This is a genomic window from Metamycoplasma auris (genome assembly GCF_003253435.1).
GTDB classification, from domain to species: domain Bacteria; phylum Bacillota_I; class Bacilli_A; order Mycoplasmatales; family Metamycoplasmataceae; genus Metamycoplasma; species Metamycoplasma auris.
The window spans coordinates 1-54,255 of record NZ_QKUB01000005.1; the positions used below are offsets into that span (position 1 = coordinate 1).

At 26.3% G+C, this 54,255-nt stretch carries 49 protein-coding genes, 6 tRNA genes and 1 pseudogene; 23 read left to right on the forward strand and 33 right to left on the reverse strand.

Annotation, left to right across the window (positions count from 1 at the left end):
• Positions 1-493: pseudogene (locus tag BCF89_RS08110) on the forward strand (Mbov_0401 family ICE element transposase-like protein); the annotation flags it as partial.
• 257 nt (positions 494-750) lie between these two features.
• Here BCF89_RS08110 and BCF89_RS08115 read toward each other — a convergent pair.
• The 3 genes from BCF89_RS08115 to BCF89_RS02060 form a co-directional block, all read right to left on the reverse strand.
• Positions 751-1,377: a hypothetical protein gene (locus BCF89_RS08115; RefSeq protein ID WP_111518562.1), complete on the reverse strand. Its 627-nt coding sequence runs from the start codon at positions 1,375-1,377 to the stop codon at positions 751-753.
• Between the two features lie 155 nt (positions 1,378-1,532).
• Complete coding sequence (locus BCF89_RS08120) at positions 1,533-2,177, reverse strand: hypothetical protein (protein WP_111518564.1); 645 nt, start codon at positions 2,175-2,177, stop codon at positions 1,533-1,535.
• A 23-nt stretch (positions 2,178-2,200) separates the two neighbouring features.
• Positions 2,201-2,914: a YgjP-like metallopeptidase domain-containing protein gene (locus BCF89_RS02060; protein WP_111518566.1), complete on the reverse strand. Its 714-nt coding sequence runs from the start codon at positions 2,912-2,914 to the stop codon at positions 2,201-2,203.
• 186 nt (positions 2,915-3,100) lie between these two features.
• On the opposite strand from BCF89_RS02060, the gene rpsT reads away from it, so the two are divergent.
• Positions 3,101-3,364, forward strand: a complete 264-nt coding sequence (gene rpsT / locus BCF89_RS02065; protein ID WP_111518568.1) for a 30S ribosomal protein S20 — start codon at positions 3,101-3,103, stop codon at positions 3,362-3,364.
• Between the two features lie 46 nt (positions 3,365-3,410).
• Here rpsT and rsmI read toward each other — a convergent pair whose 3' ends face one another.
• The 6 genes from rsmI to dnaX are packed head-to-tail and all read right to left on the reverse strand — an operon-like array spanning position 3,411 to position 8,595.
• On the reverse strand, positions 3,411-4,127 hold the full coding sequence (gene rsmI / locus BCF89_RS02070) for a 16S rRNA (cytidine(1402)-2'-O)-methyltransferase (protein ID WP_111518570.1): 717 nt from the start codon (positions 4,125-4,127) through the stop codon (positions 3,411-3,413).
• The gene (locus tag BCF89_RS02075) at positions 4,117-4,998 is read right to left on the reverse strand and encodes a DNA polymerase III delta subunit-related protein (protein ID WP_111518572.1); all 882 of its coding nucleotides are present in this window, start codon (positions 4,996-4,998) and stop codon (positions 4,117-4,119) included. Before BCF89_RS02075 ends, rsmI begins: the two co-directional genes overlap by 11 nt.
• On the reverse strand, positions 4,998-5,639 hold the full coding sequence (tmk, locus tag BCF89_RS02080; protein ID WP_111518573.1) for a dTMP kinase: 642 nt from the start codon (positions 5,637-5,639) through the stop codon (positions 4,998-5,000). Before tmk ends, BCF89_RS02075 begins: the two co-directional genes overlap by 1 nt.
• Positions 5,640-5,658: 19 nt before the next feature.
• Positions 5,659-6,249: a toprim domain-containing protein gene (locus BCF89_RS02085; protein WP_111518574.1), complete on the reverse strand. Its 591-nt coding sequence runs from the start codon at positions 6,247-6,249 to the stop codon at positions 5,659-5,661.
• Entirely contained in the window at positions 6,249-6,542 is a 294-nt protein-coding gene (locus BCF89_RS02090; protein ID WP_111518575.1) for a YbaB/EbfC family nucleoid-associated protein, read from the reverse strand. The genes BCF89_RS02085 and BCF89_RS02090 overlap by 1 nt, the downstream gene beginning before the upstream one ends.
• A 28-nt stretch (positions 6,543-6,570) precedes the next feature.
• On the reverse strand, positions 6,571-8,595 hold the full coding sequence (dnaX, locus tag BCF89_RS08125) for a DNA polymerase III subunit gamma/tau (RefSeq protein ID WP_111518576.1): 2,025 nt from the start codon (positions 8,593-8,595) through the stop codon (positions 6,571-6,573).
• A 140-nt stretch (positions 8,596-8,735) separates the two neighbouring features.
• On the opposite strand from dnaX, the gene BCF89_RS08130 reads away from it, so the two are divergent.
• Both BCF89_RS08130 and BCF89_RS02105 read left to right on the forward strand, forming a co-directional pair.
• On the forward strand, positions 8,736-9,263 hold the full coding sequence (locus BCF89_RS08130; RefSeq protein ID WP_111518578.1) for a hypothetical protein: 528 nt from the start codon (positions 8,736-8,738) through the stop codon (positions 9,261-9,263).
• 6 nt (positions 9,264-9,269) lie between these two features.
• A complete protein-coding gene (locus BCF89_RS02105) occupies positions 9,270-9,701 on the forward strand; it encodes a bis(5'-nucleosyl)-tetraphosphatase (RefSeq protein WP_111518579.1) in 432 nt (143 codons plus the stop codon).
• A 31-nt stretch (positions 9,702-9,732) separates the two neighbouring features.
• Here the strand turns inward: BCF89_RS02105 and secA are convergent, their stop codons facing one another.
• The 16 genes from secA to BCF89_RS03435 form a co-directional block, all read right to left on the reverse strand.
• A complete protein-coding gene (gene secA, locus BCF89_RS08135) occupies positions 9,733-12,312 on the reverse strand; it encodes a preprotein translocase subunit SecA (protein ID WP_111518581.1) in 2,580 nt (859 codons plus the stop codon).
• Positions 12,313-12,403: 91 nt separating this feature from the next.
• On the reverse strand, positions 12,404-12,595 hold the full coding sequence (locus BCF89_RS08140; RefSeq protein ID WP_111518583.1) for a hypothetical protein: 192 nt from the start codon (positions 12,593-12,595) through the stop codon (positions 12,404-12,406).
• Positions 12,596-12,599: 4 nt separating this feature from the next.
• Complete coding sequence (locus BCF89_RS08145) at positions 12,600-13,634, reverse strand: carbohydrate ABC transporter permease (RefSeq protein ID WP_111518585.1); 1,035 nt, start codon at positions 13,632-13,634, stop codon at positions 12,600-12,602.
• Positions 13,576-14,592 (reverse strand): carbohydrate ABC transporter permease, encoded by a 1,017-nt coding sequence (locus tag BCF89_RS08150; RefSeq protein ID WP_111518587.1) that lies wholly within the window; start codon positions 14,590-14,592, stop codon positions 13,576-13,578. The genes BCF89_RS08145 and BCF89_RS08150 overlap by 59 nt, the downstream gene beginning before the upstream one ends.
• Complete coding sequence (locus tag BCF89_RS08155) at positions 14,592-16,829, reverse strand: ATP-binding cassette domain-containing protein (protein ID WP_111518589.1); 2,238 nt, start codon at positions 16,827-16,829, stop codon at positions 14,592-14,594. The genes BCF89_RS08150 and BCF89_RS08155 overlap by 1 nt, the downstream gene beginning before the upstream one ends.
• A 21-nt stretch (positions 16,830-16,850) precedes the next feature.
• Positions 16,851-17,819, reverse strand: coding sequence for a hypothetical protein (locus tag BCF89_RS08160; protein WP_111518591.1), 969 nt, complete (start codon positions 17,817-17,819; stop codon positions 16,851-16,853).
• Positions 17,820-17,880: 61 nt separating this feature from the next.
• Positions 17,881-19,992 (reverse strand): P68 family surface lipoprotein, encoded by a 2,112-nt coding sequence (locus BCF89_RS08165; protein ID WP_111518593.1) that lies wholly within the window; start codon positions 19,990-19,992, stop codon positions 17,881-17,883.
• A 352-nt stretch (positions 19,993-20,344) separates the two neighbouring features.
• On the reverse strand, positions 20,345-21,202 hold the full coding sequence (locus BCF89_RS02150) for a hypothetical protein (RefSeq protein ID WP_111518597.1): 858 nt from the start codon (positions 21,200-21,202) through the stop codon (positions 20,345-20,347).
• A 151-nt stretch (positions 21,203-21,353) separates the two neighbouring features.
• A tRNA-Leu gene (locus BCF89_RS02155) sits at positions 21,354-21,438 on the reverse strand.
• Positions 21,439-21,599: 161 nt separating this feature from the next.
• Positions 21,600-22,181 (reverse strand): variable surface lipoprotein, encoded by a 582-nt coding sequence (locus BCF89_RS02160; protein ID WP_111518599.1) that lies wholly within the window; start codon positions 22,179-22,181, stop codon positions 21,600-21,602.
• Positions 22,182-22,290: 109 nt separating this feature from the next.
• Positions 22,291-22,419: a hypothetical protein gene (locus tag BCF89_RS08170; protein WP_277870049.1), complete on the reverse strand. Its 129-nt coding sequence runs from the start codon at positions 22,417-22,419 to the stop codon at positions 22,291-22,293.
• 363 nt (positions 22,420-22,782) lie between these two features.
• Entirely contained in the window at positions 22,783-23,127 is a 345-nt protein-coding gene (locus tag BCF89_RS08175) for a hypothetical protein (protein ID WP_111518601.1), read from the reverse strand.
• Positions 23,128-23,212: 85 nt separating this feature from the next.
• A complete protein-coding gene (locus BCF89_RS02170; protein ID WP_111518602.1) occupies positions 23,213-23,860 on the reverse strand; it encodes an Mbov_0400 family ICE element protein in 648 nt (215 codons plus the stop codon).
• Positions 23,861-24,154: 294 nt separating this feature from the next.
• Positions 24,155-24,805 (reverse strand): Mbov_0400 family ICE element protein, encoded by a 651-nt coding sequence (locus BCF89_RS02175; RefSeq protein WP_111518603.1) that lies wholly within the window; start codon positions 24,803-24,805, stop codon positions 24,155-24,157.
• Positions 24,806-25,107: 302 nt separating this feature from the next.
• Positions 25,108-25,599 (reverse strand): hypothetical protein, encoded by a 492-nt coding sequence (locus tag BCF89_RS03535; protein ID WP_211305416.1) that lies wholly within the window; start codon positions 25,597-25,599, stop codon positions 25,108-25,110.
• Between the two features lie 144 nt (positions 25,600-25,743).
• On the reverse strand, positions 25,744-25,911 hold the full coding sequence (locus BCF89_RS03435; RefSeq protein ID WP_170108354.1) for a hypothetical protein: 168 nt from the start codon (positions 25,909-25,911) through the stop codon (positions 25,744-25,746).
• Positions 25,912-26,813: 902 nt separating this feature from the next.
• On the opposite strand from BCF89_RS03435, the gene BCF89_RS02185 reads away from it, so the two are divergent.
• Positions 26,814-27,299 carry a dUTP diphosphatase gene (locus BCF89_RS02185; RefSeq protein WP_111518604.1) on the forward strand — a complete coding sequence of 162 codons (486 nt, stop codon included), beginning with the start codon at positions 26,814-26,816 and terminating at the stop codon, positions 27,297-27,299.
• 73 nt (positions 27,300-27,372) lie between these two features.
• On the opposite strand, the gene BCF89_RS02190 is transcribed toward BCF89_RS02185, so the two are convergent.
• On the reverse strand, positions 27,373-28,458 hold the full coding sequence (locus BCF89_RS02190) for a M42 family metallopeptidase (RefSeq protein WP_111518605.1): 1,086 nt from the start codon (positions 28,456-28,458) through the stop codon (positions 27,373-27,375).
• Between the two features lie 211 nt (positions 28,459-28,669).
• Here BCF89_RS02190 and BCF89_RS08180 point away from each other — a divergent pair, with 211 nt between their 5' ends.
• Entirely contained in the window at positions 28,670-30,508 is a 1,839-nt protein-coding gene (locus BCF89_RS08180) for an MIP family Ig-specific serine endopeptidase (RefSeq protein WP_111518606.1), read from the forward strand.
• Positions 30,509-30,581: 73 nt separating this feature from the next.
• Here BCF89_RS08180 and BCF89_RS02200 read toward each other — a convergent pair.
• From BCF89_RS02200 to BCF89_RS02215, 4 genes are all read right to left on the reverse strand, one after another.
• Positions 30,582-30,657, reverse strand: a tRNA-Val gene (locus BCF89_RS02200).
• A 3-nt stretch (positions 30,658-30,660) separates the two neighbouring features.
• Positions 30,661-30,736, reverse strand: a tRNA-Glu gene (locus tag BCF89_RS02205).
• Between the two features lie 4 nt (positions 30,737-30,740).
• A tRNA-Asn gene (locus BCF89_RS02210) sits at positions 30,741-30,815 on the reverse strand.
• A gap of 114 nt (positions 30,816-30,929) precedes the next feature.
• A tRNA-Thr gene (locus tag BCF89_RS02215) sits at positions 30,930-31,005 on the reverse strand.
• Between the two features lie 98 nt (positions 31,006-31,103).
• Between BCF89_RS02215 and BCF89_RS02220 the strand changes: the two genes are divergently transcribed.
• From BCF89_RS02220 to BCF89_RS08195, 10 genes are all read left to right on the forward strand, one after another.
• Positions 31,104-31,544: a division/cell wall cluster transcriptional repressor MraZ gene (locus BCF89_RS02220; RefSeq protein WP_111518607.1), complete on the forward strand. Its 441-nt coding sequence runs from the start codon at positions 31,104-31,106 to the stop codon at positions 31,542-31,544.
• Positions 31,538-32,452, forward strand: a complete 915-nt coding sequence (gene rsmH, locus BCF89_RS08185; RefSeq protein ID WP_111518608.1) for a 16S rRNA (cytosine(1402)-N(4))-methyltransferase RsmH — start codon at positions 31,538-31,540, stop codon at positions 32,450-32,452. Before BCF89_RS02220 ends, rsmH begins: the two co-directional genes overlap by 7 nt.
• Positions 32,453-32,914: 462 nt before the next feature.
• A complete protein-coding gene (gene ftsZ, locus BCF89_RS02230; RefSeq protein WP_111518610.1) occupies positions 32,915-34,048 on the forward strand; it encodes a cell division protein FtsZ in 1,134 nt (377 codons plus the stop codon).
• Positions 34,049-34,136: 88 nt separating this feature from the next.
• On the forward strand, positions 34,137-34,799 hold the full coding sequence (locus BCF89_RS02235) for a 16S rRNA (uracil(1498)-N(3))-methyltransferase (protein ID WP_111518612.1): 663 nt from the start codon (positions 34,137-34,139) through the stop codon (positions 34,797-34,799).
• A gap of 88 nt (positions 34,800-34,887) precedes the next feature.
• Positions 34,888-35,322, forward strand: a complete 435-nt coding sequence (gene rplM / locus BCF89_RS02240; protein ID WP_111518614.1) for a 50S ribosomal protein L13 — start codon at positions 34,888-34,890, stop codon at positions 35,320-35,322.
• On the forward strand, positions 35,322-35,720 hold the full coding sequence (rpsI, locus tag BCF89_RS02245) for a 30S ribosomal protein S9 (protein WP_111518616.1): 399 nt from the start codon (positions 35,322-35,324) through the stop codon (positions 35,718-35,720). The genes rplM and rpsI overlap by 1 nt, the downstream gene beginning before the upstream one ends.
• Before the next feature lie 48 nt (positions 35,721-35,768).
• A tRNA-Ile gene (locus BCF89_RS02250) sits at positions 35,769-35,845 on the forward strand.
• A gap of 173 nt (positions 35,846-36,018) precedes the next feature.
• Positions 36,019-36,285: a 30S ribosomal protein S15 gene (gene rpsO / locus BCF89_RS02255; protein ID WP_111518618.1), complete on the forward strand. Its 267-nt coding sequence runs from the start codon at positions 36,019-36,021 to the stop codon at positions 36,283-36,285.
• Between the two features lie 372 nt (positions 36,286-36,657).
• Positions 36,658-37,155, forward strand: a complete 498-nt coding sequence (locus BCF89_RS08190; protein WP_111518620.1) for a variable surface lipoprotein — start codon at positions 36,658-36,660, stop codon at positions 37,153-37,155.
• 467 nt (positions 37,156-37,622) lie between these two features.
• Positions 37,623-38,117 (forward strand): variable surface lipoprotein, encoded by a 495-nt coding sequence (locus BCF89_RS08195; protein WP_111518624.1) that lies wholly within the window; start codon positions 37,623-37,625, stop codon positions 38,115-38,117.
• Positions 38,118-38,425: 308 nt separating this feature from the next.
• On the opposite strand, the gene BCF89_RS08200 is transcribed toward BCF89_RS08195, so the two are convergent.
• Positions 38,426-39,847 (reverse strand): RNA-binding domain-containing protein, encoded by a 1,422-nt coding sequence (locus tag BCF89_RS08200; RefSeq protein WP_111518626.1) that lies wholly within the window; start codon positions 39,845-39,847, stop codon positions 38,426-38,428.
• Between the two features lie 402 nt (positions 39,848-40,249).
• On the opposite strand from BCF89_RS08200, the gene BCF89_RS08205 reads away from it, so the two are divergent.
• Genes BCF89_RS08205 through BCF89_RS08215 form a run of 3 tightly spaced genes read left to right on the forward strand, consistent with a single transcriptional unit; the run spans position 40,250 to position 43,783 of the window.
• Positions 40,250-40,777 carry a tRNA (cytidine(34)-2'-O)-methyltransferase gene (locus tag BCF89_RS08205; protein WP_111518628.1) on the forward strand — a complete coding sequence of 176 codons (528 nt, stop codon included), beginning with the start codon at positions 40,250-40,252 and terminating at the stop codon, positions 40,775-40,777.
• A 19-nt stretch (positions 40,778-40,796) separates the two neighbouring features.
• Complete coding sequence (ylqF, locus tag BCF89_RS08210) at positions 40,797-41,654, forward strand: ribosome biogenesis GTPase YlqF (RefSeq protein WP_111518630.1); 858 nt, start codon at positions 40,797-40,799, stop codon at positions 41,652-41,654.
• On the forward strand, positions 41,642-43,783 hold the full coding sequence (locus BCF89_RS08215; protein ID WP_111518632.1) for an SGNH/GDSL hydrolase family protein: 2,142 nt from the start codon (positions 41,642-41,644) through the stop codon (positions 43,781-43,783). The genes ylqF and BCF89_RS08215 overlap by 13 nt, the downstream gene beginning before the upstream one ends.
• Before the next feature lie 39 nt (positions 43,784-43,822).
• On the opposite strand, the gene ffh is transcribed toward BCF89_RS08215, so the two are convergent.
• Positions 43,823-45,151 carry a signal recognition particle protein gene (gene ffh, locus BCF89_RS02295; protein ID WP_111518634.1) on the reverse strand — a complete coding sequence of 443 codons (1,329 nt, stop codon included), beginning with the start codon at positions 45,149-45,151 and terminating at the stop codon, positions 43,823-43,825.
• Between the two features lie 180 nt (positions 45,152-45,331).
• On the opposite strand from ffh, the gene BCF89_RS08220 reads away from it, so the two are divergent.
• The 4 genes from BCF89_RS08220 to BCF89_RS02315 are packed head-to-tail and all read left to right on the forward strand — an operon-like array spanning position 45,332 to position 51,014.
• Positions 45,332-46,702, forward strand: a complete 1,371-nt coding sequence (locus tag BCF89_RS08220; RefSeq protein ID WP_111518636.1) for a glycine--tRNA ligase — start codon at positions 45,332-45,334, stop codon at positions 46,700-46,702.
• Position 46,703: 1 nt separating this feature from the next.
• Positions 46,704-48,578, forward strand: a complete 1,875-nt coding sequence (dnaG, locus tag BCF89_RS08225; protein WP_277870050.1) for a DNA primase — start codon at positions 46,704-46,706, stop codon at positions 48,576-48,578.
• A 13-nt stretch (positions 48,579-48,591) separates the two neighbouring features.
• A complete protein-coding gene (locus tag BCF89_RS08230; protein ID WP_111518637.1) occupies positions 48,592-50,145 on the forward strand; it encodes an RNA polymerase sigma factor in 1,554 nt (517 codons plus the stop codon).
• Positions 50,146-50,168: 23 nt separating this feature from the next.
• Positions 50,169-51,014: a deoxyribonuclease IV gene (locus BCF89_RS02315; RefSeq protein ID WP_111518638.1), complete on the forward strand. Its 846-nt coding sequence runs from the start codon at positions 50,169-50,171 to the stop codon at positions 51,012-51,014.
• A gap of 191 nt (positions 51,015-51,205) precedes the next feature.
• Here BCF89_RS02315 and BCF89_RS02320 read toward each other — a convergent pair whose 3' ends face one another.
• The gene (locus BCF89_RS02320; RefSeq protein WP_111518639.1) at positions 51,206-54,100 is read right to left on the reverse strand and encodes a hypothetical protein; all 2,895 of its coding nucleotides are present in this window, start codon (positions 54,098-54,100) and stop codon (positions 51,206-51,208) included.
• Positions 54,101-54,255: the final 155 nt, after the last annotated feature.

Here is a 54,255-nt window from a genome sequence, read left to right on the forward strand (position 1 = left end):
CGGTGCTACTTGGATTAAAAATCTTTCAGTAAGACTAAAAGCAGAATATATACTTTGCCGTTTTCATTTAAAACAAAAACTAGGAGTTATTTTTAACAATTCAAAAGAATTAAAATCAATGCTTGACCAATATTATTTAGATACTGGTATTCGGTTAGAAAAGTTAATCAATAGGTTTATTTTCAATCAAAATTATGAAGATTTAATTAGATTTTTAGAAAACTCCCTAAACCAACTAAAGGATTATTTAAATCAGACTAGATGAACTCACTTAACTGATTTTTTAAAATATATAAAAAGAAATCTCAAAGGACTTATAGGTGTGCCTATGGATAGCTCCTTGTATTTTGGAAATGTTGCTGAGTCTTTTGTTTCACATTTAATTAAAAAGAAAATTAAAAGAAATTGAACAATATATAGTGTTCAATCAATCATGGTCTTATTAACAAAAAACCAAAATGCTATTTATTTAGAAAGTTACATTGAGGCCTAAATTATCTTTTTAAATAAAATTAATTAATTTTATTTTAAATTATGCTAAAAGCATATTTTTTATCTCAAAATAATTTTTAAAAACTTATATTTTTTTACAAAAACCCCGATAAAATAATATATGTAATTGTTTTTAATTAGTACACCACCTAATTTTGAACATCCCCAATTTTATTGAAATTAAACTTTATTGTGGTTTTATTACCTAATAAAAAAATGTCGTATTTTGATACAACATTTCTTTCTTAGCATTTAAAATTAAATTTTGTTTGTAATACGTAGAACAATTAAAACAATGTTTGTAATTGTTAATAGTAATAACAATGTAAAGAATACTCAGAATACACGACTTTCTCTTTTAGATGGTTTAGCAGGTACTTCGACAACTTCTTTATTTTCTTCGCCATTGCAGCATTTACATTCTTTGCAACAACTGCATTTGTCATCACCTTCCATTTTACATTCACTGCATTCTTCTTTGCATTCTTCTTCTAGAGGACAAGTCTTTTCTTCTTCAATTATAATTTGTTCTTCTACAACTTTCTTTTTTGAAGCTTTTGGTGCTGGTTTGTCAACTAGGTTTTCTTTTTCAATGTATTTAATTGCTTCTTCGTTTGCTACACTTTGACCTTTAATTCTATCTACAATAACATATGCTTTTTCAACGTTAACGCTTCCGCGGTATGCTCCGTCTTGATGGAATCAAACACGTGTAGGATTTTCTGAAGCTTCACCAATTCTTATGTATTCTAATAGTGCTTCATTAAAATCACTAAAGCTACCTGAAATTTTTTCGTTTGCTTTTTTAAAATTAAAAGATACTTTTCCATTTTCATCAGGAACTGTTTCGGAAATATAGTATCTTTCTAATGTACTTTTTGCCATCTTCTCTCCCACTTTTTTATCTTTTTTAATATAGTATTCAAAGATATTTTTCAAGATTTATTTAAACTATACATTTATATTTTAAAACAAAAAATCAATAAAAAAAATTAATGACATTAAATTGCCATTTTTTATTGAAAATAAATAGAAATTCTTTAATTTTTTACTCGTTTATTGCTTAATAATTCAATAATTTTATTGATATTATCAATTGTTAATGTTGATTGCAATTTAGATTTAATTTCATACATCAAATTTGATAAATCATTAATATTCGTATACAACAAATATTCAGGGAATTCTGTTAATTTAAATTGAGAAATTGAATGGAAAACTAGAATGCCAACAATTGGAAGATTATTAGGTAAGATTGGAATTAAATCCTTGATATTATTTCTTAAATCTCAAAATAAGTTATTTATATAATAATTGATATTTTCCTGATGTAGGATTCATTGACGTTGGTTAAAATTACCTTCTAACTCTATACCATTATCATCAATTTCTTTTAATACAAATAATCCAAAACTATTAATTAGAATCTTACCAGATCTAAAAGTAAGACTTGTATCCTTTTTGTACACTCCATCATTGATCAATTGCGTTTCAGGAATCATCCTTTTTATTATTTGAAGTTCTTCTTCCAATTTTGTAGTCTGACTTTGCTTTTCTTCCGAAACTTGAAGTTGTTTTTTTCTTTTATTTTTAAAGAATAATACGATAAAAATTGTATCTATAACAAGCATTATGAAAAGAAAACAATATACAACGACTAAAATAACTATTAATTCTTTATCCATAAAACAATCTCTTGTTAAAAATTTTATTTAAAAATATGGTTTTTTAACTTATTTTTTAGAATCTTGTAATCTGGAATATATTTAACTACTAATAATCAAAATTTCGGTGAATGATTTTGATAGACGATATGGGAGACTTCATGATATGCAACATATCTTATGATTTGAGGATCAAAATACATTAAATCTATACATAAATTAATCTTATTTTTTTGGACAATAATTGATGCTCACGATGTCTTTTTTTTGTGTACTGAATACTTAAAGTTAATTTCTTTGTTTAAAATTTGTTTTGCTGCCTCGGTTGCAAGCAAATTAAATTTTTTAACTAATTCATTTTTTATTTCTTTTTTAATAATCTCACTTACATCTAGACTTTTATTTGATTCATGATATTTTATTGTTTTAATTGGATTGTCATCTTCATCTTGAATAATAATTTCATTTCTAACTACTATGTATTTACATAGCTTTCCAAAATAATAAAACTGTTGGTTAATTGTATCAATCTCAAGTGGCTGCTTTTGAAATTTATTTTTTTTACTTAGAATTCTATTCATTGCATTAATTAAAAAATTCTCAAATTTTTGACCATGTAGATTAATAAATTTTCCTCTTACAATAAAAAAACCATCTTCATAAGTTAAATAAACATGTTTTGCATTGGTATAAAAAAATTTAATTTGATACTCAGTGTTATCAATGATTTGTTTAATAATTGCATCAGGTTTTTTCATATAAAAATATTTTATTAAAATAAGAATTTCTACCTCATAAATTGAGACTATTTTTATTCTTTAATTACAATTAAAAATGGTCTCTAAGTCCTTGAAAATTAAAAAATTGACTAATTATAAAAAAAATATTTTTTTTATGTAAAATTATGATTGCTAATTAATTTTTTAGCAAGAAGAGGCAAAAAAATGGCAAATATTAAATCAAAACAAAAAGCAATATTATCTAATCAAAAAGCAAACGCTCGTAATTCTGCAATTAAATCATCAGTTAAAACAGCAATTAAGAAAGCTAAATTAGCAGCTGAATCTAAAAGTGATAAAACTGCACAATTAGTAGCAAAAGCACACCACGAAATTGATAAAGCTGTTTCAAAAGGTGTTTTACACCAAAACAATGGTGCCAGAAAAGCTAGCCGTTTAGATGCATTTATTGCTAAAACAAATAATTAATCCAAAATATTTCATCTTATAATAATTAAAATATGCCAATCAGTAATTAGGCATATTTTTTATTTTCATATTTATTTATCTTAATATGCTTTGGTTTCTTAATTAAGAAACAAATTACATATTCTCCTTTAATATTTTCATTTTCAAGGTCAAATAGAATTTGCGATGGGTTTCCAAAATAATCTTTTTCATGTAACTTAGTTAACTCTTTACACAAATAAATTTTTATCTCATTACCAAAAACAATTTCAAAATCCTTAATTGTATTAATTAATTTATGTGGCGAAACATAAGCAACATAAACTCCTTCAGTTAGTTTTTTTAATTGATTAATTCGTTCACCACTTTTATCTTTTAAAAAACCTAGAAAACTAAAAGTTGATCCTAAATTGGATTTTATAAATGCATTAACAAAGGCACTAACTCCCCCAATTACATCAATAAAAATATTATTTTCTTTTGCTTCTTCTATCAAATTAAATCCCGGATCGGAAATACATGGCATTCCTGCATCAGAAATTAAACTAACTTTTTTGCCTGATAAAATATATTCAATAATTTTAGATGCTATTTTTCTTTCATTAAATTTATGATAAGAAATAAATTGCTTGTTTTGTATATTAAGATGATTTAAAAGTTTCTTACTTACTTTAATATCTTCACAAACTATAATATCTGACTCTGAAAGAATTCGAATCGCTCTTAAAGTTATATCTTCAAGATTCCCAATCGGTGTACCTACAACATATAATTTATAATCCATAAAAATCCTCTAATTTAATAAGTAGTTTACTTTTTTGTAGATTGAAATTAGCTGCATTTTTTAAATTTTTTTTTATTTCCTTAAAGAGATTAATAATCTTATAAATTGGAATGTAGTCAAACATTTCTTTTTTTAGATTAAATTCTTTTAATATAGAAAGATCATTAATCTCTTTTTTTAATTTATAAATTAAAAAGAAGCAATAGATAGCAAAGTTAAGAAATATTTCCTTATTTTCAGAATTAAAATCCTTAATAATAATTTTAATTAATGCATAAGGATTGGAATGTGATTCAAAGATTGCTTTTTTTAAGCTCTCTAAAAGCACAATTAAATCTTCATCATAATCTTCATTGATTGATGCAAAAAAATTCACATAGAAATCATTATTTGCATCTAAAACAGGATCGTTTATCTCATTTGGAATTTCAATAATAAAAGCTCTTGATTTAATTGTCTTAATAACTTGTGATATAAAATTACATGATGCCAAAATAATTGTATTATGTGGCGGATTTTCTAAAAATTTAAGTAAACTATTTAGGGATTGTTGACTTCCACTTTCGATGCTATTAATAATCAAAATCTTCCTTTTTTTGTAAGCAAGAATCGAAGTTTCAGAAGTATTTTTAATTGCATCAAGAATATTTTGTTTTGCAATAATTTGATTTTTTCCATCAATAAAAAAATATAATTCGCCAAAATTAATATTTGACATTTTTTCAAAATTTTCATTATTAATGTGATTAATAAAATATAAAAAATATTCATCAAAAGATTTAATTGTTTTTGATGAAATTAAATAGAATTGTCCTAGCTTTTTTTCAATAATTGAATTATTTATAATTTTTTTAAAGATAGGATGTACCATTAGATAATCTTTTCTTCTTCTAAAATATTTAGAACCTTATTGAATAATTCAATGATTGAACAGCTTGCATCTATAACTTTATATTTATCTTTATTTTTAGCAATGATTTCTTTGTATGCATCTCTTAATTTAATATAGTATGATACATCCGAACTTTCAAGACGGTCAATATTATCACGCATTTTAGTAATTCTTTCAATTGAAATTGATGGTTCCAAATCAAAAAAGATAATCAAATCCGGTTCAGTATAATTTGTTGCAATTTGATTGATTTCTAAGACATTTTCGAGTCCGACATTGCCTAAAATTCCTTGATAAACATATGAAGAAGTTGTATAACGGTCAGTAATTACATTTTTTCCTGCCTCCAAAGCAGGTCAAATTCCCTTTTCAAGATTCAATCTTCTTGATGTAGCAAAAAGCAATGCATCAACCATTTGTGAAAAATAGTTTTCATTATCTAAAATCAATTGACGGATTTTTTCGGCTTCTTTTGAAAAAGCTGAACCAGGCTCCCTAGTAAACACAAAATTATCAATCATGTTTCTTCTAATTAATTCATTTTTTAACATTTGAATGATTGTTGTTTTTCCTGAACCATCCATTCCTTCAATTGCAATAAATTTACCTTTTTTTTGCATGATTGTTTATTTGCCTTTCTTAGATTCTTTTTTTATTTAAAATTGATTGCTTTAATGAGATTGGATCAATTGATTCAATTGACATTCCAAAAGGAATTCCAATCGAAAGTTGATATACATTTTTGTTTGGATAAATTGTATTAATTTCTTTTTTTAGATATTGCATTGTAATTTGGCCATTCAAGTCCGTATTCAAACAAAGAATGATTTCATCAAATTTTTTTATATTTTCTAGTAATAGATCAATCTTTTTAGTAATTAGTTCAGTTATTTTTTTTAGATTGATAATTTCGTTAAAAATAAAATATTTTCCTTTTTCAATGTCTAGGGATTCAATCTTTTCAATGTCTTGATTGTCAGAAACAATAAATAATTTACTTGCTCTTTTTTTATCTAAGCATATATCACAGATTTCATTATCTGAATATGCTTGACAATGTTTACATTTCTTTGTTTTTTGTTGTATTTCAATAATTTTTGAAAATAAATCATTGGTAAAATCTTGATTATTTTCTAAGAAAAAATTAATGATTTTATTAGCTTGTTTATTTGAAATTCCAGGAATTTTTTTAAGTAATTCAATAATTTTTGTGATTGATGCGTTATTCATTAAAATGGTAATCCACTATTTGTATATTTTTTGCTTATTTCTTCATAAGCATTATCAACTATATCAATTGCTTCATTAACAGCTAGCATGACTAAATCTTGAATTAGTTCAGGATCATCTGGATCGATTAATGCTTCATTAATTTCAATGCTCTTGATTTTTCTATTTCCAAGCATTGTTACTTTAATTCCTTGTTTTTCAATCAAAAATTCTTTTTTAGCAATAACTTGTTCTTCTTTATCAATTTCACCTTGAATTCTCTTGGCATTCTTTAACATTTCATTTATATTCATTTTATAACTCCTTTTTTCTTTCATTCCTTTAACTTTGAGGTTTCTTTACAATATCACCAAAAAGTTTTCTTGCATATTCATATGTTTCAGATTCTTTATTTTTATATTTATCTAAATTTGGTAATGAATACATTTTAATTTCTTTGTCTTTCAATTCTTTTCAGTTTTTTAAGCAATATTCTTTGGCAAGATCAAATTGATCATTACTGATGGCAATTACATTTAGATATCGATTAAAAATTAAATTTAAGGCTTCAATTACTTCTTCGGTATTTGCCCTTAGATTTAATTGATGAACTTTTTGAATATCATCAGTTTTTAAAACAACAAAATCTTTCGTACTAAAAAGAATTCTAAAACTTAAAAATAGTTCAATTAAATGCTCGTATTTTTCTTGAATTTTCGACTTTAGCATATTAAAGTATGTTGCATCTAAATTAATTTGAGACTTACTTTGTTCTCAACCATATAAGCCTAATTTTATATATTGGTAAATAAAAGCTAACTTGTTAACATCATCCTGATCAATTTCTGGTTTAAGAATATTAATATCTTCCTCAGGATTCAAATTTAATTCTTTTGGACTAATAATATCATCTAAAAAACTAGTTTTATTTTCTTCTTGCGCAAAATTATTTATATCTTCATTAATAGTTTTTGCATTGTTTTTTAAGCTATCTAATTGTTCATCCAAATTAGTATTATCTAATAATTGATTATGTCTTTCATATATTTTAGTTTGAAGTTGCCTATCATATGAGTTAGATATCGCAGCTAAATTAAATACATCATTGAATTGCTCAATTGGACTTTTGTTTTCTGATTGCTTAATTTCTAATTCAATATTATTTTTTAATTTTTCCTTTGTTTCATCATTTTTAATATCGTTACTTTCATTATTCAAAGAAACTAATTCAACATCATCATCAATCTTATTCACATTATCTTTGATTTCAACTAATTTATTGATTTGCGAATCATTATAAGAAGCCATTTTTAAAAGATATAATTCAGTTATTTGTTTTGGAATATCAGAGTTTTTTATTTCTTGGATTGCCTTTTGAATCAATTCAAGATAGAAAAACAAACTATCTTCATCAATATCTAAGGAATCTAAGTTATCTTTTTCATTAAATTCTAATAGACCTAGATCAGACGTTTTTTTTCAAACATAATAATCTTTTAAGAGTCTAAAAATTTGAATTAGCATCTTTTCAATACTTGCACCATTTTCAACTAGGTAATTGTATTTTTTAATTAGTTGCTGATGTGCATGTGTCTTGATTGCATTTATAAGGTACAAGATATTATTAATGTTAACAATTCCATATAACTCCTCAATTGCTTGCTTAGTTATTGTTTGATTTGCACAATAGATTGAAATTTGATCAGCAATACTTAGTGTGTCACGAAAACTTCCATTCCCTAAATCAATAATTAATTTGATTGCATCTTCATTTGCTAATATATTTTCTTGTTTAAAAATATTACTTAGTTGTAAAAATAAAGTATCTCTGTCAATTTTTCTAAAATTAAATCTTTGCACACGACTTAGAATTGTAAGCGGAATTTTTTGGGGATCAGTTGTTGCTAAAATAAATATTACATGTTTAGGGGGTTCTTCAATTGTTTTAAGTAAGGCATTGAAAGCTGCTTTTGAAAGCATATGCACTTCATCGATGATATAGATTTTATATTTTCCTTTTGTAGGTAAATGTTTGATTTTTTCTCTTAATTCCCTAATATCATCAATACCTGTGTTTGAAGCAGCATCAATTTCAATAATATCCATATTCTGATTAAGATCCTTAATGCATTCTTGACATGGATTTTCATCAATTCGATGTGTACAATTGATTGCATTTGCAAAAATTTTTGCAGTTGAAGTTTTTCCATTGCCATGCAGACCACAAAATAAATAAGCATGTGTTAATTTATTTTCTCTAATAATATTTTTTAATGATTCAATGATGCTTTTTTGCCCATATACTTGATCAAAAGTTCTAGGACGGTATTGACGATATAATGCTAAATATTTTTTTTCAAATGACATTTCAGCTCCCTAAAATATACATATATTTTACCAAATTAGCATGACCAAAAAACCTAAAAGAATTTCTAATTTTTTGATTTGATTTTAATGAAATTATGCAATACTTAAAATTGTGATTTTATTCTTTATAATAATATGTTATGAATAAAGTAAATCGACTTATAGATGGGATTAATAAAAGAAATTTCTTCACTTTCTTTTTGCTATCAATTATATGTTTAATTGTTGCCATAATTTCAATGATTGCTAGTAGCATTTCTTTTTTTTATCATCCTACATCATCAATAAGCAACATCGGGTTCATTGGTATATTATCTTTAAGTATAATTATGGTCATAGCAATTATTCTTATGACAGTTAGTTATTTTCCGATATACAAAGAAAGAAATTCCCTAAGACACTATAAACTTTTAAAAGTAATTTTTTGATTAGTTATTACAGCAATTATTATTGCAATGGCATTAATTGTTTGAATATTTTTATTCAATTCAATACATCAAAAAATAATTAAATTCTTATCTTCAAACGATGATTTCAATATAACTAAGAATCAAACTATTTTTAATAAATTAAAAATATTTAAACTTATTATAAATTCAACCCTAATTTTAAATATAATTACAATAGTATCAATAAATACATTTATTAAACATAAAGGCGGAATATAGAAGTATATGAGGTATGTAAAATCATGTGGGGCAGTGGTATTGCATAACATTGAATCAAAATTATATGTCTTACTTGTGCAACAAATTGCAGGGCATTGGATTTTTCCAAAAGGAAGAGTTGAAGATAGCGAAAGCGAAGAAGAAACAGCAATAAGAGAAGTTAAAGAAGAAACTAATGTAGACATTGAGATTCTTCCAGGATTTAAAGAAAAAGTTAATTATTCACCTTTTTTTAATGTCACAAAGGATGTTATTTATTTTTTAGGAAAACCAAAAAACTTTGAATTAAAAAAACAAATTGGTGAAATTGAAATTGTAGAGTGAGTTAAGGTTGATGAAGCATTAAAGAATCGCATTACTCATGATCAAAACAAAGAAGTACTAGAAAAAGCGATTAATTTTTATATCAATAACTTCTGAGAATATGATAAAAAATAAGACTAGTTTTTATAATCTAGCCTTATTTTTTTTATTCATTTTGTTTAATTATTGAATCAATCTTAAATCTAAATTCTCTTAAAATTTCATTTTTTTTCTCTTCAAGTGTTTGAATTATTTCTTCATCACTTAAATTCTTTTTTTCTAAATGTTGTCTTTCTGATTCTAATAAAAATTTAATGAATTCCTTAAGATTTTCAAGACTTTGACTTTGGGTATTAGTTTCCTGTTGACTTGTAACTCAAGGAAAATCAAAAGCACTATTATTTGCAGGCAGAGCTTCATAGTTATTAAGAAGATTTGCTGAACATTCCATTGCAATTCGATTAGTTAAATCTTTAAATTTCTTCGAACCTAATTTTGTATAAACTTGATATGGATTTTTTTGGGCATATTGCACTAAATGTGTACTACGACGTAATTTATCCATAACATTAATATGATCTTGTCAACCAGCATCAAAAACATTAAGAATTATGTTACGTTCATTTTTTACTAAAGAAGAGATTCCATATTTATCAATAATATTTTGTCTTAAGACATCATATTCTTGTTTTCAAATTGAAAAAATATAAGCACTTAAGTCATCTTTATCCATTTTTTTAATTTCATTAGCATCAAATTTATGATTTGTTAGAAGCATAAAATTGCTATTTAAGTATTGGGCAAAATTATCAAAATCAATTGTGTCATTTTTTCTAACAAAATATGGATTGTTAACAATTTGTTGTACTGCGACCTCAAACATTTTATGAATTATTGAACCAAGATCATCACGATTCAAAATTAAATCACGTTGTTCATAAATTAAATCACGTTGTTGTCTAATAACATCATCAAAATTTAAAACACTTTTACGACTGTCGTAGTTGAAACCTTCAATCTTCTTTTGGGCTCTTAGAAAAGCAGTTCTAATTGCTTTACCAGGAATCGGATCAGAACCATATTCCTTAAAAATTTGCTTTCATTGATCTTGAACTGAAAATCTTAAAATTAATTGGTCATCTAGTGATAAAAAGAATTTAGTATATCCAATATCACCTTGACGTCCTGATCTACCTTTAAGTTGATTATCAATCCGACGTGATTCGGCTTTTTCAGTTCCAAGGACATAAAGCCCCCCGTTAGCTATTGCTTCTTTGGATGGTTTAATATCAGTTCCACGTCCAGCCATATTTGTTGCAATTGTTACAGCCCCTGCTTCCCCTGCTCTTGAAATAATATCAGCCTCAGAGGAATCCTGCTTTGCATTCAAAACAGTATGTGGAATTCCTTCTTCAACTAAATATTCATGTAGTATTTCTGAATCTTCGACTTGGGCAGTCCCAATTAAAATTGGTTGACGACGTGAATATGCCCTTTTAACTTCTTTTGTAACTGCTTTTCATTTTGAATGCATATCAACATAAATTTCATCTTGATCATCAACTCTTACTACTGGTTTGTTAGTTGGTACTACATTAACACGCATGTTATAAATATCAATAAATTCTTTTTCTTCCGTTTTAGCAGTTCCTGTCATCCCACTAATTTTCTTAAATAATCTAAAGAAATTTTGATAGGTAATTGTTGCCAGTGTTTTTGTTTCTGATTCAATTTCTACTCTTTCTTTAGCTTGAATTGCTTGTTGAAGACCTTCTGAATAGGCTCTACCTTCCATAATCCGACCAGTAAAGGAATCAACTAATTCAATTTTGTCATTCCGAACAATGTATTCAACATCTAATTTCATAACTTTATGTGCTCTTAGAGAATTTTGAATTCGATGCACCAATTCAGAATTTTCTAAATCATAAAGGTTTTCAAAATTAAAATATTTATTTGCCTTTTCAATTCCAGCATCAGTTAAATAAACAGACTTTGTTTCTTCATCAATGAAATAATCATCATGATTTAGTGTTTGCACAAAAAGATCTGCAATATTATACATTGAACTCTCTTCTTGATCTCCACCTGAAATAATAAGAGGTGTTTTTGCTTCATCAATTAAAATTGAATCAACTTCATCGAGTAAAATAAAGTCCAGACCTCTTTGAACTTTTTCTTCCTTCGTCATTGCCATATTATCACGCAAGTAATCAAATCCTAATTCAGAGTGGACTGAATAAACAACATCACAAGCATATGCTTCTCTTTTTAAATCTGCAGGCATTTGAGCTTTATTAATACCAACGCTTAAACCTAGAAATTTGAATACCAATCCCATTTCTTCCGCATCACGTTCTGCTAAATATTCATTAACAGTTGAGACAATAACACTTTGACCACTTAAAGAGTTTAGATACACAGGAGCAATTGATGTAATTGTTTTTCCTTCTCCTGTTTTCATTTCTGCCACAGAACCTAAATCAAGAATGATCCCACCAATCATTTGGACATCAAATGGTCTTTTACCTAGAATTCTTTTTGTTGCCTCACGTGCAACGGCAAAAACTTCATGACGAATATCCTCAGGAGCTTCGCCTAATTTGATTCTTTCTTTAAATTCAATTGTTTTATTTTTTAATTGCTCATCACTCAATAATGAAATCTCAGGTTCAAGTTGATTAATTTTTTTTAGCGTGTGTCAGGCAATGCGCATTTCTCTTGATTCAAATTTAAAAAATTTCATAATTTAATATTTTATATTAAATTTAGGAGTTAATATAAATAAAAAGCAAACATCAACCAATGCTTGCTTTTTAGTTTTGAGTGCGATTTTTTTAGGTAAATAGTCTTAAAGTATCTTGATTAAATACTTGGAATACTCCAATAATTAATCCATAAAGCATGAAACCTAAAGTTACTAAACCAATTACAACAATGAATATGATTCAAAAAATACTCATTATCTTTTTTGCAACTCTTTTACCTTTTCTTTTTGTTGCTAGAGAACTATACTCTTTATATTCCATATTATTATCCTTTTGCTCCGCTTCCACGTCTTGAAATTGCTGCCATTATTCTCTTTCTTAAAATAAAGTAAACAATAATCATAGGTATAACTGCTAACAATGTTGCTGCCATTCTTACAGATAGCACAATTTGAATTTGTCCTGGTGCCACTTCATGTCTACCAGTTGTAAACAATCAAAGGTTAATTGGTGCATAATATCCAGCTGTTTCCCCAGGTGCTGAATCCCATAGCAATGCAGGTCATGTATATGAGTTCCATGATGCAATTGCTGTAAGAATAATAACAGTTCAGGTTGTTGCTTTTACCATTGGAAGAGCAATATTGAAGAAATATTTAAATCCGTTTGCGCCATCTAACATTGATGATTCCTTAACTGAGTTAGGAATTGCATCAAATGAGTCTCTATACATGTAAGCATTGAAGATTGATGTTGCAAATGGAACAATCATAGCAACAATGATAAATGGATTTTTAGTTCCAAGTCATCCTGCTTTGGAGACTAGAGTATATTGCAAGGAAATAAGTGTAATTTCTGGAATAACAATCAATGCTAATAGAATGTTGAAGAAAACATTTTTTCCTCTTCAATTTTTCATTGCAAGTGCATATCCAAGTGTAATTGCAAAGAATAATCTAACAATTACTGATAGCGCAGCAAAACCAGCTGTAAATACTAGTGATTGCAAATATCCTTGCTCAATTGCGCCCTTGAAGTTAGAAAAGAATAAACTCGTTCCTAAATTACCACTAAATTCCCGATTTGCTTCAAGATATTTTTCATAACTAAATGGTCATCATGCAATACTAAATCCAGGATTTTCATAAAATTTTGGATCTACTAGTGCTTGTTCAATCATGAAATAAAATGGAAGAATAACTAAGAAGCTAAAAAACGTTAGGATTGTTACTTTAAATGATCATTCAAAAAGTTTACCTAAAACATTAGTCGTAGAGTAAGGTTTACTCATTAACTCTTGTTTAGATTTTAAAGCTGATTTTTCTCGTTTGTATCTCAGCTTTAAGCTTGTTAATAACATTTCTTTCTCCTAATTTAATTTTTGCTTGATAGATTAATGAAACAGTTTTTCTTAATGTGAATGATAAAGTAACACCTAATACAAATAGGAATACTGATGATGCCATAGCTCTACCAAAATCCCCACTTGAAAATCTAACTGCTTGGAAGATATAGATTAATAGCGAACTTCCATTTTCTGCAATAGCATCAGTTGCATTATTGTTATATAGTGCAAGAGGGAATACTTTAATTCCATTTATAATACCAATTGTAAATAGGAATGAAAGTGTTCTTTGGATTGATGGTAGTGTAATCATAAAGAATTGTTTTGAGGTTGAAGCCCCATCAATTGCGGAAGATTTATATAAATCCGGATTAACTGAAAGCATTGCTGTTGTTAGAATCAGCACTTGGAAAGCAAGTCCTCCTCAAACCCCACGAATTAATATAACTATAAATGGATTTCATCTACTTGATGAGTTATATAGTAGAGGTAGAATTGCACCTTCGTTAGCTCTCCCGAAGATAGCTGTAAATGTTAGTGATACAGCAACAGCACCTGTCATATATGGTAAGAAGAAAACTGTTTGTCAAAAGTTTTGGGCATATTTTCTTACTACCATTGTTATTGCAGTACTAATTAAAATTGAAATCATCAATCCAATTGGTAATGCTGTAACTGCATATACTAATGAGTTAACTAGCGCAATATGGAATTTAGGATCATTTAGAATTCCAACTGTTCCGCTTTGATTTCAATAGTGACTAATTGACCATCCATAAGTTGTAAAGTGAACTCTTGCCCGGAATGAACCAATAATAACAAAGATAAATGGGATAACTACCATGAAAAATAGTGCTATTAATGATGGAAGCATTAAAAGAAATGGTTTTCAAAATGGCGTTCTTGTATTTAGAATACTTAGTGCTTCGCCAGTTTTTTTAATCCGATACTTTTTTCAAAAATAAGTTCTCATTAAAGTCTTTCCTTTGTATCAATATCAAATAGATGATACAATTCTTCTCTTTTAATGCTTAGTTTAACATTTTCACCAATATCATACTTAGTTTTTGCACCTAAGAAAACATTAGCTACTCTATTAATTTCTTTAATAAAGATTTGTGCTTGAATTTCTTTTCCTAGATATTCTACTAATTTAATATCTCCATTAATAATTCCATTTTCATCTTCAATCAATGATTCACCACGGAAACCAAGACTAATTTTATCTTTCTTATATCCAACTGGTGCTTTTGTTAATTTATGATTATTGTAGTATACATAACCATTTTTAACATCAGTTTCAAAGACAGTCATTTCTGGCATACCTAAGAATTTTGCAACAAATTCATTCTTTGGATGTAAGTACAAGTCCATAGGTGCTCCAATTTGTTGTACCTTAGCTGTTGACATACAAATGATTTTGTCACTAATTGACATAGCTTCTTCTTGGTCATGAGTAACAAAAACAGTTGTAATACCTAGTTCTTGTTGAATTGAACGTATTCATTTTCTTGTTGAGATCCGAAGTTTAGCATCTAAGTTTGAAAGTGGTTCGTCCAATAAAAGAATTTTTGGTTTCTTAACGATTGCTCTAGCGATTGCTACCCGTTGTTGTTGTCCACCAGATAATTGTGTTGGACGCTTAGCTAAATTTTTTGTAATTTCAACTCTTTGAGCAACATCTAACACATCTCTTACAATTGCTTCCTCAATTGTTAATACATCTTTACCAAGATTATTGATTTCTTCTTGTAATTCAGTAGGCAAGGTTAAGATCAATTCATTTAATGCTTTTTTAGTATTGGATGCCTTAATATTTTTTTGCTCAAAAATTGGTTGCAATAAGTCTTTGATTGCTTGTTGATACGCGAATTCTGTTTCTTTTGTAACAAAAACAATTCTTTTTTCAATCTTTTTAATCTTATCGTTTAAATCAGATTCCTTCTGTAACGCAATTTTAGCTTTTAGAGCTTGCTTAGCTTCTTCTATTTTTTGATTAAAGTCAGCTTTTGTTTTATTATATTCATCAACATATTTATCTTTTAAGAATTTAATTTTATATTTTAAATCAGTTTCTGATAGTTTCAAACCTAATTGGTTTTTTGCTTCTGCAATTAAACTTTCATATTGATTCTTAACTCCGTTAAACTCAGATAAATAGGTTTCTTTTAATTCAGGACTAATATCCAGGTTTTTGGTCTTAGATACTAGTATTTCTTTGGCTTCATTAATTTTTTTATTATATTCATTAACTAAGTTTTTATATTCTTCAATATAGGTGTTTGTTAATTCTTTAGTGTTATTAGGTTTATTTAAATTTTGAATGAAGTTTTCTTTTGCTAATATTTCTTTCTTTATTGCTTCAATTTCTTGTTCATAAGATGAAACAATGTTTTTTGCAGTTGAATTGTTTTTTTCTCTTTCAAGATCTTCAATTCTTTTATCCAAAATTAATTTTAAGTCAGCAATTTCTTTTGTTGCCTTAGTTTTTGCATCTTTATTTTGTGATGCAATTTTTTTAATTGCTTGCTTAGTATCCTTAATATCCTTTAACACCTTTTTTGTTAATGAAGATAATTGTGCAGTCTTCTTAGTTAGAATAAAGTTATAATCATTGACTTCATTATCAATTATGTTATTAAATTCTGTTTTTAGTTCTGTTAGATAATTTCTTGTTTCCTTTGGATTATCTATTGAATGATATAACTTAGTTCTTGAATCGGCAATTAAATTCGCATCAACATTGAAGTGCTTGAAAATGATTTCAAATATTTCTTGTTGTGCTAGTTTTGATTTTTCAATTGTTTCTTCTTTTCAGTGTTTATCATTCATCAAAGGAAATGCAATGTTATCATACACAGTCATATGTGGATATAGGGCATAGTTTTGGAAAACTAGACCTAATTCTCTTTGTTGTGGTGAAAACTTGGTTACATCCACACCGGAGAAGAAAATCTTACCACTTGTAGGACGCAATAGACCAGAAATTGCGTTCAAAGTGGTTGTTTTACCTGAACCAGATGGTCCAAGTAAAGTAACTAACTCACCACGTTCAATGGTAAAAGAAGCATTATCAACTGCTAAAGATTCACCAAAGTCAATAACTAAATCTTTAACTTCAATTGCAGGAATTGATTTTTTTGCATAATAACGTTCTTTTGAAAAACCATGAATATCTTGCTGTGTTAATCCACCATTCGATTTTTCCATTATTTTTTCCTTGATCTTAAATTATTTTTTATTGTTTTCTTTTTGCTTTTCTAAAAACTCATAGAAGTTATTCTTTTCATTCTTAAATATAGAATGTATTTTTTTTGGTATTACTGTTGGATAGAAGAATCTATAAGCATCATTTATTAATGCCTCACCATGAGCTTCATATACAGTTGAGAATTCCTTTGGATTTTTAAATTTGATAATTTGCTTTTTATTATTTAGGATAATTTCATTTCCTTCTTTTTTATAGAATCCTCTTTTTTTCAATCATCCTTCATTAAATGCTTTAGCAACATAAGGAATTAAATATGAAGCTGGGGATGATTTTTTTTCATCATCATAGTCCGAGATAAAATTCTTGAATGTAACTTCTTGAACCCTTGGCAGTGTAAATCCATTTCTTAACATTTCAATATCTAATTCTTTTTCAAAATTATTACCAAAGAATACATATCCAACAAAACGATTATATGATTTATTAGCTCAATTATCAGTAATAACTCTTACTTTTGTTCCAACTGGTAACATTTTCCTTGCAAAACTACTATCATAGGATGCCAATGCTCTTTCTTTTTGCGGAGCTTCTTTGTATTCTTCTAGTGTATCAATCATTGGCACTCTTATTCCAATAACTTCACCATTTTTGAAATATTCATTATTATGTAGTTTGTTGTTTGTAATTTTTACATTTAAAGTATCACCGTCAACAATTTGTTCAACAACACCTTCTAATGCAAAGAATTTTTCCCAAAGATCTCTTTCTACTTCAACAATTTCTCTAGTTTCTTGATTTTTTATAATCTTATCTTTATACTTTGTATTAAAGATTTTTCCTACTTCATCTAACTTAGTAACACCAAAAAAGGTATTATTTAGTTTTAAACTATCATAGTATTCATTATTTATTTTTGTGGTACATGAAATAATAGCAAAAGATGATATTAATAGTGGAGATGTGCCTAAAATTCATCAATTTTTTTTCATAATTTATCTTTCATTAAAAACAACACAATTAATGTGTATGTTTTTAATTTGAATTATTTGATTATTTAAATAGTTTATCAATTTGAGCTAAGAAGTCCTTTAAATCAACTGGTTTGCTTGAGGCAACCTCATTTACCATCTTTCTACCAGCACTTCCAATTGCATCTCTTAGCTTATCTGATTTAACAGACGCAACATCATCCGCTGTTTGATAATTCGATGAGTCTGACGAAATTTTCTTAAGGTTTTCAAATGCAATTTTTGATGCATCATTTAGTTTTAATTTCGATATATCTCCATTTTTTGTTTCAAAATAAGATTTAGATGGAGATATATAACTTGAATATTGATTAAATGCATCAATTGGAACTATATTATCAAATTTTACTGCTTTCTTGGTTTTATTAAACTCTATACTATTAAGTTTGTTTTTGAACATTCAGTTAACAAATAGTTTTGTAGCTTTATTTTCTCTTTCATTTGCATGAATTAGAACCATTGATGGACCTTGAACAAATACAGAATTCTTATCTTCAGATTTGCCTTTTAATGGTGCACTAACTCAATCAGCATCTACTTTATTTAAAAGTGCATTACTATCTAATTTTTTTTCTTTAATAAGAGTTGATTCTACTAATGAGTATTCAATTTGATCTCCACTAAAGATTACACCTAAATGAACAACTTTTCCTTTATCCTCATCTTTTAATTTATAACCTTTATCGATCTTTCCATTTGATTTAGAAAGAACTAATTGATTAGTATTTTTATCGTATCCTAAACGTACTAACTTATATTTAGCATAATTAGATTTAACCTTATTAATCAATTCATCAGCCTTATCTTTGGATACAAATTTCTTGTTATGTTTTCCAGGGTCATTTGTTGAATTAGATGCATAAATATCATTGGTATATTTACCTGAAGTAAATTTCAATAATGATTTTTCTTTTCCTTCAGAAAGTGTAAATATATCTCTAGAATCAATTGTATTTTTTTCCTCATTTACATAGTTAATAGTTACATGATCTGAGTCAATATAGGTATGAGAATATCCGGCAGTAGAACCAATATTTATAGCCATATTATGTTTCGTTAATAAGTTAGAACCATAAGCTCCACCACCACCAACTCAAACAGCACCTGTTTTAATACCTTCAAAAATAATTTCTAATAAGTCTTTAAATATTTTGTTTTGTGATGTACCATCTTTTAAAAATGAAGAATAATCATACCCACCATCAATTACATGTTCTGGAGAGGGAGTTATAAATCCTTTTGTTAAATCACCTTTTGTTTTAGCGGCAGTCATAACGTTAATCGCAGTAGCTAGTGAGTCAATACCTAAAATAGGTTTTGATAGATCTTTTGGATACATTTTTCTAGCAGCAATTGCAAATTTAACTAATTTTTCATAAGAGTTAAAAATCTCATCTGATAAATCAAGATTCATCTTTGAAATTTCAGTTTTTACATTTTCATCGATATTTGCTTTTGCTGATTTTCAAAATTTATCAACATAAGACTTTTTACCATTACTTTTACTATTGTAATATTCAATATATGATTTTAACTTAGATGATTTAGATTCTTCATATTTAACACCCATTTTATCTTTTAATTCACTTGCAAATTTACCAACAAGAACTTTATTGATTGAACTTATTTCAGATGAAACCCCTAATGGTACTACTCATTTTTCATTTTTGGTATTTCCACCAATTGCTTTATTTGAATCTTTGAATGCGTCAGCAATACCTAAAGCTTCAAATTCTTCATCACTTAAAGCAAGGTTCATACTATTTTGTGCAATTATTGATGCAGAAGTTGGATAATTTAGTAAAATATTTCAGAACGTTTTACGTTCCTTGGCTGCCAACTTGGTTGTAAGAGGACCGGTTTGGTAACCATTTGGCAAAAATTCATATTTAACTGGTAAATATCCTTCATTTGCTTTATCTGGATTTTTATTTAATCAATCATTATATGCAGATACAACACCCTTAAGTGCTTCACCTTGAACATTTTTTTCAGAAAAACCAGCTGCAATTTTTAAGATTCCATCATCAATTTGGTCAAATTTAGCAGTTCTATTACATGAAGCTGCAAGTAAAGGGGTAGCTAAAATAGATACACTTGCTAATGATAATAAAACCTTATTTGTTTTTTTCATTACTTGTTTTTAAAACCTTTCTGCGTTATTTTTTTTTTTTTTTTTTTTTTTTTTTTTTTTTTTTTTTTTTTTTTTTTTTTTTTTTTTTTTTTTTTTTTTTTTTTTTTTTTTTTTTTTTAAGTTATTTAAATTCAGTTTTCATTCAAACTGATTATTGATTTTATTAGAATAAATTATCTATGTGAAATGTCCAGGAAACTTTTAAACAAAAACACACTTCAATTAGTTTTCTAATTGAAAGTGTGTAATTTTATTTTTAAGTTTTTGAATGTGTAATTCACATAACAAATTGTACTACAAAAACAACCTAAAAAATTAAATAGCTAAGGATTGAAAAACTTATTATTATATATTATCTTTTAATCAAGGATGAATTTAATTTTTTGAAGTCATAATTATTAAATGATAAAAAATAAAAGTCATTGAAACTATTGTAGTTTTTAATTTTGTTTAAGATATAAAATTCATAAATTGATATTGAAATCATTAGTGAAAAAATTGTTGTTAGCAAGATAATTAAAATTCTTGTAATCGCTGAAATTGAGATATCTTCTGAATTATGAGAAATACTTGAAGTTAACATTATTGATCGATTATTAATAAGAATAATAATGCTCAATAATAAACTCTGAATTGAAATTGGAATTAATAAATCAAAAATAATTATTTTTGAAATTGCAATTTTTCTTAGTTTATTGAAATTTGGTGTCAAGAAAGAATGTAGAGCAAAGTCACTATCAATTTCATTGACTAAATTCTTATAATGTGGAGACATTATTGAATAATTTAAAATTCCAGCAACAATTGATATAAATTCCATTTTTGTCATTTGTTTTGCATTTTTTGCATAAAGATCCTTAGGAATCTTTGAATCCTTAAAAAATGTATACTTAGTTTTATTTCGTAATGCATTTAAATAAGAATAGTAACTAAAATAATCCTTAATAAATGACCTTTTGACAAGATCAAGGAAGATAAAAGCAAATAAGATCATAAGAATTCCTGAAATTAAACCAGTAATGATACTAACAACAATATCATTAGTTAGCCCTAAATCATCATTTTCAAGATATTTATTTTGAAAAATTGAAACAATGTAAATTACTAATAATCATGTTGCAAAAATAGCTGTCAGAATTAGAATTAAATATCAACTAGAATGTAATTCGTATTTTTTTAATTTTTTTAATTCCATTTTACGATTATTCATAAGTTATTTCATACCTCCAACCATTAATTATCTAATTTTAAAGATAATAAATAATAACATAATTATAAATAAAAAATACTTATCTCAAAATTGATTGAAATAAGTATTCTTTTTATTTTAAGGTTAGATAATCATTTTGATTTTAATTATATGGTGCTCCAGACTGGACTTGAACCAGCACGGCTCTTAACCGGTTGATTTTGAGTCAACTGCGTCTGCCATTCCGCCACTGGAGCTTTTTAAATTAATCAAAATCAAAATAAAATTATATTTTAAAAAAATCTATATAAGAAAAAAAACTAGTTTTTTTAGGTAATTATAATTAGAAAACTAATTTGATTTAATTTTGGATTAATAGATTTTCTTCCTACTTATATTAAGTTTTTAAGTAACTTTTTTATTGAATTGTATGATTAATCTCGGTTAAAAAGCCTTCAATTTCTTCTTTTAGTTTTTCAAATTCTTCTTGGATTTTATCTTTAATTTTTTGTAGTAATTTACTAATTTCTTCTTTATATTTCTTTGTGCTTTCAGAAAAATATGAATGAAATTGCGAAATTACTTGTTTAAACTCCTCATTTGTCTTAATTTCAGCTCCAACTGGAAGGATATCCTTATTTTCTTTATATTTAGAAAGATCAAATTCTGATTTTTCAAGGTCTTTGATTGTTTCTTCTAATTGATTGAATTGTTTTTGAATATAAGAAGAGAAATTCTTTGTTGTATCTTCTAGGGGATTGGAATTATTTGCAAGTGGCATATTATTTTCTTGCGAATTATTTCTATCTTTTTTATTTAAAGTCTCTTCATTATTTTCTATTAAATCCTTATTATTATTCATAGACATTGAATTTAATAAATCATTAACATTTTTGGAATTAGATTTTTCATGCTTTTTGCATGAAACTGATAATAAAGGAAGAAATGATATAGAAGTAATTGATCCTAAAGAAAAAAGAATTTTATTTGATTTATGCATTTTTTAAGAAAACTCCTTTTAAATAAAAAAGGCATTATTTTTTTGCCTTATGAACTAAAAAATAATACACTTTTTATCCAATTTTTTATCTTAAAAATAAAATGCCTTATTAAATAATTAAATAAATAAATGAATGAATAATATGAAAAAGATCTAATGAATAATAAGCATTTAATTTATTTGCTAACTTCTTTATTCATCTAGCACCATCACCATTTACAATTAATTTTTTGGTCATTTTTATTTGTGGGTAATTCACTAAAAATTTGATTTTTTATAAATTCTAGGGCGTTACTTTTAATCTTTTGATCATCTAAATTTTTAGTAAAAATATTTATCACATTTGATAATTTGTTATTTTTTATAGTATGTAGAATTACTTCACGTACTCACATTTTTTTTAATCTTTGTGCCTTTGTGATTGATAAAAAAGTCATCCATTTCTAATATTACCGGTTAATTAGTAACATATAGATTACCTTTTATTTAACTTAAAATTTCATCATTTTTTGCTACTAATTTCTCTTTAATTTCTAACTTTTTAAGATAGTAATTTAGTAATTGTTTACTGGGTAATAATTCCTTTAAATGCATTGGAATTTTATGAATTGTCTAAATATAAATGAATTGACAAATTTAAGTTATCAAGCTCATATTTACACTTTGAAATTTCTTTTAATTTTTCATCATGATAATAGATAAAACGTTTAAGTTTACTATTAGAACCTAGCATTTCATACATTGTATTATTTAAATAAAAAAAACCACCTAAAGTAATTCATTTCCTTTTTTCTTTTCTAGAAATTTTCCAATTAGGATAAAGTTTTTGTCTTTTTATAGTTCTAAAATTAAACTCTTTTTCATTTAATTCCTTTGCTCTATTTTCATATAACTCTTTAGTAGTTTCTAAAGTATTATCGAATATATCAATATCTATATTGCCCATAATACTTAATTATAATTCTTATATATTTTTAGAAAAAACATAAAATAAAAGGCCTTATGTTAGGTCTTATTTGTATTCAAAAAAACTATAAAACTAGTCCTTCATCATCACCTAATTTATTAGTATTTTTGTTTTGCTTAGCAATATTTTCAAATTCTTCTTCTATTAGTAAATAGAATTTATTTTCATCTTTATATATTAAGTCTCTATATTTTCATCTAATATCTTTATATGTAATAATTATTTCTTCACAAATATCTTTGTTTTTAATTGCTTCCGATTGTGGTTTTCAATATGTTTTATTTATTCCAAAACAATCTATTTCATAGTAACTTATATTTCTTAAATTACTAAATAGTTTCCCCATTACTGTATTATAAGTTTGTGGAGAAGTTAAATAGTCATTTAGTTCACTATCTTCTTTGAAATTATCTTCAAATAGTTCCTTGTCCATTACATTAATTACAGAACAATCTATAGATATTTTCTTATTATTGCCATAAAAGTCAACATCTAAAATTAAGTTGTTTCTATCATTCAGAGTTTGGTTAATATTCTTATCAGTTATACTTTTAGCAGAAAGATAAAAAACCTTGTCATCAGAATAAAAGATTAAAAATGGTCTATTTATTCCATGTCCAATAATATCATCTCCATATCTATTTTTAGCAATTGGAAGTTTACTATCTTCTTTTCTTTGTTTATATACTCTACCTATTAATAATCTGCTCATATTAAAAATTATAAAAAAACAGACTTAAACAAAGTCTGTTTTATACTCTTTTTTTTACTATCTACGATCTTGTTACCAAGATACCATAGAAGGACGGGAAAAGCAATTACAACGCCCTATTCCTTAAGGTAATTTAATTATATACTATGTCTTTAAAAAGTTAATAATTTTTTTACTTAATTTTATTAATTAGTAAGCAGTATAAATACCTTCAAATAACACTAGTTTAATTAGATAATGCAATTATCATCCTTAAGAAAGAAGCACCTAAAAAGGCACTATTTAAAATGAAAGTTATAAAACTAGTCCTCCATCGTCACCTAATATATTAGTCTTTTTGTTTTGCTTAGCAATTTCTTCAAATTCTTCTTCTACTAGTGAATAGAACTTATCTTCATCTTTATATATTAAGTCCCTATATTTTCATTTTATTTCTTCGTTATAAGTAGTAATTATTTCTTCACAAATATCTTTGTTTTTAATAGTTTCGGATGGTAATTTTCAAATTGTGCGGTCTGAATCAAAACTATCGACTTCGAAATATTGTATATTATTCAAGTTATCATGTAATTTTTCCATTACTTTATCATAAGTAGATGCTGAAGTTAGATAGTTATTTAATTTATTATCTTCTTCATAAAGAGATTCGAATAGTCCACGATCCATTACGTTAATTACAGAACAATTAATCGCAATTTCTTTATCATTACCATACAAGTCTTTTTTAAGAACTAAATTTCCTTTATCTTGTACGGTTAATTCTCTATTTTTATCACTTATACTTTTAGTAGAAAGGTAATAAACCTTATCATCAGAATAGAAGATTAAAAATGGTCTATTTATTCCATGCCCAATAATATCATTACCATATTTATCTTTAGCAATTACAAAGGTATTTTCTTTTTTTCTTTGTTTATATACTTTACCGACTAATAATTTACTCATATTAGAAATTATAGTACAAAAAAGTATAGGTAATGACCTATACCTTTAGTTCTATCTCTTAATTTCGCCATCTCAATTGGTAGGCATGGCCAGCTAGAACCACACTGCCGATCTTACCTATTTAAGGTAATTTAAATTATATACTATGTCTTTAAAAAAGTTCATAAATTTTTTACTTAATTTTATTAATTAGTAATCAGTATAAATATCTTCAAATAACAATAGTTTAATTAGATAATATAATTTATCATCCTTAAGCAAGAAGCGCCTAAAAAGGCCTTATTTGCTTAAATAAAAGCATTCTAGAGTTCAAGACCACTCTTTTTAGTCTTCTTTTTTGTTTTTTGTTTGCTATCTTCTTTTTTTAATTCATTATTAGAAAACATATTTAACATTTCTTCATATTCTTTAGCATTAGTTTCTTGCTCATTTTGTTTTTGAATCTCATTATTAAGTTCTTCTTCAGTTATCTTAAATAAATGCATAAAGCGTTTTTTAAGGGAAGAATATTCATTAGGAAGTTTAGATAATGTTTCATCTATTTTGGTTAGAGGAGTATAAAATAATTCAAAATATGTATCTATAAAATTTATTGCATCAGTTTTAATTTGACTATCAATCTTTTTTTCTTTTATAAATTTAGTTTTATATTTGTCAAAACCGACTACTTGATAAAACTTAGTTTTCTTAGAATTAAGTGTGTAACGTAACTTAGACATTACATCTTTATAAATTTTGGCATCTAATTCTACATCATTTCATTTATTGTCTACTTCAAATAGACTTTCAAACATATTTCTTTCCATTACATTAATTACAGAACAATTAATCGCGTTGCCAATTTCTACTTCTTTACCATAAATGTTTCTATTTGGAACTATTACATTTCTATCATCATTAGTTGTTTTATCTTGATTCTTTTTAGTAATTGATTTAACTTATAAATAATAAACATAATCATTGGAATAAAGAACTATATAAGGGCGATGAAGTTTACCTTTTTTAAATGTATCTATTATATTTGTATTGTAGTTAATACCAATAGATAAATTATTCATATTGTTTCTAACTTTAAATATTTTTCCAAACATTATTTTATTTTTCATACTATTTTAATTATAAAATTAATAAAAAATTGTAGGTAATTAAACCTACAATTGTTTCTTTTTTTAACCCGAGTACCAGGATCGGAAGATGGTTGAAACCAATCCATCAAATAATCAAGAAAACTAAGTTTTCTATGCCATTAGTATAGCATAGATTTTAGAATTAATAAAAATTATTTTTTAAAAAAAATTTTTTTAAATTTATTTACCAAACTTTTCTTAAATAATAAGAAGTTAAAAAGGTCTCACATAGTAATAACTGATATTTTAGTAAGAAGTAGTTTTCATCTAAAGGCAGAGTTTATGTTAATGAATCTTTAACTACGTAGGCAACAAACTTTCTTAGTAATTTTTTTAATGTTTTCATTATTACCATGTTCAATGTATCCTAAAGATGATAGGCACTTAATAGTTTTGGTTAGTGTTGATCTCTTGAAACCTAATTTTTCTAGTTCCAAAATTGAAATTTATTTTTCTTTCGCTCCTAGTTACTTACAATAGTTCAAAGCTCACTTTTCTTTTAGACAATAAGTTAAACATAGCTGTTCCAATTTTTAATTTGCATTTAAGGAGTATTTTAATTGCAGCAGGTGTTAACTTACCATAAATTTTTTTCTCATATTCAACTCAAAAGAAGAAATTATCATGAGTTTTTTTAAATTAAGTTTTGTATATAAATTTTGTTTTTTTAAAAATTTAGCAATATAAAATCTCCTTTCTTTTAATTTGAAGCTTTTTAAAATGAGAAATAAAAAAACCCCTAATTTAATAAGGACTTTAACATACCTACTTTTTAAACATTCTTTAAAAAAATTAAAAGTTTATTTTTATATGTATTCTTTAGATTCTAAAAATAAAGAGATTGCTATACTAAAAAAATATATTCAATATAATATTAAATTATGAATTTAGAAGAAGTTTTTGAAGCTCAAAAAATTTTAGATAAAGTTTTTGCAGATGCGATATTAAAAAAAGAAAAATCCTTTTTTGATAAAAAAATTGTAATTGCTCTCTTAGTTGAACTTGGGGAGTTTGCTAACGAAGTACAATCTTTTAAATATTGAAAGAAGCATAAACAAACTGATCGATCTAAAATTCTTGAAGAATATGCTGATGGTATTCATTTTTTAACAAGCATTGCATATCCTTTATCTGTACCTTCAAAACTAAATCCAGATATTAAGTATAAAAATTTTGTCCTTCAACTTAGTTATACTTACAAATTATTTTCAAATTTAATTTATCAGAAAAATAAAGAAAATGTGCTTAAGGCATATGAAGCTTATTTAGGATTAGGTCAACTTATTAATATCACTGAAACTGAAATAATTAAATCTTACATGGCAAAAAATAAAAAGAATTACAAACGAATTCAAGAAAATTACTAATCCTTTTTTATAAAATGCATAAAAAAAATGCAAGATATCTATTTTTATTAGGCAACTTGCATTTTTTAAACTTTTATTTATATTTAATTTGATTTCATGTGTCATCAGAAAAATCTTGAAGGAAATTAATTAATAAATCACCAGCTGCCATTAAATCTGAAATTGCACAAACTCCAATTGGACTGTGTAAGTATCTTTGGGGAAGTGAAATTGTTAGTGTTGCTGCACCACCTTTTGCAAATTGCAATTCATGCGCATCCGTGCCGCCTCCCATAGCAACAAACTTGTAAGATGGGATGTTATATTTTTGTGATATCTTTTGGAATTCTTTTACTAATTTAGGATCCATCATTGTGCCACGGTCTTTAATTCTTAAAGCAGCACCTTTATATAATGAAGTATTTCCTGCAATTGTATTTGGTGTATCATGTGAAGCACAGGTATCTAGCGCAATCGCAATATTAGGTTTAATTATTGAAACACTACTTCTTGCACCTCTAGTTCCAACTTCTTCTTGCACGGTTCCAACTAAATATAAATCAACATTTAAATCTTTATTAGCAATTTCTCTGGCTACATATTCTAATACAGTAACACCAGCGCGGTTATCCATAGCTTTGCCACCAAGAAGATTTGGATCATTAAATAATATTGTTTCCCCTGACATATAAACTAAATCACCAACACTCACTCCTTGAGATAACGCATCTTCTTCAGACTTAAAACCAAAATCAGCAAACAATTCATTGTTTGTAATTGCTTTGCTTAGTTCATTTTCTTGCATGATATGAATACTTGTATGTCCAAAAACACCTAAAAAAGTTTTATTAGTATCAGTTACTAATTTAGCTTTGGTGCCAATTACAGTTGTTGGTCAAATACCACCAACTGGGGATAGAAGTAGTTGTCCTTTTTTATCAATGTTACGCACCATGAAACCAACCTCATCCATATGTGCAGCAATCATAACTTTAATTGCATTTGGTTTTTTTGATTTTTTTGCAAAAATAATTGAGCCTAAATTATCTCTTGAAACCTCAAAACCAAGATCTTTAAATGCTTCTTTTAGTTCAAATGCAACTGGTTCTTCATAACGTGACATTGCCTCAATTTCCATGTATTTAATTAAGCGGTTCTTAAATCATTCTTTTTTATCCATAAACTATTCCTTATATATACAAATTCAATATTGTTCAATATTAATATAAATTTTAACAAAAGAAAACTAAATCAAATAAGAGTTTAAATTAAGTAATTTTTCAATGAATTCAATTAAAAAATAAGTTTTTTTTAAAAAAGTTATATAAAATAGTCAAAATAAATTTTCAAACCCGTTATTAAAAAATATTATTTTAGGTATTAAAAAACTTATGAATAAAAAATTGTCAACTAAGTTATTATCTCTTATTTCATTATTTCCAATATCTACAACATTAATTGCTTGTGAGCAAATAAAAAAAGATGATATAAAAAACAAACCACAAGAAGATAATTCAAAAGAAAAAAACGAAGACAGTCCAGTAACACCTCCTCCAAGCAAACCAGAAGATTCAACTCCACCAAAAAAACCAGAAGAAACTACACCAGGCGGTTCGCATTCAACTCCACCAAAAACTCCTTTGCCAAAAAAACCAGAATTAAAACCAGAACCAGAACCAAATCAAACTAATCCATCAAATAACCAAGCAAAAAATGATTTGAATGAAGAATTAATTCTTAATTCAAGTAATTTTAGAAAAATTAATGATAAAAATAAATATCCTGATTATGTCAATAGATTTAAAAAGATTGACTCGCAAATTCTTTATAAAGAAATCTATGATCGAAGTTTTTCAATCAAATTTGCTACCCTAAAAAATGAAGATAAGACCCTTATTTCAAATGGTAGTGGTACAGGATGATTGCTTGACTATTATAAATATAAGAGTAATCCTAACAAATATAAATTATTCATTGCAACTAACTTACATGTCTTATCTTTATTTAGTAATTCTCTGGATGATAATTTAAATAAGGAATTAAATTACTTTGATCCTAGTGGAGATAAAGTTATTGGTGTTGCACTTGGTAAGGCTAAATCTAAACCTCAATCTTTTGAACCAATAAGCAATAACGAAACCAATAATTTTTCTTTAAGTAATAATCTAAAAGTTCAAAACTATTATACTAATTCAGATGAGTTCGAAAAATATGATAAAGATAATGTTAGCATCGTAAAAGCAATCAAATCCCCTGCAATTTCAACTCCTAAGATTGTTTTTAGTGCAATTGATTTTATGCATCAAGATATATTTTTAAAATATCAAGATGATATAAGAAAAAATGCAATCTCTTATTTAGGATATAAGATAAATGAATCAAGCACTGGTGATGAATACTATAAGAATATATATAAAAATTTGATCAATGAAAATCCATATATTCCAATGATGGTTGACTTTGGTGTCTTCGAGGTTGATATTGATCTTGATAAAGCTAATGAAGAGCTAAAAAAATGAATCATTGAAGCAATTGAGGGACTAAATTCGTATCTAAAAAGAATTGCAGATACAGAAATTCTTCCAAATCAAAATAAAGAAATTTCTTCTTATATGTTAACAACTGATTATATATCTGCTTTAGGAGTTAAAAATAATCAAGATAATCTATACAATTTAGAAAATATTTATATTGCCGGATATCCTGTTGATAGCCATCAACCGCCTTTATTTGTAAAAAATAATCCATTAGAAAGATATATAGATGAAACAAGAAAACATCAATTTGCTTTTCCACAAGGAAACTATGAAAATAAAATCGAATTTGCGAATAACTTAGATATCCAAACAGGAATTTGAAATCGCATTTTTGCCCACTGATATGGTTATCATTACAATATTAATTTCTCATCCTTATACTATGGAGCATCAGGATCACTTGTTTACAATGAATTTGGACAGATGATTGGAATCTATGATGCAGTAAGAGCTTCCGTTTCAGCTGGTGATTTGTTATCATATGGAGGTTTTGCCCCGCTTATGCAATCACATAATATTCTTCATCCTCTTGGAAATATTACTTATGCATATAATCTAATTGATGGAAGTAATAAAAAAAACTTTAAACATCAAAAGAATTCATATAAGGAAAATTTAAATACACTATATCCAAATGGTTTTGAAGATAATAAAGATAGCAAAAACACCACTTTATTTAAAGAAGGATTTTAACATCCTTTTTAATATAACAAAATAACTAAAAAAATGCCACTAAGGGCATTTTTTTAATGTGTCATTTGACAAATGGTGGAGAATGAGGGGCTCGAACCCACGACCCTTGCCTTGTAAGGGCAATGCTCTCCCAACTGAGCTAATTCTCCATTTGGTGACCCTAGCGGGACTCGAACCCACGCATGTATGGATGAAAACCATATGTGTTAACCACTTCACCATAGGGCCATAATGGCGCCGACTATTGGGATTGAACCAACGACCAACTGGTTAACAGCCAGCTGCTCTACCGCTGAGCTAAGTCGGCACTCATTTACAAATGCTTAATTATTATAACTAAAAAAAATACAGTTGATTAAAAAAATAAAAAATTTTTATTTTATTTATTTAGTTAAATAACTTAACTCAAAAAATCGACGTTTGGTGCTGGCTATAGGATTTGAACCTACGACCCATTGATTACGAATCAATTGCTCTACCAACTAAGCTAAACCAGCATAAATATTATTTTATATGATTTTTTTTAATAAAAAAATTTTTACTCATTGATATTATAAAAATGGTAAAATAGGAGTGATAGTGGGAGAAAGTGTCAATGTTTGGTAAATATGAAAGAAGTTTAGACGATAAGAGCAGAGTTGTCATACCTTCAAAAATCTTATCTGAATTAGGTAATGAATTTTTTGTAACAATTGGGTTTGACAAACAATTAGTTCTTAGAGATAAGACTGAATTTGAAAAATTACGAACTAAACTTGAAGAAAACAACTATCTTAATAAGGATTTCAGGGATTTGAATCGTTTCATCTTTGCTAATACAGAATTAGTAAACCCAGATAAATCCAATCGAATCATATTACCAAAACATCTCACTGAAAAAGCCGCTATCAAAAAAAACATTGTCTTCATAGGTTCAGGAAATATTTGTGAAATTTTTGCAAAAGAAATCTATGATGCAAAAGAAAGTCAATTCGAAAATGAAACTAGTATTGATGATCTAGCTCAAAAACTACTTAATGAAGGAGTTAAATTATAAAAGAACATATTCCTGTTTTATTGGATGAAGTAATTTCTTCACTCAATATTAAAGAAAATGGGATTTATGTTGATTTAACACTTGGTAGAGCTGGTCATAGTATTGAAATACTAAAAAAAATTAAAGAATATAATTCAGGGATGCTTATTTGTTTAGATAAAGACAAGCAAGCTATCACTGAATCAGAACCCAAACTAAAAGCAATTAGCAATTCTTTTGTTTTAATAAAAAGTGATTTTAGATACATTAGTGATGAACTAAAAAAACTTAATATTAAAAAGGTTGATGGAATTTTAGCTGATTTAGGTGTTTCAAGCCCTCAATTAGATCAAATAGAAAGAGGTTTTTCATATTCAAAAAATTCAAAATTGGATATGCGCATGGATTTAGATTCAAACTTGAGTGCATGAGAAATAATCAATAATTGGGATGAAGAAAAGATTAGATGAATTCTTTATAATTACGGTGATGTAAAGTTTTCTAGTGAAATTGCGAAATCTATTATAAAAAATCGTCCGGTTAATTCTTCATTTGAATTAAATGAAATTATTAAGAATACACTTCCTGCTTGATATCTTCGTCAAAAAAACCCTTCTAAACCAATTTTTCAAGCAATAAGAATTGCAGTCAATGATGAATTAAATGCTTTAGATGATTTATTGAAACAAATTCCAGAATTATTAAATAAGGATGGAAGTTTAGCAATAATTACATTTCATAGCAAAGAAGACTTTAGAGTTAAAAGGTTCTTTCAAGAATTAAACTACACAGATCCAAAACTAAATAGATTACCAATTCAAACAAATAAAAAATGAAGACAAAAAATATTTTTCCCTTCTAAAAAAGAGTTGGAACTAAATAATCGATCACGTAGTGCAAAACTAAGAGTGATTACAAAGTTAGAATAATTAGAAATTAAATTTTTCTATAAACTTAATCCAAATAATTTCAATACAAATTAAGTATTCTTTAACATCATTAAAAAAGTAGCTGTAGTTTAATGAATGTTTTCTTTCTAATTAATACTTAAAAAAAGACTTCAAAATATGTGCTTGATATTTTGAAGTCAGATTGATAAGGTTGCAATTTAATTAAGTAATTAAAGTTAGTATTATTATACTATATGTAATATATATTATTAATTAAATAAGACAAACTTTGGAATTAGAAAATACATTTAATTTTTATTATAAGTGCTAATTTAGACTAATCATTTTTAAAAAAATATCTCAAATTAAGTTGAAAACTTAAAATTAAAATTTATTTAAACCATTGATAAATATTATTTCAATCAACATTATAAAGTTATTTCAATTTTAAAATGTTCATTATTTTTACCATAAAAAAGCAAACAAAATGGAGGATAAGAAATGTCGACAATTGAAGAATTTAACTCTGTTGCTAAGATTAAAGTCATTGGAGTTGGTGGTGGTGGAAATAATAGTATTCAAGGAATATTGAATACAAAAATTGATGGTTTAGAATTTATTGTTGCTAACACTGACAAACAAATTCTAGATAAATTTAATAAGGAATTTACACTTCAACTTGGGGATAACAGAGGAATTGGCGCAGGTGCTAATCCTGAGGTTGGAAAAAAAGCAGCTGAACATTCATCTGAAGAAATAAAGAAAAAACTAAAAGATGCTAACTTAGTAATTATTACTGCAGGAATGGGTGGTGGAACTGGTACAGGAGCTTCACCTGTGATTGCAAAAATCGCCAAAGAACAAGGCGCATTAGTAATTGCTATTGTTACAACTCCGTTTGAATTTGAGGGAACCAAAAGAAATAAAGTAGCTCAAAAAGGTATTGAGGAATTAAAGAAACATGTTGATTCTTATATCATTATTTCAAATGATAAACTAAGTAAGGAATATGGAGAAATTAATTTCAAAGATGCTTTCAATGTTGCAAATAATATTGTTAAACAATTCATTCATACTGTAATAAGCATCATTGCAATTCCTGGTTTAATTAATCTTGATTTGGCCGATCTTGAGACTCTAATTAAAAATGCCGGCGAAACAATTGTTGGCATTGGAAATGCAAGTGGTGAAAATGCAGCTAAAACAGCAATAATAAATGCAATTAATAGTCCAATTCTGGAAAGTAATATCAAGGGAGCATCAAAAGCAATTGTTTACTTTTCATCATCAGCAAAGAATTCAATTAAAGACTTTGAAAATGCAATCAAAGAATTAAAAAATGTCGCCGGTCAAGACATTGACATTATGTTCGGAGTTAGTTTACAAACTAATGAAAGTCAAGAGAAACTTGATGAAACATATGTCTCTGTAATTGCAACTGGCTTTGACAAAAAAAATGAAACAAACGATTTCAATGAAATTGAAGACACAAATAAAAATTACTATGATGAAGATTCAACTAAGGAATATCTAATTAATCCAAGTTTATCTTCAAATATTAAAAACTCACATTTAGGTAATTCAGACCTAGATGATGATGACAATGATTTAATTTATCGAAATTTTAGAAACTAAGATGATGTAAGAAATTTTAGTAAATACTAATCTTTAGCTAATTAAATCAAAAGAGGAGCAATCCTCTTTTTTTATATAATTTTTAATTATGTATAAGTTTTTTTGTGATACAAAAGTTGATAACTATTTTTTGCTTGATGAACAAACACAAAATCATCTAAAAGTAATTCGGATTAAAAATAATGATTTTATAATCAACTATCAAAATGAATTTTATCTATGCAATCTAATTGAAAAAAATAAGGCAGTGATTAAAAGTAAACTAGACATAAATAATGAATTAGGTTATGAAATCATTGTGGCATTGCCAATAATTAAACACAATCATTTTGAAATTGCGCTGCAAAAAGCAACTGAATTAGGGGCGACAAAAATTATTCCATTTATTTCTAGTTATACTGACAAGTCAAATTTAAATATTGAAAATAAGTATTCAAGATTTAAAAAAATTATTTTAGAGGCAGCACAACAATCTTTTAGAAATAAAATTCCTAGTCTTGAAAAGATTGAATTATTTGAAAATATTTTAGATATCAATATAGAAAGTAAGATTCTTGCTTACGAGAATGAAAAAGATAAAAAAATAGAAAAAGTCACATCAGATACAATGATCATTGTCGGACCTGAAGGTGGTTTTTCAGATGAAGAAATCACCTTAGCAAAGAAAAAAAATGTTGCAATTGTATCCTTAACTAAAACGATTCTAAGAGCTGAAACTGCGATTATTTATATGTTGTCAAAAATTAACTAAAAATTTGAAAGTTATATTATAATAGGAAAGCATAAATTTAAATTGCAATTTAAATTAATATATTAAAAATATATAAGAAAGAGAAAGTATGCGTCAAACTACAATTATTAGAAAAGAAATAGTTGATAAAAAATGATACATCATCGATGCAGCCAACGTACCTTTAGGTAGACTTTCAACTCTTGTAGCTTCAATCCTTAGAGAAAAAAACAAACCAACATTTACACCAAATGTTGACATGGGCGACAATGTAGTTGTTATCAATGCAAAAGATGTTCTTTTAACAGCTAAAAAAGATGAAAAGAAAATTTACTACCACCACACTGGATACCCTGGTGGACTAAAACAAATTACTGCTGCTGATTTAAGAGCTAAAAAACCAGAACTTTTAGTTGAAAAAGCAGTTAGAGGCATGTTACCACACACCAAACTTGGTCGTAAACAATTTAAAAACCTATATGTATATGCAAATGCAGATCATAAACAAGTAGGTCAACAACCAATCGCAATCGAGGTTAAATAATGGCAGATAAAGTTAGATACTATGGTTTAGGTCGTCGTAAAACATCAGTTGCTAGAGTTTACTTAATTCCAGGAAAAGGTAACTTTGTTATCAATGGTAAGGAAGCTGCTCAATATCTAAATTCAGCTATCTTACTAAAAGATGCAAAAAGTCCTTTTAGTGTAACAGAAACAGTTGACCAATTTGATATATTTGTAAACGTAAATGGTGGTGGTTTAACTGGTCAAGCAGGTGCTATTAGATTAGGAATTGCTAGAGCTCTATTAGAAGCTTCAAATAATGAATTCCGTAATAAACTAAAAGATGCTGGTTTTCTAACAAGAGATGCCCGTGTTAAAGAACGTAAGAAATTTGGTCTAAGAAAAGCAAGAAGAGCAAGACAATTTTCAAAGCGTTAATATTTTTATGATATACTTATATGGGTCTTATCCATATAAGTATCAATTGCGAGCATAGCTCAGTTGGTTAGAGCACACGACTGATAATCGTGAGGTCGATGGTTCAAGTCCATTTGTTCGCACCATTTCATTAAGTTGACCAATTTTAAAAAAAATCACGCTTTTGCGTGTTTTTTTTAAAATTTATCATTCACTAGAATTCGAATAGCAAAATCAAAATAAATGATATACTTTATAAGATTAAAAAATTATTCCTTGGTAATAATTAAGATTATTGCTAGGTTATGAAAGGTTAATTATGATTTCAAAACAAAGAAAGGCAGAATTAGTTAAGGAATTTGGAAGAAATCCAAAAGATACTGGTTATCTACCAGTTCAAATTGCAATTTTAACTGAAGATATTGAATCCTTAAAAAAACATTTTGCAATAAATAAAAAGGATCTTCATTCAATGCGTGGTTTTATGGCTAAGGTTAATCACCGTAAAGCTTTATTAAACCACCTAAAAGAAGAAGATTATACTTTATATCAATCAACAATTAAAGCTTTAAACATTAGAAAATAAAATTGTAATAAAACTCAAAGTACAGCTAGTGCTTTGAGTTTTATTATCTTTAAAATTGATTAACAAATTCTAACAATTTAATTTCCTTAATCAAATGAAAATCTTCCTATTTTTCTTTAAAAATTAGTTATAAATTTTGATTTTCATTAGAAAATTCAATCTTTTTCAATCTTTTTTTACGATTTTCAAAAAAAAAAAAAAAAAAAGATAAAATAATTTTTCGTAAATTGTAAGCCCTGCTTCCGCCATGTTTGGATCCAAGGGTATTTTTAAATTTACAAATTTTAATTTAGTTTTAACTTGTTATCCCTTTATTTAAAAAACATATAACAATATTTGAATATTTAATAAACAACATTAGGAAAACAATATATGAAAAAAAGTAACAAATTACTATTAGCTTTAGGTTCAATCTCATCACTAGCAGCATTGCCTTTAATTGCAGCATCATGTGATAAAAATGATAAATCTAAAGAAGAAACTAAAAATAATCCAGCTACTTCTGAAGGGACAACAACAAATTCAAATTCCTCTTCATCAGCATCTACTTCAGGCGAGTCTACAACTGAAAGAGAACAAGGTGACCAAGCTGCACCTAGTTTAGGAAGTTCGCCTGCTGCACCAACACCTAAAAAAGAAAAAATTAATAGAGAATTAGCATTTTGACAAAGTTTAGGAGATTTTAGTTGATTAGGTGCTGAAGAAAGAGAGGAAGAACAAGAAAATCTTGGTGAAACAGCAGAACTAATAAAGCAAAATTCTGACCAAGTTGAAGAAGATGTTAAAAATAATTGAGGAAAACTTACTGAAGAAGACTTGAAAAAAGCTGCTGAATGATCTGAAATATGAGAATCTATAAGAACAAAATAGATTACTATATTTTTCTATTAAGATTGAATTATTAATAGTAAATCACAACTATTAATATTTGCAATTTTAAATTCTCGATAAAAGTGTCATATATTTGATAGTAAAACTTTTTAACTTATATATGACTTATAAAATAGCAAACAAGTTTCAATAAGTTTGCTATTTTTTTATATTAATGAAAACTAATAATTTTCTTATTGAGTTTTTTATTTTTAAATTAACCAGGTCAACATTTTCATTAGAAAATTCAATCTTTTTCAATCTTTTTTTGCGATTTTCAAAAAAAAAAAAAAAAAAAAAAAGATAAAATAATTTTTCGTAAATTGTAAGCCCTGCTTCCGTCATGTTTGGATCCAAGGGTATTTTTAAATTTACAAATTTTAATTTAGTTTTAACTTGTTATCTCTTTATTTAAAAACATATAACAATATTTGAATATTTAATAAACAACATTAGGAAAACAATATATGAAAAAAAGTAACAAATTACTATTAGCTTTAGGTTCAATTTCATCACTAGCTGCTTTACCTCTAATTGCAGCATCATGTGATAAAAATGATAAACCTAAAGAAGAAACTAAAAATAATCCAGCTACTTCTGAAGGGACAACAACAAATTCAAATTCCTCTTCATCAGCATCTACTTCAGGTGAGTCTACAACTGAAAGAGAACAAGGCGATCAAGCTGCACCTAGTTTAGGAAGTGCACCTACCGCATCAACACCTAATACTAAAAGAGATGGAAATTTCGAATTTTGAAAGAACTTAGGATCATTTGAATGACTTGGTGCTGAAGAAAGAGATAGAAAATTAGAATTAGACGAAAGAGAAAGATTAGGATCTATTGCAGATGCAATAAAACAAAATTCTGATATGGTTAAGAAAAATTGAGAAAATGTTTCTGATGAAGGAAGACAGTCTGCAGACTTTTGATCCAACTGATGAGAATCCGGAGACGAATAAAATCAATAAAATAACTCTAACTAATATAAAAAAATAATCAATTTTATGTTATCTAATAATAAAATCAAATAATGATGTAATAGTAGACTTATGATTATAAAGTCTACTATTTTCTATCTCTTTTTCTAATTTATAATACAAATCTTAATCTTATATAATAAAGTTTCATAGCCTAATTAATGTAATAGGTGTGTTAATAATCCTCTATTAATCTGTCAATAATCTATTTAAGTAAATTCAATAAGAATTATGCATAAATTGTTTATTGCTATGTTAATTATATATTGCAATCGAAATTAAAATATTCTTTATTTTTTAACTCTATATCTAGTAGATCTTCCATCATTTTCTTTAATAATTTGATTTTCTTCTAATAAATTATTAATTATTTGATTTGCTCTTGTTCTTTTAACATTAGCAACCTTTTCTATATCTCTTCTTGTAAAACTAGGAATACTTTCAATATAATCTAAAACAATTTGATTTTGTGAATTCGTTGCATTATATTCTACTTCATTTGCTTTATATTTTTTATTTTCGTTAAAATCATTTCTAATATTTCCAATAAAAAGATCATCATTTTTATAATTCAAATTTCATAAAACTACTTTAAATAATTGCTCGTTGGACATAAATATGGGTTTTAGATGATTTGAATAATTAAACTGACTTGCATATAACTCTATGATTTTAGCTAAACCACTTCCGCGTTTTTCCATATAATTAATTCTTCAAAATATATTAGCTATAGCTTCATTTCTTCTTCTTGAAACAATTGCTCATGTTGGAGTTTCTTGAATATTTGTTCCATCAAACATTCCACCAGGTGAAGTTATTTCAATTCTATTATCGTAGATATCCACATCAATTTGCGACCCATCACTTGAATAGTCACGATGAATTAAAGCATTAACCAATGCTTCTCTAATAGCTAAAAAAGGATAACTGGGATAATCAATTCTTTTTTCATCAGTTTTTTTTCACATAATAGGATTGTAATTATTTATAAAATCTTCTGTTTTTTCAAAAATATCGATTAAACTTCCTCTAAATTCCTTTGTATTCAAACTTAAAATTTTAGAATTTGTTTTGTTAGTTCCATTTCATCTTGTTGCATAAACTTTTGATGATTTTATAAACCCATTATCAGCAATTAAAGCTCCTGCATTTGTTAGAAAATCATCTTTTACTAAATCAAGAGAAACTAGTTGACTTACAGTTTTTGCCTGTTGACCAATTTCGTTTAACTTTGAATTTAAACTTTCAAAACTAGCTTGCCTTCAATTTATTTTAGTTTTTAATGTGTCGAATGATTGTTTAGCTCCACGAAAAGTTAAATGCTTTAATTGATTTGCATTTGCTTTTATACTTTGATTACCAAATCTTATATATGCCGCATCTCCTTCATGAGTCAAATAGCGATATGGTGTTTCTTCCCCTTTCATAATTGTTAAAATTATCAATTTCAATCCATTCTCTTCTTTGATTTCACAATAAAATTCCGGATTTGGATCAATTTTTGTTTTAATGGCTTCACTAATTTCTTCTAAAATAACTTGAGGATCCTTTAGACCAACTATTTGATGACTATCATTTATACCAATAAATATTTTTCCACCCTTTGTGTTTGCAAAGGCACTAACAGTACGCAATAAATTATCTGGATTCTTTTTATCAAAAGTAACTTTATATTCAACCGTTGAAGTTTCACCTAAATGATTAAGATTCATATTTGTCTCACCCTCCTATTATGGATGCTAATTAAAATATATTATATAATTATTCTACCACTTTTTCTACCACTTGTGGTAGATTAACGGTAGATTAGTGGTATAAACAGTTGATTATTCAGTATTTTGCAACCCATTCTACCACTTTTTCTACCACTTGTGGTAGAGTAATGGTAGATTAGTGGTAGAAAAATAATTTTTAGACCTCTATATTTCTAGTTCTCGAACCTTTGATTCTTAATATAAATTTCACATACTAAAATATATTAAAAATAAGTAACTTAAATCCTTTATATGAGTCTTATAAAATAGGAAATAAACTTTTTTTATTTTTTATTTTTTATTTCTTATTTTTCTAACTTATAGAATTCATTTTATTGATGTATAGTAAAATTCTATAATATGATTAATATTGTTTTATACCAACCTGAAATAAGTCCAAATACAGCTAATATCATTCGTACTTCTTTTGCTGGGAATGCAAAATTACACATAATTAAACCTATTGCTTTTGATTTACACCCACATTGATTAAAAAGAAAAGCAGCAGGTCATTTTTTAAGTGAAATTCAACATGAAATTCATAAGAATTATGATGAATTTATTAAAAAATATCCCGACAAAGATATTTTTTATATAACCCGTTATGGACTAAAAAATTATGCTGATCAAGATTATAAAAAGATCCTGGAAGATAAAAAAGAAATCTGAGTTATGTTTGGAACTGAAAGTACTGGAATTCCTAAAAGAATCATGCAAAATAAGATTGAAAATTGTTTAAGAATTCCAATGAATCCTAATTGCCGTAGTTTGAATTTAGCCAATTCAGTCGCAATTGTTCTATATGAAATTTTAAGACAACTTGATTTTGCTGATCTTTCATTATTTGAAGTGCAAAAAGGTAAAGATTTTATTTTAAAAAAAGACTAATATAAATTAAGGAAATACTATGATTCATTGATTCCCAGGACATATGGCGAAGCAATTTAAATTACTTCAAGAAAAACAAAAGATTTTTGATTTATTTATTGTTGTTATGGATGCAAGAATTCCAAGAAGTTCATTCAATGAAGAAATCTTTAAAGTAATTAACAATAAACCAATATTATTTGTTTTAAATAAATCTGATAAGGCTGACTTATCAAAATTAAAATTTTTTGTTAAGCAATATGAAAAAAGAGGTCAAGTTATAATTAGTAATCTTAAAAATCCTGCTACTTATAAAAAACTTGATTCTGCGATCAATAAAGAGTATTTAAAACTTAAGGTAAAAAATGAGTCTAAGGGAAAATTAAGTCCACCTCTAAAATGTGTTGTTTTGGGCATTCCAAATGTCGGCAAATCGACCCTAATTAATACAATGGCTAAATCAAAATCAACAAAAGTTGGAGCTATAGCTGGCATAACTCGCTCTGAACAATGAATAAATTGCAAGAACTATATGTTGCTTGATACACCCGGACTTCTTATGCCAAAAATTAAGAGCAATGAAATCGGAGCAAAGTTAGCAATTGTTGGCTCAATTCGTAAAGAGGCAATTGACCAAAATGAACTTATTATTGAACTATATCGCTTAATGTCAAAATATTATCCAAAAAAATTAAATGAAATCAATCTTGAACCCGCTGATGATGAAGAAAGTATTTTTTTAAATATAAATAAATATAGTGTGGCTAATAATCTACTTATCAAAAATGGACAATATGACATAAAAAGAGGAATTAATTTGTTAATCAATCATTTTCAAAATTTAAATAATGTCATTTTTGATAATGTCGAAGAAAGTGAAGAATTATGGAAGAAATAAGTAAACAAAAAATAAGATATGTTGCAATAGGTGATGCATTTGCGGCTGGATATAATTCAAAAATAGGTTTTGCAACAAATGGATATCTAGATAAAAATAATATAGTTAATGGACTGTGTTACCCAAGTGTCCTTGCATCTTTGATAAATAAGAATAAGCACTTACAACTAGAATCTTTCTATAATTTTTCTTTTTCAATTGGTAACATTGATTTTTTGCAATCAATCTATTCAAATAATAAGAAAGAGATCTTAAAGAATGGCAATATCATTGATTTAATTCAATCAATTGATTGATTTGCTTCTAATCCTTTTAAGAACTTTTTTTCTAATTTTTTAAATGATTGAAATATCAAAAATAATGACTTTGCTTTTATCTCAGACAAAATTAAAGAAGCAAATCTTATTTCAATTACTGCTGGTTTCTTTGATTTCTTTAATAAATTACCGTTTAAAAAAATAAAGTCATTAAATAAATTAGTTAAAGAAGAACGCGGAAAAACTATTGTTTCGATCAAAGAGGACATCGATGCAATAAAAAATGAAATTGGAAATAAATTAATTTCATTTGTTAAATTAATTAAGTCAATGAATGGAAAAGCAAAAATTTTTATTACTAACTATCCTCATCTTCTTCTTAATTTAAGATTTGCAATCAATTCATATATTAATGAAAACCAAATTAAGAGTTTTGATTTATATGAATATATTAAGATAAGTCTTAACTCTATGATTGAATCAATTGCTAAAAAAGTAGCAATCGATTTCATTGATATTGATGATTTTGAGTATTGAAATAACAATTCTAAATACTTATTTGAAAACATTTTTTCCTTTTTTCCCACTGAAAAAGGCTATAAGAAAATCGGAATGGATATCTATACAAAACTATTTAGTTTTAAAGATAGTTTTAAAGAACAACTTAAGAATCCAACATTTCTAAATCAATATATATCAAATAAAGAATATTGAACTAATAATTTTAATTCTTATACTTCTCTAATAAATAATAAAGACATTGAATCTCTTTTTTATGACGTATATGGAAATAATAAGAATGAAAATATATATTTAATGAATGAAAACGAAAAAAGGTATCATTCAAACTTAAGTTACAAAATTAGAGTTTCTGATTTTCTTTCATTATTTTTAAGATATTATGGATTTCTCTTATCCGATTTGGTTAAAAAAATAATCACAGACAAATTTACTGAAATTAAAGATAAATACAAATTCATTGAGAAACTCATTGAATTTACAACAAATGAACAAAGAACAAAACAAGTAATTCTTGTGTTTTTAAAGAATCAAAAACTAGATAATATTTTATATATTCTAGAACAATCCATCTTTAAACAACAATTAAACTCAAATATAAATCTTAACCATAATGTTATCATTTCACAATTAATTAATATCCTAAAGCATAATCAGTATCTAGTTTATGATGTTCTAAAGTATTTCTTTAATTCTCAGTTGATTACTGAATCAAAGAAAGAAATCAATAAGATTATTGAATTATTCATTAAAGAAAGTTTAAATACTGATCTTTTAAATTATTTTTTTAACTTTAAAGGAAATAATAAATTTAAAAAGATTATAAATTATGTTTTAAGTTTAGATTCATTCAAAAATTTTGTTAATTTCTTTGTTGAATCATTAATTAATTATGCAAATATATACATAACATTAAAGAATTTTGACCAATTATGAGCAAACTTTATCATCAAAAACAAATACAATATCTTGCTTCTAATTGACAAAATTTTAGTTGAGCTAACTGAAGATACAAAGATTACTGAATCAATTGAATTCTTTACTCAGTCAATCAGTGACCTTTTAAGACTTGAGATTGAATCTAAAGATTATAAACTACTAAATAATGCAATAGCCAATATATTAAACATTCTTAAAAGTAATCCAAAATATTTAAATAATTTAGGATTAAAATTACTTGATCGAATCAAGGATATATCACTTTATGATTTAATCTTTTTAAGTAAAGAAAATAAGAAAAAAATTCTTAAATGAACAAACTTTATTTCAATTAATAAATATTTAATTTTAGGTTTTAAAATCTTAAAAAACCTCTTAGTTATTAGAAAAATAATTCTTAAATATAAAATATAAAAAGTTGACTTTGCAATGAGTCAACTTTTTAATTACTTTTTAGTTTCCTAGAATTCCATTTTTTAGTTGTGGATTAGATGCCATTTCTTTCATTTGTTTTGACATACGTTCAAAATCATTTAGTAACAAATTATATTCCCTAGCACTTCTGCCAGATCCTTTGATGATTCTTTCTTTTCTTGAGGCATTTTTTAAAAGTTTGGGATTCTTCTTTTCAGCTTCGGTCATTGAATTAATTAAGTAAGTATAGATTTTAAATTTATTTTCTGCTTCATCAATTTTTTCATCACTGATTTTATCAGCCATTCCTGGAATTAGTTTAAGAATTGATTTCATTTTACCCAATTTCTTAATTTGCGCCAATGAGTTCATTAGATCATTCAAATCAAATTTACCACTAATCATTTTATAACCGATTTTTTTCATCATTTTTTCATCAACTTCTTCGGAAGCTTTTTCAATTAATGATAAAACATCGCCCATCCCCAATATCCGATCAGCCATTCGGTCAGGATGAAAGACTTCTAGTCCAGTAATTTTTTCACTAACCCCAATAAAAGCAATGTTTAACTTTAGTAAATGAGTAATACTTAGTGCTGCTCCACCTCTTGCATCAGAATCTAATTTTGTAATAATTGTTCCATTTAAATTTAATTCTTCATGGAATTTTTTAGCACTATTAATTACATCCTGACCACTCATTGCATCAACAACTAGAAAAATATAATCAGGTTTTGTATAACGTTTAATTTCTTTTAATTCATCCATTAAATTTTCATCAATTGCTAAACGTCCAGCTGTATCAATGATAACTAAATCATTTTTAAATTCTTCAGCTTTTTTAATTGATTCAGTTGCAATCAAAAGCGCATCATTTTCTTTTTTTGTAAAAAAATCAATTTGATTTTGTTTGGCTAGTTGATCTAGTTGGTCTCTAGCAGCAGGACGATATATATCATCTCCAACTAATAAAGGTTTTCTAAAAATTCCTTTTTTTCTAAAATAAAAAGCTAATTTTGCTGATGTAGTTGTTTTACCAGAACCTTGCAATCCAACCATCATAATCTTTGTTGGATGTCCTTTTGGTTTAATTTCAATTGCATTATTTCCAAGGATTGCTGTTAATTCATCTTTGAATATTTTTAAAACGGTTTGTTGTTGATTTAACTTACCTATAATTTGGCTATTCAAGGCTTTCTCTTTAACTTGTTTAATAAAAAGTTTAACAACTTCTAAATTAACATCGGCTTCTAATAAAGCAAGTTTAACTTCTCTTAATATTTCAAGAATATCTTCTTCATTAATTGATAGTTTTTTATTAATCTTATCTATTGATTTTTGAAATCTTTTTTGTATAAAATTTAACATAAAAATATTATAACAAAACACAAGATTAAAAAACTTTAAAGCTTCAAAGTTATTGCGCTAAATACAAAAAAATTCAAGTTGGAATTATAAATATTTTTTCTTGCAAAGCGATTAGATTTTTTTGTATTTTTTGGTAAAATTTATTATTAATTCTAATAATAAAGCTTTTGGAGAGTGTTTGTGGATAATAATTTAGAAAAAGATATTCAAAATGTGATTGCGCATTTAAAAAACCAAGGCTTTGTATACCAAAATTCCGAAATATACGGGGGATTAGTTAACACTTGAGACTATGGGCCTCTTGCTGTTGCAATTTTAAATCAAATTAAGAGTTTATGAATCAATGAATTTATAAGAAAAGAAAGAAACTTTCTAATTGATTCAAAAATTATTATGAATAAATCTGTTTGAAAAGCTAGCGGGCATATTGATAATTTTTCTGATTATTTGATTGAAAATAAAATTAACAATAAAAGATATCGTGCTGACCATATTATAAAAGATTTATTTCCAGATCTTGATATTGAAAAGTATACACTTGAACAACTAGAAACAATCATTAAAGAAAAGATAAAAAAATATGATGGATCCGAAACTAATTGAGGGAACATTAGACCATTTAATTTAATGTTTAAAACACAAATGGGCGCAATTGATAATGCTACATCAGAAACATTTTTAAGACCTGAAACAGCACAAGGAATCTTTGTTAATTTTAAAAATTTAAGTCGTAGTTCAAGAGCTAAATTACCCTTTGGGATCGGACAAATTGGAAAAAGTTTTCGTAATGAAATCACACCAAGAGATTTTATATTTCGCACAAGGGAATTTGAACAAATGGAACTTGAATTTTTTTGTGAAGAAAAAGATAGCGAACATTTTTATAAATATTGAATTAACAAGGCTAAAGATTTTGTTTTAATGTTAGGTTTAAAACAAGAAAATATTAGATTAAGAGAGCATAGTAAAGAAGAACTAAGTCATTATTCAAAGGGTACATCAGATATTGAATATTTATTCCCTTTTGGATGAGGAGAACTTCTAGGAATTGCTAATCGAGGTCAGTATGATCTTGAACAACATATGAAATTCTCTGGTGAGTCACTTGAATATCTAAAAGAAGATGGAACCAAAATTATTCCATATGCAATTGAGCCATCAATTGGTTTAGATCGTTTATTATTTGCATTGTTAATTGATGCTTATGTTATTGAAAAACTTGATAACAATGATGAAAGAATAATTCTTAAACTAGATAGAAAAATTGCCCCATATGAAATAGCAGTTCTTCCATTAATGAAAAAGCAATCATCTGAAGCTAAGGAGATATTTAATTATCTACTTGCAAATACAAATTTAAGAGTTACTTATGATGAAAGCGGATCAATAGGTAAAAGATATCGTCGTCAAGATGCAATCGGTACACCATATTGCATAACAATTGATTTTGATACTACAACAAATAAAATTGTCACAATAAGAAACCGTGATACAATGAAGCAAGAAACAATTTTAATTTCTGAAATTGAAAACTACTTTAGAAATAAATAAAATGAAAGTAAAGGTTTGAATGTCTAAGGAAAATATTTGAGATTTTATTATTTCTAAATGTGATATTGTTAACATTATTGGTCAATATATACCACTTACAAAGCAAGGAAAAAACTATAAGGCAAACTGTCCTTTTCATTCCGAAAAGACTCCATCATTCATTGTTAGCGCTGAAAAGCAGTTTTTTAAATGCTTTGGTTGTGGAAAGTCAGGTAATGTCATTAAATTTATTGAGTTTAAAGAAAATTTAAACTCAATTGAAGCGCTTAAGTTTCTAGCCCAAAAGGAAAATATCGATATCTCATCATTTGATAAATTCTTTTTAGAATCAAATATATCATCAGAGCAACAAAAAATTCTAGATGCACTTGAAGTTGCAAATAATTTTTTTAGATATCAAATTATCTTTGAAAAAAACGAAGCAATTGAGAATTATTTAAAGAAAAGAAAACTAAGCGCTGAAATTATTAAGGAATTTGAATTGGGTTTTGCTAGTGCAAATAAAAGTATTTATGCAAAACTAAAAGATTCAGAAATTGAAGATTTTGCAATTTACAACTCCTCATTACTTTCTAATTTTGGTAATCAAAACTTCTTTAATGACCGCTTGATTTTTCCAATTCATGATAAATATGGAAATATTGTCGCTTTTTCAGGAAGGGATATTAGTGAACTTGCAAATCCTAAATACTTAAATAGCGCAGAAACTATTGTTTTTAGAAAAAATGATGTTATGTTTAATTATTTTCATAGTTTGGATGAAATTAATCAAACAAACGAAGTTTACCTAGTTGAAGGTCAATTTGATTGTATTGCTCTTTGAAAAGTAGGAATTAAAAATGTAGTCGCTTTAATGGGAACTTCACTTTCAACAAATCATCTAAAAGAACTAACAAATAAAAATATTATTCTTTTCTTTGATAATGATGAAGCTGGCAAAAATGCAACATTTAAAAATCTAAAAATAATTTTAGAGAACCTAAAAAAATTCAATCTAAATGTGTCATTTATTAATAATAGCCTTAACAAAGATCCTGATGAACTCTACAATCTAGATGATGGTATAAGTCTTAAAAAAATTGCGTTAAATAAGATTGATCTCATTGAATTTCTTTTCAATGCATTTGATGAAATAAATAAAGAGAATGCAAATGAAATTGCAAAATTAAATGCATATGAAATGCTATTTGAATATGTTAGTTATCTTCATGATCAATGAATAATCATTCTCCAAGAAAAACTAGAAAAGAGTAATCTTATTTCAAAGGATCTATTCTATTCATTACTAAAAAATAAGAAAAAAAATAAATTCTCATATCAACTAGCAGATAATCCAAACTCTTCTAAGAACCTAAAATACCAATCAGATGATTTGAGATTTAATCAATATGCTTTTGATAGTAGCATTGAACAATTTAATCTAGATAAAAAAAATAAAAAAGCTCAAGCTAAGATTGAATTACAAAATAAAATTTCATTCCATCGTACAACATTAATTGATTTTTATATTATTGTTACTTCGTTATCACAAGATTTCTTTAACAAAGACTTTGTAAGAAACTTTAAAAATATCTCATTCACCGATGCAAATCAAAATCTAAAAAAATTAGTTGATTATGCAATCAATAAGCGAATGGAAAATGAAAATTGCAGTCCAAAAGATATCATCTCGTTCCTACAAGAAGATATTGCACAAAAAAACAGTTCTAATGACAATGTCAAATATGAAGAGTTTTTGAAAATTGCTAAAGAACTTGAAAATTGTAGTAAAGATGACCTTTTTGATAAATTAATGGATAACAAAGAGCACTTTCAAAAAAAATATCAAGGTTTGCGTAGTTTAAAAAATAAAAATAAGAAAAAATTTATTTCTTAAGGAGAATAAAAAAATGGAAAATAAAGATTTAGAAAAATCAATCGATTACACAGTCAAAATTATTGAACAAGAAATTAAAAAAATTCAAAAGAAAAACCCAGATAAAAAATCTTTTTCTCAGGAAGAAGTTTTTGATCTTATTGACAAAAAGAAATTATATGTTGACGAAGAAGAATCAGATCTTCTATTATCTAAACTTCTTAAGAAAAAAATTATTTCTAATAATGTTGATGATGGTGATAATGATGATATCAATGGTTTCGATGATGATTTTAAACTTGATGAAGATGAATTAAAAGCAATTGATAGTGAAGAAGACACGGAAAATAGTGATGAAATCTTTGAAGAAGAAGGCGAAGAAGGCGTTGAAGAAATCGAATTTGATGATGCCTCAGTTGGGCATAGTCAAAAGAAAGATTATGAAGTTTATGATGAGGATGTTGAGTTTATTTCAAATAATATTCATCATAGCGACTATGATGAAGAAGAGGATTATGATAGTTACGATCTAGATGATTATGACGAATATAATGAATTATCATGATCTAAAAAAAGTCATGACGAACTAGGTGCTTCAAAATTACTAAAGAACTATAACTCTGAAGATATTCAAATTGGTAGTTTAAAGCGAAATATGGAACACAGCAACCTTTCAAATCGTTTAACTGAAACTAATGATATTGTTAAATGATACATGCGTTGAATTGGAAAATATGGAAAACTTTTAACTGCTAAAGAAGAAAAAGAACTAGCTGAAAAAATGGAAAATGCTAAAGCAGCTGGCAATATGTATAAATTTAAAAAGGCTAGAGATTTATTAGTCAAAAGAAATTTAAGATTAGTGATTAATAACGCTAAGAAATATAAAAATAGAGGGCTTAGTTTTATTGACTTAATTTCAGAGGGTAATGCTGGAATTATGAAGGCTGTTTCCAAATATGATTACAAAACAGGTTTTAAATTCTCAACTTATGCAACATGATGAATAAGACAGGCAATCACAAGAGCAGTTGCAGATCAAGCAAGAACAGTTAGAGTCCCAGTTCACATGGTTGAAACTATTAATAAGGTTTTAAAAATTGAAAGAGAACTTCAACAAGAACTAGATTATCCACCAACAGATGAAGAAATAGCTAAAAAATTCGGTGGTGATTTTACTGCTGAAAAAGTAAGATACATAAGAAAAATCAATATCAATCCAATCTCACTAGATAAAAACATTGGGAAAGAAGAAAATTCAAGTTTTTCTGACTTTGTTAAGGATGAAAGTGTAACTAGTCCAACAAATTACACATCACAACAAGAGTTAAGTGTAATTCTTAATGAAATGATTAATTCATTACCTGACGAATCAGATCGGCTATTAATTAGAAAAAGATATGGTGTTTCAGATGTTAATGGTGTATCTTATCGTCCACATTCATTAGATGAATTATCAAAAGAACTTGGCATTTCAAAAGAAAAAGTGCGTCAAATCGAAACAAAAGTATTACGTAAATTAAAACATCCGCAAAAACGTAAAAAATTAAAAGAATTTTTTATCCACGAAAGTTATGACCTTGATTAATAACTAAAAATTAAGGAATATATATGATAAAAATTGGCAGTCACATCTCTTTTAGCAAACCTAATTATTTAGAAAAAGCAGCACAGGAATCAATTGAAAATAATGCGAATTGCATGATGATTTACCTTGGTGCTCCGCAAACAACATTAAGAGTTCCTAAGGAAAATTATCATTTAGAACAATATAAAAATCTATATTCAAAGAAAATTAGTCCCCAAGATATCATTGTGCACGCTCCCTATATTGTTAATCCTTCTAATCCTGAAAAAAGTCAATTTGCAATCAATTTCTTAGTCTCCGAAATTAAACGAATGAATTATATTGGCGCTAAATATTTAGTCCTACATCCAGGATCACATACGACATTTACAATTGAAGAAGCAAAGAATACATTAATTGAATCACTAAAGAAAATTTTAGCGCAAACAAATGATGTTATCATCGCACTTGAAACAATGGCAGGAAATGGTTCTAATTATTGCAATAGTTTTGAAATTCTTAAAGAAATAATTGAAAAAGTAGATTCAAAACGTATATGTATCTGTTTAGATACATGTCATATTTGAGATGCGGGATACAATATTAAAAACTACGAACAATTTAAATCCTACTTAAAAGAAAAAGACTTTTTAAAATATATAAAAGTTATTCATTTAAACGATTCAAAAAATGAATTAAATTCCAAAAAAGACCGCCATGCAAATATTGGCCAAGGTTACATTGGACTTGAAAGTCTAAAGAAATTTGTCTTTGACCCTGACTTTGATAATATTCCAATAATCTTAGAAACTCCTTACATTAACAATAAACCTCCCTATAAGGAAGAAATTTCTTTATTATTAGATAAAACTGAACCAACATTATTTTAATTTAATGAACTTATAAAATCTCATTTCAATAAGTTCATTTTTTTATACTTTTTATTGAAAATAGAATTTATCTTAAACTTACCTAGAAATTCATTATTTTATAATAATGTGGAATGAAAATATAAAAATAAACTCCATTTTATATCATTTATGGAGTTTATTTTGAAAATTGCTACTATTTAGATAATTAATTAATCTTGAAATTCAACAATTAAACGACCTGTTAAGACTTCACTTCCGATGATGTCAATTGTTGCTGATTCTTCAGTAATATTCGAAGCATACACATTTTTTGTATCTAATTTATAGTCTGTTCTAAGTGTAATATTACTTTCTAGGAATTGCTTTACAATATTGCTAAATGTTCTATTGTTTTTGTCAATCTTCATTAGATACTTACCGTCATTCATATTGTCAGTTATTACTTTATCAATTGTTGTTCTTGAATCGGTACCATGCAATTGCAATCTTAAGGCTTCAATTTCAGCGATTAGTTTTTCATCTTTACTAATTTTTCTTAAATTTATTAATTCTTCATTTGCTTTATTTAATTCATCTAATGTTTTAGCTAAAGCATCTTTTTGACCTTTTATTTCATCATGTAATTTCTTATTTTCTCTAGTTGATTTTCTATAACTAAATTCAACTGCTGGGACATAGGTATTTATTATTTCAGCCGAATTTCCCATTTTTTCTAATTTTGAATTTAATTCATTATTTATTTCAATCAATGAATCATTTTCATCTTGTAATTCTTCAATGAATTTTGCTATTTCATCAGATATTTTATTGGTTAGATCGTTATCCTCTGCAATCTTATTTAGTAATTCATTAATTACTTCAGAATTTTTTTCTAGCATATCAAATGATTCACTTAACTCTTTATATTTCTTATTTTTATTTTCTAATTCACTTGATAATTTTTTATTTTTTTCAAGTAATGAAACTATATTTCTTGAATATGATGAAACTTTTTTTAATGTCTCTAAAGTTTGTTTTTTAATAGCTTCTAATTCTTTATTCTTTTTAGCTATTTCTTCTTTATTTTTTTCTTTTTCTTTATTTAGAGTTTCGATTTCAGAATCTAATTTTGTTTTCTTTTCTTTTAATTCATTTACTAAGCTATTCAATGAACCTATTTTTTCTTTATTATTCTTAATTTCTATTTTTCTAATTAATGTACTTAGAAGTGAAATTGAATTTTCTTTTTCTAGGTCTTTGTTTTCTTCGATTAATTTCGATATTGCTTCATCTTTTTGTTTATTTTCTTTTTCTAATAATTCAATGAAATTATCCAAGTCTTCTAATTCCTCATTGTCAACTTCTATTTCATCTTTTAATATGTCAATTAGTTTCTTTGTTTCTTTTGATTTTTCTTCTAGTTCATTAAATTTTTCTTTTAATTTTTTATATTCGGAATTCTTTACTAAAATATTGTGCGTAGAAGTTATCTCTTCTCTTTTAAGTGCTTCAATCTTATTCTTTAGTTCGCTAATTCTTGTTGCCTGAAAACTCATTATTCTGCTTAGTTTTTCTTTTTCAACGTCTAATTTTGCAATTAAATCTTTATTCTGTGCTTCGGAAGTTTTTATTTTTGCAGATAATTCTTCTGATTTCTTTTCTAATTGCTTCTTTTCCTCATTTAGCTTTTCTAACTCTTTAACTTTTTCAGCAATTAATTTTTTATCATTTTCTTTTTGTTCATTCAAAACATTAATGTCAGTTTCTAACTTAGTTTTTTTATCATTTAAGTCAAAAATTGCTTTGTTTAGTGCATCTAATTGAGCTTTATTTTTCTTAATTTCAAGTTCTTTCTTGAATGCATTTAGAAGCGAAATAGTATTTTCTTCTTCTAATTTCTTATTTTTTTCTGATAATTTTAATAATTCTGCAATTTTTATAGCTATTTCATCTTGCAACTTTTTATTATCTTTTTTTACTTTCTTATAACTTAAGTTTAAAGATAAATTGTAAGTATTTGAAGCATCAATTTTTTCTTTTATTTTCTTTAATTCTTTACTTAATTCAGTATTTTCTTTTTCAACTAATAAAATGAAGTTTTCAAGTTCTTCCATATCTTCAGCACTTGCTGCTTCATCATCATTGATTTTTTCAATCAACTTATCAATTGCGGAAGAGTTTTCCTCTAATAGATCAAATGCCTCAATTAATTTCTTGTAATCTCCTTCTAACTTAGATAATTTTTCTTTTTCTTCAGTAAATTTCTTTTCTAATTCTTTGTTTTTTTCTTCCAATTTAGAATTATTTTTGGTTAACTCAGATAGTTTTTGTGAAGATTCTTCTTTTTCTTTGTTGATTTTTTGTAATTCTTTTTCTTTGGCTGCTAATTCTTCTTGATTTTTTTGCTTATCCTTACTTAGTTCAGCAATATTTTTCTTTAATTTTTCTTCTTCCGCCGTTAACTTACTTATTGAATCATTTAAGTTTGTTAGTTGTCTCTTATTATTTTCAATTTCAGTTTTTTTTGAAATAATTTCTGTATCTAATGCTTCATTTTTTTCTTGTAATGACTTAAGTTCTTCTTTTAATTTATTATCTTCTTCAATAACTTTTTGCAATTTGGCTTTTTCAGCTTCCAAATCACTACTCATTTTTTTATTTTTTTCTTCTAAAGTAACGACTCTTCTTGTGTGCACTGAAACCTTATGCAATGCTTCTGATATTTGATTTTCAATTTTATTCAATTGTTCAATCTTTTTAGCTAATTCATCTTCATTTTGCTTTTTATTTTTTTCTAATTCTGCAATTATTTTTTTAAGATTTGCTTCTTCTTTATTTAGGTTATCAATTGATTTTTTTAAGGTTTCTAATTCATTTTTAGATTTTTCTAATTGAGATTTTAATTTATTACCCAAATATGCTTTATATGCGTATGCATATTTAGCTTGAATCTTTTCCATCTCATTTTTTTTAATTTTTTCTTTTAGTAATTTATTTTCATCAGTTTCTTTTTTAGGATTGCTACTATTTTTATTTTTGTTTGTAATTGTTTCATATGCAACAACTGCAGTTGTTGAAAGAGCAACTGTTGTTGCTGCTGCGATTGCTCAAATTAATTTTGCCATTTTATTTTATTTACCCCAATGCTAGTAATAAGACTTTTTAAATATTAACTTTTAATTATTTATATGCACAGTCCCCCAAAAACCGGACAAAAAAGTGGAGGATTTTTTCATGCAAAAATATACATATGAATTAAAGAAAGAAATTATTTTTGATT